Origin of the sequence: Haloflavibacter putidus (genome assembly GCF_006546625.1) — a bacterium.
In the GTDB taxonomy this organism is placed as follows: Bacteria; Bacteroidota; Bacteroidia; order Flavobacteriales; family Flavobacteriaceae; genus Mesonia; species Mesonia putida.
The window spans coordinates 57672-102272 of record NZ_VIAR01000012.1; the positions used below are offsets into that span (position 1 = coordinate 57672).

The 44601-nt window shown below is 35.7% G+C and carries 48 protein-coding genes (1 of these 48 cut by a window edge); 15 read left to right on the plus strand and 33 right to left on the minus strand.

Annotation, left to right across the window (positions count from 1 at the left end; all coding sequences use genetic code 11):
- From FKR84_RS11150 to FKR84_RS11180, 7 genes are all read right to left on the minus strand, one after another.
- A protein-coding gene (locus FKR84_RS11150; protein ID WP_141422393.1) for an endonuclease/exonuclease/phosphatase family protein crosses the window boundary here: on the minus strand, position 1 shows a 1-nt sliver of it. The gene continues 1040 nt to the left of window position 1, outside the view; a 1-nt sliver of its 1041-nt coding sequence is all that appears in the window; its start codon straddles the left edge of the window (only 1 of its three bases is visible, at position 1); its stop codon lies beyond the left edge, outside the window.
- A 5-nt stretch (positions 2 to 6) separates the two neighbouring features.
- On the minus strand, positions 7 to 915 hold the full coding sequence (locus FKR84_RS11155; RefSeq protein ID WP_141422394.1) for a rhomboid family intramembrane serine protease: 909 nt from the start codon (positions 913 to 915) through the stop codon (positions 7 to 9).
- The gene (locus tag FKR84_RS11160; RefSeq protein ID WP_141422395.1) at positions 915 to 1667 is read right to left on the minus strand and encodes a rhomboid family intramembrane serine protease; all 753 of its coding nucleotides are present in this window, start codon (positions 1665 to 1667) and stop codon (positions 915 to 917) included. Before FKR84_RS11160 ends, FKR84_RS11155 begins: the two co-directional genes overlap by 1 nt.
- Positions 1668 to 3521 carry a DNA mismatch repair endonuclease MutL gene (mutL, locus tag FKR84_RS11165; RefSeq protein ID WP_141422396.1) on the minus strand — a complete coding sequence of 618 codons (1854 nt, stop codon included), beginning with the start codon at positions 3519 to 3521 and terminating at the stop codon, positions 1668 to 1670. It lies immediately after the preceding gene.
- On the minus strand, positions 3521 to 3808 hold the full coding sequence (locus FKR84_RS11170) for a riboflavin synthase subunit beta (RefSeq protein WP_141422397.1): 288 nt from the start codon (positions 3806 to 3808) through the stop codon (positions 3521 to 3523). The genes mutL and FKR84_RS11170 overlap by 1 nt, the downstream gene beginning before the upstream one ends.
- Before the next feature lie 193 nt (positions 3809 to 4001).
- A complete protein-coding gene (gene ribH, locus FKR84_RS11175; RefSeq protein ID WP_141422398.1) occupies positions 4002 to 4505 on the minus strand; it encodes a 6,7-dimethyl-8-ribityllumazine synthase in 504 nt (167 codons plus the stop codon).
- Positions 4506 to 4511: 6 nt separating this feature from the next.
- On the minus strand, positions 4512 to 5279 hold the full coding sequence (locus FKR84_RS11180; RefSeq protein ID WP_141422399.1) for a tetratricopeptide repeat protein: 768 nt from the start codon (positions 5277 to 5279) through the stop codon (positions 4512 to 4514).
- Positions 5280 to 5428: 149 nt separating this feature from the next.
- Between FKR84_RS11180 and recF the strand changes: the two genes are divergently transcribed.
- From recF to FKR84_RS11195, 3 genes are read left to right on the plus strand one after another with little or no spacing between them, the layout of a single operon-like run.
- Entirely contained in the window at positions 5429 to 6508 is a 1080-nt protein-coding gene (recF, locus tag FKR84_RS11185) for a DNA replication/repair protein RecF (RefSeq protein WP_141422400.1), read from the plus strand.
- 53 nt (positions 6509 to 6561) lie between these two features.
- Complete coding sequence (locus tag FKR84_RS11190; protein ID WP_141422401.1) at positions 6562 to 6996, plus strand: hypothetical protein; 435 nt, start codon at positions 6562 to 6564, stop codon at positions 6994 to 6996.
- Positions 6983 to 7276 (plus strand): DUF721 domain-containing protein, encoded by a 294-nt coding sequence (locus tag FKR84_RS11195; protein ID WP_141422402.1) that lies wholly within the window; start codon positions 6983 to 6985, stop codon positions 7274 to 7276. Before FKR84_RS11190 ends, FKR84_RS11195 begins: the two co-directional genes overlap by 14 nt.
- A 106-nt stretch (positions 7277 to 7382) precedes the next feature.
- Here the strand turns inward: FKR84_RS11195 and FKR84_RS11200 are convergent, their stop codons facing one another.
- Positions 7383 to 7802 (minus strand): nucleoside-diphosphate kinase, encoded by a 420-nt coding sequence (locus FKR84_RS11200; RefSeq protein ID WP_141422403.1) that lies wholly within the window; start codon positions 7800 to 7802, stop codon positions 7383 to 7385.
- Positions 7803 to 8051: 249 nt separating this feature from the next.
- On the opposite strand from FKR84_RS11200, the gene FKR84_RS11205 reads away from it, so the two are divergent.
- From FKR84_RS11205 to FKR84_RS11215, 3 genes are read left to right on the plus strand one after another with little or no spacing between them, the layout of a single operon-like run.
- Complete coding sequence (locus FKR84_RS11205; protein ID WP_141422404.1) at positions 8052 to 9062, plus strand: DHH family phosphoesterase; 1011 nt, start codon at positions 8052 to 8054, stop codon at positions 9060 to 9062.
- A complete protein-coding gene (gene gldI, locus FKR84_RS11210) occupies positions 9059 to 9610 on the plus strand; it encodes a gliding motility-associated peptidyl-prolyl isomerase GldI (RefSeq protein ID WP_141422405.1) in 552 nt (183 codons plus the stop codon). Before FKR84_RS11205 ends, gldI begins: the two co-directional genes overlap by 4 nt.
- Positions 9611 to 9618: 8 nt before the next feature.
- Entirely contained in the window at positions 9619 to 10668 is a 1050-nt protein-coding gene (locus FKR84_RS11215; RefSeq protein WP_141422406.1) for a peptidylprolyl isomerase, read from the plus strand.
- Positions 10669 to 10724: 56 nt separating this feature from the next.
- On the opposite strand, the gene FKR84_RS11220 is transcribed toward FKR84_RS11215, so the two are convergent.
- The gene (locus FKR84_RS11220; RefSeq protein ID WP_141422407.1) at positions 10725 to 10910 is read right to left on the minus strand and encodes a CsbD family protein; all 186 of its coding nucleotides are present in this window, start codon (positions 10908 to 10910) and stop codon (positions 10725 to 10727) included.
- Between the two features lie 88 nt (positions 10911 to 10998).
- Here FKR84_RS11220 and FKR84_RS11225 point away from each other — a divergent pair, with 88 nt between their 5' ends.
- A complete protein-coding gene (locus FKR84_RS11225; protein ID WP_141422408.1) occupies positions 10999 to 12117 on the plus strand; it encodes an esterase-like activity of phytase family protein in 1119 nt (372 codons plus the stop codon).
- A gap of 4 nt (positions 12118 to 12121) precedes the next feature.
- Entirely contained in the window at positions 12122 to 12649 is a 528-nt protein-coding gene (locus FKR84_RS11230; protein ID WP_141422409.1) for a SixA phosphatase family protein, read from the plus strand.
- Here FKR84_RS11230 and FKR84_RS11235 read toward each other — a convergent pair.
- From FKR84_RS11235 to FKR84_RS11245, 3 genes are all read right to left on the minus strand, one after another.
- Complete coding sequence (locus FKR84_RS11235) at positions 12646 to 13443, minus strand: DUF6503 family protein (protein ID WP_141422410.1); 798 nt, start codon at positions 13441 to 13443, stop codon at positions 12646 to 12648. The two genes, FKR84_RS11230 and FKR84_RS11235, sit on opposite strands and share 4 nt — an antisense overlap.
- A gap of 118 nt (positions 13444 to 13561) precedes the next feature.
- Positions 13562 to 14758 (minus strand): ADP-forming succinate--CoA ligase subunit beta, encoded by a 1197-nt coding sequence (gene sucC, locus FKR84_RS11240; RefSeq protein ID WP_141422411.1) that lies wholly within the window; start codon positions 14756 to 14758, stop codon positions 13562 to 13564.
- Between the two features lie 151 nt (positions 14759 to 14909).
- Positions 14910 to 15443, minus strand: coding sequence for a DUF937 domain-containing protein (locus tag FKR84_RS11245; protein WP_141422412.1), 534 nt, complete (start codon positions 15441 to 15443; stop codon positions 14910 to 14912).
- A gap of 113 nt (positions 15444 to 15556) precedes the next feature.
- Here FKR84_RS11245 and FKR84_RS11250 point away from each other — a divergent pair, with 113 nt between their 5' ends.
- The 3 genes from FKR84_RS11250 (at position 15557) to yidC (ending at position 19563) form a co-directional block, all read left to right on the plus strand.
- Positions 15557 to 15778 (plus strand): DUF3820 family protein, encoded by a 222-nt coding sequence (locus FKR84_RS11250; RefSeq protein WP_141422413.1) that lies wholly within the window; start codon positions 15557 to 15559, stop codon positions 15776 to 15778.
- 139 nt (positions 15779 to 15917) lie between these two features.
- The gene (locus FKR84_RS11255; protein ID WP_141422414.1) at positions 15918 to 17531 is read left to right on the plus strand and encodes a CTP synthase; all 1614 of its coding nucleotides are present in this window, start codon (positions 15918 to 15920) and stop codon (positions 17529 to 17531) included.
- Positions 17532 to 17685: 154 nt separating this feature from the next.
- Positions 17686 to 19563, plus strand: a complete 1878-nt coding sequence (gene yidC / locus FKR84_RS11260) for a membrane protein insertase YidC (RefSeq protein ID WP_141422415.1) — start codon at positions 17686 to 17688, stop codon at positions 19561 to 19563.
- A gap of 576 nt (positions 19564 to 20139) precedes the next feature.
- On the opposite strand, the gene FKR84_RS11265 is transcribed toward yidC, so the two are convergent.
- Positions 20140 to 21549, minus strand: coding sequence for a fasciclin domain-containing protein (locus FKR84_RS11265; RefSeq protein ID WP_141422416.1), 1410 nt, complete (start codon positions 21547 to 21549; stop codon positions 20140 to 20142).
- Between the two features lie 121 nt (positions 21550 to 21670).
- Positions 21671 to 23086 carry a fasciclin domain-containing protein gene (locus tag FKR84_RS11270; protein ID WP_141422417.1) on the minus strand — a complete coding sequence of 472 codons (1416 nt, stop codon included), beginning with the start codon at positions 23084 to 23086 and terminating at the stop codon, positions 21671 to 21673.
- Between the two features lie 54 nt (positions 23087 to 23140).
- Here FKR84_RS11270 and FKR84_RS11275 point away from each other — a divergent pair, with 54 nt between their 5' ends.
- Genes FKR84_RS11275 through FKR84_RS11290 form a run of 4 tightly spaced genes read left to right on the plus strand, consistent with a single transcriptional unit; the run spans position 23141 to position 26182 of the window.
- Entirely contained in the window at positions 23141 to 23815 is a 675-nt protein-coding gene (locus FKR84_RS11275) for a toxin-antitoxin system YwqK family antitoxin (protein WP_141422418.1), read from the plus strand.
- Positions 23816 to 23852: 37 nt separating this feature from the next.
- Entirely contained in the window at positions 23853 to 25046 is a 1194-nt protein-coding gene (gene mnmA, locus FKR84_RS11280) for a tRNA 2-thiouridine(34) synthase MnmA (RefSeq protein WP_141422419.1), read from the plus strand.
- A 34-nt stretch (positions 25047 to 25080) separates the two neighbouring features.
- Complete coding sequence (locus FKR84_RS11285) at positions 25081 to 26025, plus strand: NAD(P)H-dependent flavin oxidoreductase (protein ID WP_141422420.1); 945 nt, start codon at positions 25081 to 25083, stop codon at positions 26023 to 26025.
- Positions 26026 to 26059: 34 nt separating this feature from the next.
- Positions 26060 to 26182: an NUMOD4 domain-containing protein gene (locus FKR84_RS11290; protein ID WP_233357755.1), complete on the plus strand. Its 123-nt coding sequence runs from the start codon at positions 26060 to 26062 to the stop codon at positions 26180 to 26182.
- A gap of 72 nt (positions 26183 to 26254) precedes the next feature.
- Here FKR84_RS11290 and FKR84_RS11295 read toward each other — a convergent pair whose 3' ends face one another.
- The 19 genes from FKR84_RS11295 to FKR84_RS11385 form a co-directional block, all read right to left on the minus strand.
- Complete coding sequence (locus FKR84_RS11295; protein WP_141422441.1) at positions 26255 to 26662, minus strand: OsmC family protein; 408 nt, start codon at positions 26660 to 26662, stop codon at positions 26255 to 26257.
- A 2-nt stretch (positions 26663 to 26664) separates the two neighbouring features.
- Positions 26665 to 28569, minus strand: coding sequence for a LysM peptidoglycan-binding domain-containing protein (locus FKR84_RS11300; protein WP_141422421.1), 1905 nt, complete (start codon positions 28567 to 28569; stop codon positions 26665 to 26667).
- A 10-nt stretch (positions 28570 to 28579) separates the two neighbouring features.
- Complete coding sequence (gene guaA / locus FKR84_RS11305) at positions 28580 to 30109, minus strand: glutamine-hydrolyzing GMP synthase (RefSeq protein WP_141422422.1); 1530 nt, start codon at positions 30107 to 30109, stop codon at positions 28580 to 28582.
- 96 nt (positions 30110 to 30205) lie between these two features.
- Complete coding sequence (locus tag FKR84_RS11310) at positions 30206 to 31594, minus strand: pyridoxal phosphate-dependent decarboxylase family protein (protein ID WP_141422423.1); 1389 nt, start codon at positions 31592 to 31594, stop codon at positions 30206 to 30208.
- A gap of 13 nt (positions 31595 to 31607) precedes the next feature.
- Positions 31608 to 33206 carry a bacillithiol biosynthesis cysteine-adding enzyme BshC gene (bshC, locus tag FKR84_RS11315; RefSeq protein ID WP_141422424.1) on the minus strand — a complete coding sequence of 533 codons (1599 nt, stop codon included), beginning with the start codon at positions 33204 to 33206 and terminating at the stop codon, positions 31608 to 31610.
- Between the two features lie 221 nt (positions 33207 to 33427).
- Positions 33428 to 34732: a 30S ribosomal protein S12 methylthiotransferase RimO gene (rimO, locus tag FKR84_RS11320; RefSeq protein WP_141422425.1), complete on the minus strand. Its 1305-nt coding sequence runs from the start codon at positions 34730 to 34732 to the stop codon at positions 33428 to 33430.
- A 106-nt stretch (positions 34733 to 34838) separates the two neighbouring features.
- Entirely contained in the window at positions 34839 to 35147 is a 309-nt protein-coding gene (locus FKR84_RS11325; protein WP_141422426.1) for a hypothetical protein, read from the minus strand.
- Entirely contained in the window at positions 35147 to 36106 is a 960-nt protein-coding gene (ftsY, locus tag FKR84_RS11330) for a signal recognition particle-docking protein FtsY (RefSeq protein ID WP_141422427.1), read from the minus strand. The genes FKR84_RS11325 and ftsY overlap by 1 nt, the downstream gene beginning before the upstream one ends.
- Before the next feature lie 138 nt (positions 36107 to 36244).
- Entirely contained in the window at positions 36245 to 36397 is a 153-nt protein-coding gene (locus tag FKR84_RS11335) for a DUF4295 domain-containing protein (RefSeq protein WP_141422428.1), read from the minus strand.
- 6 nt (positions 36398 to 36403) lie between these two features.
- Positions 36404 to 36586, minus strand: a complete 183-nt coding sequence (rpmG, locus tag FKR84_RS11340) for a 50S ribosomal protein L33 (RefSeq protein ID WP_141422429.1) — start codon at positions 36584 to 36586, stop codon at positions 36404 to 36406.
- Positions 36587 to 36611: 25 nt separating this feature from the next.
- Positions 36612 to 36851, minus strand: coding sequence for a 50S ribosomal protein L28 (gene rpmB, locus FKR84_RS11345; RefSeq protein ID WP_141422430.1), 240 nt, complete (start codon positions 36849 to 36851; stop codon positions 36612 to 36614).
- An 87-nt stretch (positions 36852 to 36938) separates the two neighbouring features.
- The gene (locus FKR84_RS11350) at positions 36939 to 38183 is read right to left on the minus strand and encodes a competence/damage-inducible protein A (RefSeq protein WP_141422431.1); all 1245 of its coding nucleotides are present in this window, start codon (positions 38181 to 38183) and stop codon (positions 36939 to 36941) included.
- A 3-nt stretch (positions 38184 to 38186) separates the two neighbouring features.
- Positions 38187 to 38525: an Hpt domain-containing protein gene (locus FKR84_RS11355; RefSeq protein WP_141422432.1), complete on the minus strand. Its 339-nt coding sequence runs from the start codon at positions 38523 to 38525 to the stop codon at positions 38187 to 38189.
- Positions 38525 to 39139, minus strand: coding sequence for a fumarylacetoacetate hydrolase family protein (locus tag FKR84_RS11360; protein WP_141422433.1), 615 nt, complete (start codon positions 39137 to 39139; stop codon positions 38525 to 38527). Before FKR84_RS11360 ends, FKR84_RS11355 begins: the two co-directional genes overlap by 1 nt.
- Positions 39140 to 39148: 9 nt before the next feature.
- A complete protein-coding gene (locus FKR84_RS11365; protein WP_141422442.1) occupies positions 39149 to 39925 on the minus strand; it encodes a 3'-5' exonuclease in 777 nt (258 codons plus the stop codon).
- Positions 39926 to 40127: 202 nt separating this feature from the next.
- Positions 40128 to 41432, minus strand: coding sequence for a dihydrolipoamide acetyltransferase family protein (locus FKR84_RS11370; RefSeq protein WP_141422434.1), 1305 nt, complete (start codon positions 41430 to 41432; stop codon positions 40128 to 40130).
- An 84-nt stretch (positions 41433 to 41516) separates the two neighbouring features.
- Positions 41517 to 42629 (minus strand): glycosyltransferase family 2 protein, encoded by a 1113-nt coding sequence (locus FKR84_RS11375; protein WP_141422435.1) that lies wholly within the window; start codon positions 42627 to 42629, stop codon positions 41517 to 41519.
- Positions 42630 to 42631: 2 nt separating this feature from the next.
- On the minus strand, positions 42632 to 43249 hold the full coding sequence (gene recR / locus FKR84_RS11380; RefSeq protein WP_141422436.1) for a recombination mediator RecR: 618 nt from the start codon (positions 43247 to 43249) through the stop codon (positions 42632 to 42634).
- A 141-nt stretch (positions 43250 to 43390) separates the two neighbouring features.
- A partial coding sequence (locus FKR84_RS11385; RefSeq protein WP_141422437.1) for a T9SS type B sorting domain-containing protein occupies positions 43391 to 44601 on the minus strand: 1211 nt, incomplete at its 5' end.

The following is a 44601-nucleotide window of genomic DNA, read 5'->3' on the forward strand; positions in this document are numbered from 1 at the left end:
TTGCAACTATTCTTTCCCGGCATTAAACAGGTATTCTTTTTCTGATTTGCTTAAACTTTCGTAACCGTTTTTGCTTATTTTATCTAAAATAGCATCTATTTTTTGCTGTTTTACATCTTTAGAATCTTTGGTATAAGCAGAAGATTTACTGCTTTTACTACATTGTTTTTTCTCCTTTTTATTTTTATAAACCGTTTTAAGCGGACTTTTTTTACTGGGCGTAAAAAGCCCCACAAACCAGTCCATTATTTTTTCCCACCACTCGCCAATATCGTTTCCTTTTGCCAATTGTTTGGTATATAAATAGCCTAAACCGGCGCCACCCAAATGCGCCAAATGTCCGCCGGGATTTCCCATAGGAATTTGTATAACATCCAAAACCACCAAGAAAGCGGCTATCCACCAGAGTTTTATGTTTCCTATAATTAATAAACGTACTTGCATATTTGGCGCTTGTGTTGCCACCCCTACCAAAATAGCCATTACCGCGGCAGATGCACCAATTAAATACGATCTTCCCAAACCTTGAAAAACCGGAAAGAGATTATAGCTAAGCATATAAATTAAAGCGCCAAAAATGGCTCCTAAAAAGTAATAATTCAGTAAACGCTTACTGGAAAAATACGTTAAAAACAGCCTACCCGAAAAATAAAGGATTATCATATTAGACAAAATATGCCAAATCCCGGCGTGTAAAAATGCGTAGGTAATAATAGTCCAGGGTTTAAAGGCTAACTCGGTTAATTCTTTAGGGAAAACCAACCAGTCTAATAAAAAATTAGCGGGCAGTTTAAACAAGAAGCTTATGGTTTCTAACAAAAATACCAGCACAAAAGCAATTACATTAACTGCAATTAATTTTTCGACCACGCCGGCCATGCTGTATTTGTATTGTAAACGCTGTTTAAAATCCATTAATTCCACCTGTTTTGGTTAAACTGATTTTTCTTCCAATACCACATGGTGATAAAACCAATTATTGCGCCGCCAATATGCGCCCAATAGGCCGTGTTAGAAGGTCCTAAAAGGGTTACTCCGGTTAAAGCCGAATATACATTTATCGCAAAATAACCACCAATTAAATACTTCGCTTTAATAGGAATTGGAATAAACATAATATACAACGGCAAATTAGGATAAATAATGGTAAAAGCCGCCAAAACCCCAAAAATTGCTCCAGATGCGCCAACCATTGGGTCTTTATAAGTACTAATCAACTGCTCCGTGGTTTCTCGCGGAATTACGTTATAAAAATTATATCTCCCATTAGAAGAGAGTTCAGATAACATGTTTTGCATTTCTTGCGGACTAAATCCGGCATCTATATAGGCCTGATAAGCAGATTGGAAGTTTACGTAACTAAACAATACTTGCAATCCGGCGGCCCCCAATCCTGCCGAAAAATAGAGAAACAAAAACCGGTTCTGCCCAATAGATTGCTCTAATAAACTACCAAACATATACAAGGCAAACATATTGAATATAATATGGCCGAAACCACCGTGCATAAACATATGCGTCACCACTTGCCAGATACCAAAATTGTCGTTTTCAGGAAACCAAAGGGCAAGCAATTTATAGGCATAACCTCCTAAAAACAAACTCCCAATAAAGAATAAAATATTAGCAATTAATAATACTTTTACCGTTTCTGTTATTCTTCCCATTTACATAAATTTTTTCTCCAGGTCTTCTGCCGTTTGCGTTATAAAAACGCGTTTGTTAGTAGGCGTAACATCTGGTTCTTTACAAGCAAAAAGTCCGTTTACTATTGCCATTTGTTCTATTGTATCTAAAAGTGTACCTGCTTTTATTGCCATACTTTTTGCCAAAGATTTTGCCAAAATGTCTGTTTGTTTAAAGCCGCTGTCGGGTACTTCGTTTTCAAAATCTGCCAACAACTGTTCCAATAAAATAGAAACCTCGCTCTCTGCAATTAAAGTTGGTATGCCGCTTATTTCTATTTCTTCTTCTTCTATGGCAGAAAACACAAACCCGGTTTGCTCTAAAGAGGCCTGTAACTCTTTTAGCATTTTTATTTCCTGTTTGTTTAAAGATATCCTTAACGGAAAAAGTAATTGCTGACTAATAGCTGCTTCTACAGTAATATTTTTCAGTAAATCTTCATATAAAATGCGGGTATGCGCACGATGTTGATCTATAACAACCATCCCGTTTTTTAACGCACTGATTATGTATTTTTTTTGTAACTGAAAAGTGCGGCCCGAGCTCGATTGCTTCTCAGAATCAAATAAACTTCCCGTAACCTCTTCACTTTCAAACTCTACTTTAGAAAAATTATCTTCTCCTGTGTTTTTTTCAAAATCTACCGAAGTATACAAAGCTTCCCAACTTTTATTTTCTTTTTTGAAGTTAGGCGAAAAATTGCTTTTAGTTCTCGCAATTTTTTCCGTTTCAAACGGATTAAAACCTCTGTCTACTTCAATTTCGGGCGTGTTTGCAGATTTTCTCTGAAAATCATACGGCGTATCTAAAGTAGCATCCCTGTCAAAATCTAAAACCGGCGCTACATTAAACTGCCCTAAACTATGTTTTATTGCACTTCTTAAAATAGCATAAAGCGCGTGCTCATCGTCAAATTTAATTTCTGTTTTGGTAGGATGTATGTTTATATCTATACTTTTTGGATCTACTTCCAAAAATAAAAAATACGCCGGATAGTTTTTATCTGCCAATAAACCTTCAAAAGCTGCGCTAACCGCGTGGTTAAGGTACGGGCTTTTAATAAAGCGTTTATTTACAAAGAAAAATTGCTCTCCCCTACTGCGTTTGGCAAATTCGGGTTTACCAACAAAACCTTCAATTTTTACCAAATCTGTTTCTTCTTTTACCGGCACCAGTTTTTCGTTGGTTTTACCGCCGAAGATATTTACAATGCGCTGGCGTTTGTTGCTAGACGGTAACTGAAAAAGTTCACTACCGTTATGATGCAGCGAAAATGCAATTTGCGAATGCGCCATTGCCACGCGCTGAAACTCGTCTATAATATGCCTGCTTTCTACCGCATCTGATTTTAAAAAATTTCTACGCGCCGGGATATTATAAAACAAATTCTTTACGTTAATAACCGTGCCTTTTGGGGTAACACAAGCCTCTTGCGATTCTACCTCGCTGCCTTTTACCTTTATTTGTGTACCAATCTCTTCTGTTTCTGGTTTGCTTTTTAAATCTACGTGTGCAATTGCAGCAATAGACGCCAAAGCCTCTCCCCGAAAACCTTTGGTTTGCAAAGCAAAAAGATCTTCGGCTAGTTTTATTTTAGAAGTAGCGTGCCGCTCAAAAGACATGCGAGCATCTGTAAAGCTCATTCCGCAACCGTTATCAGAAACCTGAATCAAAGTTTTTCCGGCATCTTTAATTAATAAATTGATAGTAGTAGCACCGGCATCTACAGCATTCTCGAGCAGCTCTTTAACAACAGAAGCCGGACGTTGTACTACTTCTCCGGCTGCAATTTGATTGGCTACGTGATCTGGTAATAATTGAATGATATCTGACATTATCTGGTTAAGAATATTGACAAATCAAAATCTATAATAAATAAAAATAAAAGCACCAAAACGGCAATTATTATTACCAAGCGTTTGTTGGTGTCTTTGTCTCCGGCATCTTTTAAATCTGCCCAAGCCATTTTTGCTTTATTTACAATGCCTTTGGTATTGCCGGTGGCTTGCCGGTATTTATCGAATTTATTTTCTATAGAATACGGATTTCCCCGCCCTTTATCGTCATAATAACGCGGACTATAGCTAAATTTTTTATTCTTTTTTGATTTTAAAAGTCCCATAATTTTCCCTGATTTCAAATTTACTTAAAATCAATAACAATGCCGAAAGCTAGGTATTAAATTTATAAAAAATAATGGGTGGAAAGTGAGGATTGGAAATTTGAAATTTTAGAAATTGGCGAAGAGAATTCCTAATGTGTAGAGTTTCTTACTAAAAATTCCGCTTTTAGCGTGAAAAGTATGCGCAGCAAATTTATTTATAAAACTTTGCGTCTTTTCGCAATTGTGCCATTTTAATTGCTGCTACTGCGGCTTCGGCACCTTTATTACCGTGCTTTCCGCCGGAACGATCTTTCGATTGTTGTATGGTATCATCGGTAAGTACGCAAAAAATAACGGGGATATCATTTTGAATATTTAAATCTTTAATACCTTGGGTTACACCTTCACAAACAAAATCAAAATGTTTGGTTTCCCCTTGAATTACGTTTCCTACAGCAATAATTGCATCTAGCATTTCAAAACTTTCCTGCATTTTTTTACAGCCGTAAATCAATTCAAAACTTCCTGGAACATTCCAACGTACAATATTTTCTTTTAAAACGCCATTTTCTGTTAGCACATCAAAAGCACCTTGAAAAAGATTTTGGGTAATTGTTTCATTCCATTCAGAAACAACAATCCCAATCCGAAAATTTTTCGCATTGGGAAGTTTTTCTTTATCGTATTCTGATAAGTTTTTTCCTGCAGTTGCCATAGTTATTTACTTTGCTTCTGCGCTACCTATAAAAATTTTAGCTTTTTCTGCTTCCGGGGTATTGGCGTAATCTTCTTCCAATTTACGCAAATGTTCACGTGCGACTTCCGGCTTACCAATTTCTAAGGCTGTAGTTCCTGCTTTTAGCAAAAACTTAGGTGTTATAAACTCGTTATCGCGCATTTTGGCTGCTTGTTCATAATATTCTAAAGCCTCTTCCGGTTGTCCGTTTTGTACAAAAGCATCGCCCATAGCGCCTTTTGCCAAAGGTGCCAACACCTCATCTTCACTGCTAAATTGTTCTAAATGGTTGATGGCTTTTTTGTATTCTCCCATATTTAAATAGGCCATTCCCGCATAATAGTGTGCCAAATTACCAGCATTGGTACCAGAATATTCGTTAGAGATATCTTCAAAGCCAAATTTACCTGCACCACCTGCAACGGCCAAATTGTATAAAGAATCTTGTTGCGCGCCTTCTGCTTGTATTGCACTTTCAAAATAAATTTGTGATTGCGCCATTTCGTTTGCAGCTTCTTCTTCTTGCGGCTGCACCACAAATTTGGTATAACCAATATAGGCCAACACGGCAATTACCACTACAGCAATAATACCAAATATTGGTTTTTGATTGCGCGCTACCCATTCCTCGGTCTTGCCTGCGCCTTCATCTAAATTGTTAAATACTTCTGCTGTTGTAGATTGCTCTTCTGTAGCAGTTTCTTGCTCTTTCTTATTCTTAGGTTTATACCCTCTCTTTTTGTAAGTTGCCATAAATTTGCATAATTGGAAGGGCAAAAATAAAATTTTTATTCATATTTTAAAGCGAAAGTATTTGTTATTTTTTTGATATTTTGCCAACCAAGGTTTTAGAAATATATTTTTTTAAAAAAATCGTCTACAATTTTGAACCTCAAACCTTTATGCATTTAAAAAAAATCTCCCTCTTAAATTATAAAAATTTCGAAAGTGCTTTTTTCGAGTTCGATTCTAAGATTAATTGTCTTGTGGGCAATAATGGAGTCGGGAAAACCAATATTTTAGACAGTATTTACCATTTAGCATTTGGTAAAAGTTATTTTAACCCGGTTACGAGTCAAAATATAAAACACGGAGAAGATTTTTTTGTTATTGATGGCACTTTTGAAAAATTAGAACGCGAAGAAAAAATAGTTGTAAGCGCCAAAAAGGGCCATAAAAAAATTATAAAGCGCAATGCCAAAGCCTACGAAAAATTCAGCGAGCATATAGGGCTTATTCCCGTTGTAATTATTTCTCCGGCAGATCGCGATTTGATTTTAGAAGGCAGCGAGACACGACGTAAGTTTATAGACGGTATTATTTCGCAAAACGATAAAGATTATTTAGACCATTTGTTGCGCTATAACAAAACGCTTTCGCAACGCAATGCCCTTTTAAAATATTTTGCCGCCAACCATACTTTTAATAAAGACAGTCTTAGCATATACGACGAACAAATGAGTGCGTTGAGCAAAGTTATTTTTAAAAAGCGTGCCGAATTTATGGAAGCCTTTATACCTATCTTTAAGGAACGTTATAAAAGCATTAGTAACGCACAAGAAGAGGTGAGTTTAAGCTATAAAAGCAAATTGTTTAAAGATGATTTATTGGTTTTATTAGCCAATAATTTAGCTAAAGACCGTGTAATGACATACACCGGAGTAGGAACGCACAAAGACGATCTTAAATTGGAAATTGGCGGGCATCCGGTAAAAAAATTCGGGTCGCAAGGCCAACAAAAAACTTTTTTAATTGCTTTAAAACTGGCGCAATACGATTTTATAAAACAGCAGTCTAAAGTAAACCCTATTTTATTGTTAGACGATGTTTTTGATAAATTAGATGAAAAACGCGTTGCGCATATTGTACAATTGGTAACCCAAGACGATTTAGGACAATTATTTATTAGCGACACGCACGCAGAACGAACAGAAGCAGTTGTAAAAGCCAGTACACAAGAGTATAAAATTATAGATTTGTAAAAAATTGCTAGTCCTTATTTTTATTAACAGAATACCTTATTATCTTTAGCCTTATGAAAAAAGCAAGCATTTTATTTAGTATCTTTTGTTTTAGTTTTTTAATAGCCTGTAATCCTTCCGTAAAGAAAGAAGAGTTGCAGCAATTAAACGGTTATTGGGAAATTAAAAAAGTGCAAAAAGAAAACGAAAAACCACGGGTTTATAAATTTAACGAAACGGTAGATTTTATTAAGCTGGACAAAAATTTAGAAGGCTTTAGAAAAAAAGTAAACCCAAAATTAGACGGCTCGTTTACCACTACAAAAGATAAAGAAAAGCTGGAAATAAGTATGCAAAACGATAGTGTCTATTTACATTACCATACAGAAATGGACGATTGGAAAGAAGCTTTAATACAATTGGAAGAAGACGAGTTTACCGTAGAAAACCAAAAAGGCATACGCTATACCTATAAACGATTTAAAGGCTATTTGGATGACGAGATATAAAGAACACCAAAATATGAGCGAAGCTTTGCGGGCTTTTGTAGATAAAAACAAATTGCAAAAAGGCTTAGACAAAGTAGATGTAGAAAAAACCTGGGAACAAGAAATGGGACCGGCAATTGCAAAATATACAACCGGTATAAAATTTGAAAAAGAAACTTTATACGTGCGTTTAAGCTCTTCTGTACTGCGGGAAGAATTGAGTTACGGCAAAGAAAAAATTATACGCAATTTAAATGAGGCTTTAGGGAAAGAGTTGATAGAAAAAATTGTTTTGCAGTAATTACAGAAATTTTAACAAGACGTAGAAACGTCTAAAATTTAGTTTAAACCAAAAAAAGCTATCTGTTACAGATAGCTTTTTTTATATAGATTGATTAGGCAAATACTTAAAACATTTCCCTTCCTGCAAAATGAAAAGCGCCCTCTATTTGTGCATTTTCGTCAGAATCACTTCCGTGCACGGCATTCTCGCCAATAGATTTTGCATACTTTTTACGGATGGTTCCGTCTGCAGCTTCTTCCGGATTGGTAGCGCCAATTAAGGTTCTAAAATCTTCTACCGCGTTATCTTTTTCTAAGATTGCTGCCACAATAGGACCGCGGGTCATAAATTCTACCAATTCGCCAAAAAACGGACGTTCTTTATGAATTGCATAAAATTCTTCCGCGTCGTTTTTAGTCATTTGCGTAAGTTTCAAGGCTACAATTCGAAAACCGGAAGCCGTTATTTGTTCTAAAATTGCCCCAATATGACCATTTTCAACAGCATCGGGCTTAATCATTGTAAAAGTCTTGTTTCCTGCCATTATATTTTTTTTAATTTTGCTGCAAAAGTACACATAATCTTTTCAAAACCAATATTTATTTTTACAGAAGTGGGCAATCCGTAAACATTCCGTAAAGCTTTTGCTTATTATGGCTTTTCTATTCTTTTTAAAACGCTGTCATTCTTTTCGAGAAACTTTTCGCTTTTTTCCTTAACGGAAAAAGTGGCGTGTAGATAATTCAAAACAAAAATAAAATAGAAAAAATTTTAAATTGTATCTTCGTGGCTTATGAAAGAAATAGAACGTTTAAAAGAAATATTGGGCAGTACAAAAAAAATTGTAATTGTACCGCATAAAAGTCCGGATGGCGATGCCATTGGTTCGTGTTTAGGCTTGCACTTATATTTAAAACAAAAAGGACACCAAAGCAGCGTAGTTGCGCCAAATGATTATCCTAAATTTTTAAAATGGCTGCCGGAAGAAGATACTATCGTCAATTTTGAAAAAGATCATGAAAAAGCAGAGAACCTGATAGAAGAAGCAGAGCTTGTTTTTACCTTAGATTTTAACCACCTCTCGCGCTCCGGCGGTTTGGAAGAACATTTAAGTAAGAGCGATGCCACTTTTGTTATGATAGACCACCACCAACAACCAGATGATTATGCTACTTTTACCTATAGTGATGCAGCAATGTCTTCTACTTGCGAGATGGTTTTTCATTTTCTAAAAAAACTAGGTGAAGAAGAAACCATTAATAAAGAAATTGCTACTTGCCTGTATGTAGGTATTATGACAGATACCGGCTCGTTTAGGTTTGCCTCTACCACTAGCACCACGCATAGGGTTATTGCCACTTTAATAGATAAAGGTGCAAAAAATGCAAGTATACACCAACAGGTTTTTGACACCAACTCTTACGAAAGAATGCAATTATTGGGCGTTGCGCTTAATAATATGAAGGTTTTGCCAAAATATAAAACCGCTTATATTACCCTATCTCAAAAAGAATTAGATACGCATAAATTTAAAAAAGGCGATACAGAAGGTTTTGTAAATTATAGTCTTGGCGTTGAAGGAATAAAATTTGCTGCCATTTTTATTGAAGATGCAGAACAAGAAATTATAAAAATATCTTTACGCTCTAAAGGTGATTTTGATGTAAATAAGGTAGCCCGAGAACATTTTGATGGCGGCGGACATATAAACGCTGCCGGCGGAAAAAGCGAAAAAGACCTAAAAGAAACCGCCATTTATTTTGAATCTATACTAGAAGCATATAAAAACGAATTACAACAATGAGAGTATTTATCTTATTAAGTTTATTTGGTTTGCTGTTGGCTTGTAAAACGCCAGAAGCCCGTAAACCGGTATCTAACAAATCTGGTTCTTTTATAAAAGAATCTGTGCAACGCAATAAAAAGTTAGTAAAAATAGAAGAAAAAAGAATCTTAGATCTTATCCATAAAGACTCTGTTAACAACTACATTTCTTCTTCTGAAGGTTTTTGGTATTATTACAACACAAAAAAATCTGAAGACAGTTTACAACAACCGGAGTTTGGCGACTTGGTAAAGTTTGAATATGATATTGCCACCTTAGAAGGCAAACCAATTTATACAAGGAAAGAATTGGGCGAACGCGAGTTTAAAATGGATCAAGAAGATGTGTTTACCGGTTTGCGCCAAGGTATAAAATTAATGAAGGTAGGAGAAACCGTTACCTTTTTATTTCCTTCGCATACGGCATTTGGTTATTATGGCGATAGTGAAAAAATAGGCAACAACGTTCCCATAAAGTCTACCATCACTTTAAAATCAGTAGAAAAAGAAAATAACAATCAGCAATAATTAAAATTATGAAAAAACACCATTTACTTTTATTATTTATGACGGCCATTACCGCTTTTGCGTGTAACGACGGCAAAAAAAGCAATTTACCAGATGGTTTGTACGCAGAGTTTAAAACCAATAAAGGTAATTTTACAGCAGAATTATTTTACAAAGCTACACCGCTTACTGTAGCTAGCTTTGTATCTTTAGCAGAAGGCAAAAATCCTAACGTAGACGAAAAATACGAGGGTAAAAAGTTTTACAACGGATTGACTTTTCATAGAATAATTGACGGTTTTATGATACAAGGTGGCGATCCTGAAGGCACTGGCGCCGGAGCACCCGGATACGCTTTTCCAGACGAGTTTGTAGATAGTTTAAAACATGACAGCAAAGGCGTTTTATCTATGGCCAACGCAGGCCCGGGCACCAATGGCAGTCAATTTTTTATAACCCTTGCCCCTACTCCAAATTTAGATAAGAGACATAGCATTTTTGGCCAAATTGTAGAAGGACAAGCAGTTGTAGATTCTATTGGCAAAGTAGAAACAGGACAGCGCGATAAGCCCGTGGAAGATGTAATTATGCAAGAAGTTACTATTGTTCGTGTTGGCGAAGATGCCAAAAACTTTAATGCCCCTAAAGTTTTTAAAGACGAAATGACTGCTACAGAAGAAAAAGTTCAAAAGAAAAAAGAAGCTATAGAAAAAGAAATAGAAAACATTTCTGATGGCTATAAAAAAACCGATAGCGGTTTGCGCTACAAAATAACCGAAACCAATCCTGACGGGACTTCTCCCGCCCGCGGACAAATGGTTAAAGTACATTATACCGGCACTTTAACAGACGGTACTAAATTCGATTCTTCTTATGACAGAGATAAACCAATTAGCTTTCCTTTAGGCACCGGGCGCGTAATTCCGGGATGGGATGAAGGAATTCAATTACTAAAAACCGGAGAAAAAGCCCGTTTTATCATTCCACCTCATTTAGGTTACGGAAAAAATGGCACCGGACCAATACCGCCAAATTCAATTTTAATTTTTGATGTAGAATTGGTAGAAGTTGGCCAATAAAAAAATAACCCCTCGCTAAGCACGAGGGGTTTCTTTTTCATAGCAATTTTTAAAGACTATAATTTATCTATTTCATCTTTTAATTGCTCTTTAGACTTTCCTGTTTTTTCTTGCAGGCGACCTAGCATTTCGTCAAATTTACCTTCAGAATAAGTGGTATCCTCATCGGTTACATTACCATACTTTTGTTTAAATTTGCCTTTTACTTGGTTCCATTTTCCTTCTAATTCTTGATCATTCATAACAATTGATTTTTAAAGTTAATATTATAAAATTACATCATAATTGGCTATTGAACTGCCAACATAATCCTATATTTATCTTAAGGTAATGTTATATTCTTCTTTTAAATTTTATACACTCGCAATCCTGCTACTTTTGGTTAGCAGCTGCAAAACTGCAAAAGTTGGTAAGCAACCTGCTTTAGAAATTGCTTATGTAGACAATTATGCAATTCCCGCCGGTATGATGCTACAAGATACAGAAGTTGGCGGTTTATCCGGAATTACGTATGATGGCTCCAATTTTTTCGCGGTAAGCGATCAAGCTTCTAATCCGCGCTTTTACAAACTCGATATACAATTAAGTGCCAATAAAATAGATACTGTTTTAGTTAATGATCTAATGAGGATAAAAGATACCGCTGCTTTTTTTAAAACTACACGTTTAGATTTAGAAGATATAGCTTACGATTCTACCAATGATGCTTTTATTTTCTCTACGGAAGGAAGTATAAAGGCTAAAAAAGATCCGGCTATTTTTAATACCAATAGAAAGGGAAACTATTTAAACCATTACCAAATACCGGTTTATTTCAAAGCCGAAAGTGAGCAAAAACCAAGACATAACGGACTTTTTGAAGGTTTGAGTTTAAGCAGTGACAAAAAAGGAATTTGGGTTGCCAACGAACTGCCTTTAGAAGCAGATGGCCCGGAGCCCAAACTTTACCGCACCAAATCGCCGGTACGTTTTACTTATTTTGATTCTGCTTCTAAAAAACCACAAAAACAATTTTCTTATCGCTTAGAACCTATAGACAGAATACCGCTTATGCCTTTTTCGGTAAACGGATTGTCGGGTATCTTAAATTACAAACCCGATAAATTTTTGGTTTTAGAACGTTCTTTTTCCGCCGGAAGGGGCAAAAAAGCTAATACTATTTTATTATTTCACGTAAATGCCAAAAATGCTTCGCCAACCCTGCAAATACCTGCTTTGGAAGGAAAAATTGAGAAAGAGGTAAAATCGGCTGAAAAAGAATTGGTTTTCAATTTTAAAAAAATTCGTAAATTACTGCAAGGCAATACGGTAGATAATATAGAAGGTATTTGCTTTGGTCCCATATTGGCCAATGGCAACCAAAGTTTATTGGTTATTGCAGACAATAATTTTAATAGTTTTAGTGAGCAACTTAACCAAATCATTTTATTGGAAATAAAAAATTTGTAAATCCATGCATAATTTAATATTTATACTCTGTTTGGTATTGAGCTTTTCGTCCTTTACGGAAGAAAATAATGCCAGCAACAAACCAAAAAAACAAGATTTGGAAACTACTTACTATCTTATTAGGCACGCAGAAAAAGACCGGAGCGCCGGTACAAATCCAGATTTATTACCAAAAGGAAAGAAACGCGCCAACTATTGGGCAAAAGTCTTAAAAGATAAAAATATAGACTTGGTTTACAGCACCAATTACAATCGCACTATACAGACAGCAACGCCACTGGCAGACGAAATTGGCACTTCCGTAAAGGTTTATGATAAAAACAATATGTATTCTGAGCAGTTTCAAAAAGAAACGCAGGGAAAAACCGTCCTAATTGTTGGTCACCAAGACACAACGCCAAAATTTGCCAATTTAATTCTGGGCAAGAAAAAGTTTAGGTACATCCCAGCCAATAATAACAGCAATTTATACACTATTATAAAAAATGGTGAAAACGTAACTGGCAAAGTTGAGCGTTTTGATGTAGATTAACCACAATCTGTTGGTGCCAAACTTACTTCTATATTTTTATTTTCTATAGCAGAAAACAGTTTTAATTTATCGTTTTGGTAGAGTTGCTCCAAATTTTCTAAGTTGGCTTCTTCAGCTTCTTTTGGCGCGTAATTTTTATAATCTACAAACCGAAGTCCTTTTATTACTCTCGGATTATAAGCTTTTCTAAACCGCATACCGCCGCCATTAACTTCGTAAGAATAAGCAAAATAATCTATGTAGTAATTATTTTTATTTACCCAGTAAATATATTCGTCTTCGTGGTCTTCTCCCCCGCCTTCGGCATCAAACCAAACTTTAATTTCGTAATAGGGCTTGTTTTCTATTGTAGTTTCTCCTAATAATTCTTTATTTACTGCAGTATCGTTTAGGCCAAAAGGCAATTGCATAAAATAATGTACAGAGTTAACCGAGTTAGAATAAGATGTAGCCAAACTATCTGGTAAATTTTGTTTTTCTTGATTTACATAACGCGTAAAACCTTCGTTAGATAAAACATCTTTTATTTGTTTTCCGGTTGAGTCTTTAAAAGTTCTGGTAAATGAAAATTGCCCACAACGGCGTTTACTTTGATAATGTTTATCTCTAAAATCGAAATCTATGCTTGCGGTTTCGTAGGTTTCTCCGCCGGCTTTTTTAATTACGCTATCTATTATTTTTTCCGCCTGCGAGCGTTCTTGATTGGTAGAATTCTTAGCACTAACATTTTTAGTTTCGTTTTTACAAGCAAAAAACAAAACCACACTACATAAAAAGAGTATTATTTTTCTCATACTAATAGTTGTTTATTGCTAAGTTAAAGAACTTTTGGCAGAATGGCCTTTTTAAGATAAAAAAGCTGTCTTAGAAGTTATATCTAAGACAGCTTTTAAACTGTTATTTTATATTAATTTAGGAAAGTACTTTATGTACTTTATCTGCAGCTTCTTTAAATTGTACAGCACTTTCTACATTTAAACCGCTGGCACCATCTATAAGCTCTTTTGCTTTGTCTGCGTTGGTACCTTGTAAACGTACAATAATTGGTACGTTAATCTCGTCTCCCATATTTTTATAGGCATCTACAATACCTTGCGCAACACGGTCACAACGCACAATACCACCAAAAATATTTACTAAAATAGCTTCTACCTTTTCGTCTTTTAAAATTAATCTAAAGGCTTCTTCTACACGTTTGGCATCTGCGGTACCACCAACATCTAAAAAGTTTGCAGGTTCTCCACCGGCTTGTTTAATCAAATCCATCGTTGCCATTGCAAGTCCGGCGCCGTTTACCATACAACCAACATTACCATCTAAAGCTACATAGTTTAAACCGGCTTTTCTGGCTTCTACCTCAACTGGGTTTTCTTCGCGTTCGTCGCGCATTTCTGCGTAATCTTTATGACGGAACAAAGCGCTATCGTCTAAAGAAACTTTAGCGTCTACTGCCATAATTTTATCGTCGCTGGTTTTTAAAACCGGATTGATCTCAAATAAAGAAGAATCAGATTTGTCAAAAGCTTTATATAAAGATTGTACAAATTTTGTCATGTCTTTAAAAGCCGCTCCAGAAAGTCCTAAATTAAAAGCAATTTTTCTTGCTTGAAAAGGCATAAGGCCAACAGCTGGATCTATTTCTTCGGTAAAGATAAGATCAGGAGTTTCGTCTGCTACGGTTTCTATATCCATTCCACCTTCGGTAGAATACATAATCATATTTTTACCGGTTGAACGGTTTAATAAAACAGACATATAATATTCTTCAGGCTCGTTATCGCCGGGATAGTAAACATCTTCTGTTACCAAAACCTGATTTACTTTTTTTCCTTCTTTAGAAGTTTGCGGGGTAACTAGGTTCATTCCTATAATTTGGTTGGCAATATCTTCTACTTCTTGTAGGTTTTTGGCCAACTTAACCCCACCACCTTTACCGCGGCCGCCGGCGTGTACTTGCGCCTTGATAACGTGCCAACCGGTACCGGTTTCTTCGGTTAGTTTTTTTGCAGCTTCAACAGCTTCTTCTCCTGTTGTGGCAACTATTCCTCGCTGAATTCGTACGCCAAAGCTATTTAATATTTCCTTTCCTTGATATTCGTGTAAATCCATAATCAGGTTTTTCTTCTAGTTTTCAACAGCAAAAGTAAGAAATGTAATAGTTTGTAGCAATTTTATTTTTTTAGTATTTTGTTAATCTGTCAAAAAGATTTTAAACAGCTTTTAATTACCAAAAAAAACCGCCTGACTTTTATTTGTATATTTATTTACCTCCAAAAAATTTGCCGGCAATATCCCCGAGCATATTATCGTCTTGGTTTGTTCCCATAGCAGATTTTAGTAAACTCGAAACTCCACCTCCGTTCGCTTCTTTTTTCTGTTTTCCTAAGAATCCCATAACAACCGGTAAAGCCATTTTTATTATTTTTCCTATAGAAGAAGCGTCTACTCCAGTTGTGGTACTTATATTATTTTTTAGGCTGGCTTCTTCTTCGCCGCCCATAACGTGTTTTAAAATACCTGCACCTTTGCTCAATAAATCACTTTTATCTCCTTGTAAAAATCCGCCAAGGTTATTTAAAATAGAACCGTCATGCTCGTCAGATTCTAAAGCTTGGTTTAACTTTTTTTCTCCTTCGTCAGACTTTGCACTGTTTTTCAATGCCCCCAGAATTGCCGGTAATGCCATAGAAAGAACAGAGCCTGCTTTTTCTTTTGAAATTCCGGTTTCTTTGCTAGCGCCATTTATAAGTTGTTGTCCGGTTTCCGTTTTTAATAAATCTAAAATAGATGCCATAATTATTTTTTATAGTTTTACATTAAATTATTTGTAGAAAATTAAACTTACCAAAATAATTACAGATAACGCCAATAATTCTAGCCAATAATATCTTAAAACGATAAATTTTTATGAAAATAGAAGCTAAAAAAGAACATTTGATACAATTGGCTTATGCCAAAATGCACTTTGGCAAATATAAAGGCTGGTATCTTAGCGATATTCCTGAAGCTTATTTTGTTTGGTTTAAGCAAAAAGGTTTTCCCAACAAACAAATGGAAGCAGTTTATGAGTTAAAAGTTAACGGTTTGGAAGCTTTGCTAAAAAACATCCGTAAAGTACAGCCAAAATAACTTACTGTAAATACTATGCGCATTTCCTTCTAATTTAAGCAACTGCGTTTTATTTATTAAAAGCGCTTTTAAAAAGCATTCTATTTGTGTAAAATTTGTACTTTTGCATCCCGAATAGACATAAACAAAATTCGCTACAATGGCCAACACAAAGTACATTTTTGTAACTGGTGGTGTTTCTTCGTCTTTAGGGAAAGGAATTATCGCGGCATCGCTTGCCAAATTGCTACAAGCCAGAGGTTATAAGGTAACCATTCAAAAATTAGACCCGTACATTAATATAGATCCCGGAACGCTAAATCCTTACGAGCATGGCGAATGCTATGTAACGGAAGACGGCGCAGAAACAGATTTAGATTTAGGCCATTACGAGCGTTTTTTAAATGTAAACACCTCGCAAGCTAATAATGTTACCACCGGGCGCATTTACCAAAGTGTGATAGAGAAAGAAAGACGTGGCGAGTTTTTAGGAAAAACCGTTCAGGTAATTCCGCATATCACCAACGAAATTAAAGAGCGTATACAGCAATTGGGTAAAACCGGCGAATACGATATAATAATTACTGAAATTGGCGGAACCGTTGGCGATATTGAATCTTTACCTTACATAGAGGCTGTGCGACAACTTAAATGGGAATTGGGCGAGCAAAACTCTTTAGTAATTCATTTAACCCTGGTACCTTATCTTTCTGCCGCCAAAGAATTAAAAACCAAACCAACACAACACAGCGTAAAAACCTTGATGGAAAGCGGTATAAACGCAGATGTTTTGGTTTGCCGAACAGAACACGAGTTGGGAGAAGATTTGCGCGAAAAGTTAGCTTTGTTTACCAACGTAAAAAAAGAAGCGGTAATACAAAGCATAGATGCTTCTACCATTTATGATGTACCCAATTTGATGCTGGAAGAAGGTTTAGATACCATTACCTTAAAAAAATTAAATTTACCAGATGATACGCAGCCGGATTTAACCCAATGGAATCAATTTTTACAACGTCATAAAAATCCAAAAATAGAAGTTACCATAGGTTTAGTTGGTAAGTACATCGAGCTGCAAGACTCTTATAAATCTATTTTAGAAGCTTTTATTCACGCTGGAGCGGAAAATGAAGTAAAAGTAAATATTCAAAATATTCATTCAGAATTTATAGATGTAGATAAAAATTCTCATAACATAAGTAACCTAGACGGTATTTTGGTAGCTCCCGGTTTTGGTGAGCGCGGAATTGAAGGTAAGATTGAAGCGGTTAAATATGCACGCGAAAACAATTTGCCATTTCTGGGAATTTGCTTAGGCATGCAAATGGCAGTTATAGAGTTTGCCCGAAATGTATTAAACCTAAAAGATGCCAACTCTACAGAGATGGATATAAACACGCCATATCCTGTAATAGATATTATGGAAGATCAAAAAAACTTAACGCAAATGGGTGGCACAATGCGTTTAGGGGCTTGGGATTGCCAATTAGAAGAAAACTCTTTGATTTATAAAATATATGGTAAAAGCCAAATTAGCGAGCGTCATAGACATCGTTACGAATACAATAACCATTATAAAAAAGAATTAGAACAAGCCGGTATGGCAAGCACCGGGATAAATCCGCAAACGGGTTTGGTAGAAGTTGTAGAAATAAAAGATCACCCTTGGTTTGTGGGTGTGCAATACCATCCGGAATATAAAAGTACGGTTGCCAGTCCGCACCCTTTATTTATAGATTTTATAAAGGCAGCCAAAAAACACAAGCTAAAATAATATTTGTCTTGTCAATTTGACAGTTTTAGCCTATTTGGAGGTTTATTTGCCAATTAAAAAATATTAACTGCCAGCGCAGAGAATGTGAAAAAATTTTGAGACTTTTGCGCGGAATAAATTAAAAAGGAAAATACTTCCTTTTAGAAATGCTTTTATGGAAAACAAAAAATTTGATTTAAACTCCTTAATAGGTTTTGTATTAATTGGTGGTATTTTAATCTGGATGTTATATTCCAATCAAGATGCAACCCCAGAAACCCAAGACCAGCAAACTACAGAACAAGCAACAGATGCTTCGCAGAAAAATGTATCGAAAGAAGATTTAGAAGCTGCCCCAATTTCTAATCAAAAAAGTCCGGAAAACCTAACCCCAGACGATTCTTTGGCTTTAGAGCGTGCAAAGGCTAATTTGGGTGCATTTGGTTACTCTAGCACTTTAGCTTCCGCAAAGGGAAATGTAAGCGTTTTAGAAAACGACCTTTTAGAACTAAAAGTAAGTAATAAAGGAGGACAAATTGTAGAAGCAAAACTAAAACAACACCAAGATTACCAAGGCGAACCAATATACCTGGTAAAAAACAATAATGCTACTTTTAACCTAAATTTCACGACTGCAGATGGTCGCACGTTAAATACCAAAGACCTTTATTTTGCGCCAAGCTTAAAACAAAACAACGGGGTAAGTACGCTTTCTATGAAACTTAAGGTTTCGGAAAACGAATACTTAGAATACCTCTATGAAATTAAACCGGAAGATTATATGGTAGATTTTACCATACGCTCGCAAGGTTTAAACAAGGTTTTACAAGATGATGTTAAGTTAGATTGGCAATTAAAAGGTTACCGTCACGCCAAAAGTATTTCGTACGAAAATAAATACACCGAAATTAATTGGCAGTACGAAGGCGATAAAGACGATTATACTGGACAAGGTGACCGCGCAGAAGAAGAAGACAAAGATATTTCCTGGGTTGCTTACCGCCAACACTTTTTTACTTCTATTTTGCTAAACGACAGTCCGTTTGAGCGTGGTAAATTTGTTTCTGAAAATTTGGTACAAGATGAAGATGTAGACACTTTATACACTAAGAATTTTGCCAGTACGCTTCCTTTAAAATTAAAAGGGGGTGAACTTAACGAGAATTTAAAATGGTATTACGGTCCAACAGATTATAAAATTTTAAGCAATTATCCGTATAATTTAGACGAAATTGTGCCATTGGGATGGGGAATTTTTGGCTGGATAAACAAATATTTTATCATTCCGTTTTTCAACTTGTTATCTGGTTTCTTGCCAGCAGGAATCGCAATTATTTTCTTAACTATTGCCATAAAGTTGTTACTCTCTCCGGTACAATACAAACAATATGTATCGCAGGCTAAAATGAAAGTTTTACGCCCGGAAATAAACGAGCTTAACGAGAAGTACAAAGACAATGCAATGAAGAAGCAGCAAGAAACGATGAAGCTGTATTCTAAAGCCGGCGCCAGCCCTATGAGCGGTTGTATTCCTGCTTTGTTGCAAATTCCTGTGTTTTATGCTTTGTTCAATTTCTTTCCTAGCGTTTTTGAATTGCGCGGAAAAAGCTTTTTATGGGCAGAAGATTTGTCTAGTTATGATGTAATTGCAGAGTTGCCGTTTACCATACCTTTTTATGGAGACCACGTGAGCCTGTTTCCTATCTTAGCCTCTATTGCCATCTTTATTTATATGATGATGACAACCGGCCAGAGTATGCAGCAAGTGCAACAGCCTGGAATGCCAAATATGAAGTTTATTATGTATCTGTCGCCATTGTTTATGCTTGTTTTCTTTAATAATTTTGCCAGTGGTTTATCTTTATATTATCTTACTTCTAACTTGATTACTATTGGTATTATGTTGGCGATAAAGAATTTTATTATTGATGAAGATAAAATTCACGCAAAAATTCAAGCCAATAAAAAGAAGCCTAAGAAGAAGAAAGGTAAGTTTGCAAGAAAATTCCAGGAAATGATGGAAGAAGCAGAAAAACAACAAAAAAAGAAATAAGTCTTACACCAAGAAGCAAATGTTTAGAAACCTGTCTTTACCGACAGGTTTTTTTATGGTATATTGGAGCTTTCTTTTTTATAGTTACCAAGAGCAAGTCTTTTGCTGCGTTTTAGAGCGAAATTTAAAAGCAGAAAACCAACTAAGTAATGTTTTATGCTAGACTTTATGGAAAGTAAACCTCCTAGTAGAATTGCAATAATTAATTTGACATAGGCCAATGTTTTCTTTAATCTTTAGTAATTTATAAAGATAAAAATGTATTGCAAGTTAAATCGTTTTGTTAATAATGCAACGACCGTCAACTTTTAAATCCGTAAAGGGAAAATTTAAAACAGTTAACTACACTTTGTTTTGTTCTCTTCTAAAGTCGGTTCAGATAAATTCCGTAAAGGAAAAATACTGCTTTTTTTTAACATAGCAATTTCGATCATTCCAGATAAAAATATCCTTCCGAAAAGTTAAAAACGCATTCTTGTTGCAGTTAATTATTATATAAAACAATTTCAAGAACTAAAAACTCCGACCTTATAAGAAGATCGGAGTTGTTAAATCAACTAAAGTATTTTAGTTTACTTATTCCGGTAAAAGAACTTTATCTATGGCGTGTACAACACCGTTTGCAGCCTGTACATCTGTTACGATAATTGTGCTTGTTCTTCCGTTTGCATCTGTAATTGTACCGGCATCTGCATCAATACTAACTGCTCCGCCCAAAGTAGTAAGTGGACCGTTAGAAAGATCTTCTGCAGTGATATTATTTTCTGCCATTACGTGCATGTTTAAAGTAGCTGCTAATGTAGCAGCATCAATGGCGTTTAAATCATTTACTTCTAACTCTGCCAATAAATCTGCAAAAGCATCGTTAGTTGGCGCAAATACTGTAAATGGTGCAGGAGAAGGACCGTTAGGGGTAGATAAGGTTTCTATAAAAGTATAGTCTTCTTCTCTGGTCAACGCAGTTTCTAATACTTCAAAAGTAGGATCTGCCGTAGCAAATGTAGTTACTTTGGGTAAATCTACAACAGCACTTACTTTATGCATCACACCATTAATAGCCATAATATCTGCCAGTTCTACAGTTGCGTTACCGTTAAGCATTACGCCGTTATCTGTATTAAGGTATAAACTTAATTTATTAGATGTATCTGCAAAAGTAGCTTCTGTTTTTACATAACCATTCTCAATATCTGTAGCCATTACAGCAGCATTAAGCAAGAGATGATTTCGTAATAAATTGTCTAAAGCAGCACCACTAACATCTCCTAAACCTATACCAGCTTCCGTTAAAAAGCTTTCAAAAGCGGCATTGGTTGGAGCAAATACAGTTAAATCTGTAGCTGTGTTTGCCGCAACGCCAACAAAGTCTGTAGTATTGTTCTCGTCTGTTAATGCAGTTAATAAAGTAGACAAATTAGAATCGTTTGCAGCAAATGTTGCCAAAGTTGGTAAAGGTATTACTTTATCTACTGCGTGAATTATACCATTATCGGTTTCTATATCTGCTGTGGTTACGGTAGAAAAACCGTTTAGCATAACGCCGTTGTCGGTATCTACTAAAAGGCTCAAATTAGCATCGGTTCCTTCTTTAGTTGCCAATGTACTTACGTAGCCAGAAGTTAAACTGCCAGAGTTTAATTCTGAACCTAAAACGTGGTTTAATAAGTAACGTTTTAGCGTTTCGGTTGGGATAGCATTCAAATTCTCAAAGCCGTTTTCTAACAAAAAGGCCGAAAAAGCATCGTTGTTAGGAGCAAAAACAGTAAAAGTACCGTTTTGATCTAAAGTTTCGTCCAAACCGGTAATTTCTAAAGCTAGGTCTAACGTAGAATAATCTGCGTTATCTTCTACAAAATCTTCAATGGAATTTCCTACCGGAGGTTGTGTTGGTGCAACAGTGTCATCGTCATCACTACAGGCAACTAAAAACCCAGTAGCTAAAAACAACACCGAAATGTTTCGTGTTAGTTTTGAAATAAATCTCATGTTCATCTTGTTTTTGTTTAAGATACAAATATAAAAGATGAACAAAATTTCTAGCTTGAACAAAAGTTAATCTTACTATAATTACTGTGAAATTTTTGCCATATTACAATTTTACAAGTCATTACGGTAGCAAAACCTTCAGCAATTTTTGTAAAACACCATTAGTTGCTTGTACATCTATCGTTTCAATTTCTGCCGTTCTTTCTACCGGATCTACCAAAGTTTCTTGGTTTGCATCTAAAATTACTTGCCCAGATAAACTGCTTAAAGTTTGATCTGTAAAAGTTGAAGACTGTAAATTACTTTCCGGAATTATGTGCAATTTTAAGATATTGGTTAAAGAATCTCCCGGAATATCTTCTATAGTAGCCGTTTGCTCTGGATACAATTCTGCCAACACTTCTTCAAAAGCATTATCTGTAGGTGCAAAAAGTGTAAATGGCGCTTGGCTGGAAGCCAAATTGTTTTGTGCAAGCAAAGCAAAGAAAGCTTCTGGACTCTGGTCGTCTCTGTTTATAGCTTCGGTTAAGGTTTGCAATTGCATATCTGCTTTTAAAAAAGTAGTTAAGCTTGGCAATTTTAAAACAGCATCGGTCACATGCATTACTCCGTTTAAAGCCACAATGTCATTTACAACCACATTGCTTTGGCCATTTATTTTTAAACCTATTTCTGTATTGATATATCGACTAATTGGATAAGAATTTCCCGTAAAATTTTCCGTTACAACGGAAGCAAAATAACCAGTTCTAAAATCTGTAGAGAGTTGAAATTCATCCAATAAATGATAAGCATAAATTGCTTCTAAACTCTCTGAACTAGTAGGTGCATTTTGATTAAAAGCTTCCACAGCAGTGGCATTAGGTACAAAAACTGTTTTTAAACTGGTAGAATCTTGCAAACTATTTAAAAAAGTAGGTTCTATTTCTGAACTGCTTATGTTTTGGTAAAAAGCATTTAAGTTATTATCTACTTCTAAAAAAGTTGCTAAAAAAGCCGGTTTAATAAGTTGGTTTACTTCGTGAAAAATACCATTATCTGTTTCTACATCTGCAAAAATAATTTCACTCGCACCATTAATTCGCAAATTTTCCTGAGTATTTATATAAACATTTAAATTTGAAGTAGTACTATCTGTTACAGCAATACTGGCCATTGTTTTATAATACCCCGTATTAAATGAAGCCGCCGGATTTAGTGTTTCTAAAATGTGATTTTTTACTAATTTTTCTAATTGAGCGTTTGGCAATTGCCCTAAAGAATCTAAATTGACAGTTTGTAAAAAAGCTTCTACGGCTTGATTGTTGGGCGCAAAAAAAGTATAAGTCCCGGAGTTTCCGTCTAAAGTATTGGTAAGTCCTACCTTATCGACCGCTTTTGAAAAACGAGCAAAACGCGGATTTTTATCCATATAATTTACAATAGAATTGGTGCCCTCTATTATATTATCATTATCATCGTCGTTTGCGCAGCCAATAAAGAATAAAACTGGCAAACTAATTGTTAGTATCTTTGCAAATCTTGAAATAAAATTCATTCTTAAAAGTTTTAATGCTAAAGTAAACTATATTTTAAAGATACAAAACAACCTATGTATAATATAAAAACTCTTGCAATATTCTTTGTTGCGATAAGCTTTCCTCTCATTATAAATGCGCAAATTAATGCACACGATGCGCAAAACCGTAGACACGGCAAATGGCAGAAAAATTATGAAAATACCGGTAAGATTAGGTATAAAGGGCAGTTTGAGCACGGTAAAGAAGTTGGCACCTTTAAGTTTTACGATAAAAGCAGCGATAAACATCCGCTGGCAACCAAAACCTATTTACCAAAGTCAGATAGTATTTCCGTAAAGTTTTATACGCCAAAAGGCAAATTGGTAAGTGAGGGCAAAATGATTGGCAGAAAAAAAGAGGGAAAATGGCGCTACTACCATAAGAATAATCAGCAGCTTATGATGCTAGAAAATTATGAAAATGATTTGTTAGCCGGTTGGAAAGAAATTTATTTCCCTAATGGCAAAGTGGCAGAAAAGCAACATTTCTCAAAAGGTAAAGCCGACGGTAAAAATTTTGTTTACGGAAAAAACGGGCAGCTTATTCAGGAGTACACCTATAAAAATGGCAAATTTCACGGACCGGTAAAAATCTACGATGCAAACGGCAATTTAAAAACCGAAGGCAATTATAAAAACGGTTTAAAAACCGGCACCTGGAAATATTATAAAAATGGTAATATAGAAGAGACGGAGCAACATCCGTAAAGCAGATTTTATTGTTTAATTTTGCAAAAAAAACAGCGTGAAGAAAAAAAGAGTAGTAGTTGGTCTAAGTGGTGGCGTAGATTCTAGCGTAACAGCCTATTTGCTAAAAAAACAAGGCTTTGAAGTAATAGGTTTGTTTATGAAAAACTGGCACGACGATAGCGTAACCATTAGCGACGAATGCCCGTGGTTAGACGATAGTAACGACGCTATGTTGGTGGCAGATAAACTGAATATTCCTTTTCAAACGGTAGATTTGAGCGAAGAATATAAAGAACGTATCGTAGATTATATGTTTAACGAATACGAAAAAGGCCGTACCCCAAACCCCGATGTACTTTGCAATCGTGAAATAAAATTTGATGTTTTTATGAAAATCGCCCTTTCGTTAGGAGCAGATTATGTTGCTACCGGGCATTATTGCAGAAAAGCCGAAACAACTATTAATAATAAAACAGTTTACAGGCTTTTGGCCGGAAAAGATAAAAATAAAGATCAGTCTTATTTTCTTTGTCAGCTTTCGCAAGCGCAGTTAGCAAAAACCTTGTTTCCTATAGGAGAATTGCAAAAAAGTGAAGTGCGCGAAATTGCCACCCAACAAAACTTGGTTACGGCAGATAAAAAAGACTCGCAAGGACTTTGCTTTATTGGTAAAGTACGTTTGCCAGATTTTCTACAACAAAAATTAAAACCCAAAACCGGCGATATTATAGAAATTCCGCAAAGTGAAATTTTGATAGATAAAGTTGCGCAAATAAACGGTGATAAGGTTTCGTTTTTAAAAGCAGCCAGTAAAAAACATACCTATTCTCCGCAACTGGGTAAAAAAGTAGGTGAACACCACGGTGCACATTTCTTTACCAAAGGACAACGTAAAGGTCTTGCCGTTGGCGGAACGCCGGAACCGCTTTTTGTTTTGGAAACCGATGTAGATAAAAATATAATTTATGCCGGACAAGGTAAAAACCATCCCGGTTTATTGCGCCAAGGACTCAAAGTAAACAACGACGAAGTACATTGGGTGCGCGAAGACTTGACTTTAGAGCCTGGTCAAGAACTTGCCATACAAGCAAGAATACGTTACCGCCAACCTTTGGAAGATGCAAAACTACACCAAACTGAAAAAGCGCTTTACGTAATTTTTGAAAACAAACAAACCGCCATTACAGAAGGACAATTTGTAGCTTGGTACGATGGCGAAGAATTATTGGGATCGGGAGTAATTTCGTAAATTTGATAAAGTACTTAAATTTTAATTTTTGTTCATGACAAACAACAGAATTACACAGCTATTTAACATAGAATATCCACTTATTCAAGCAGGAATGATTTGGGCCAGCGGATGGAAACTGGCTAGCACCGTTAGTAACGCAGGCGGTTTAGGCATAATTGGTGCCGGCTCTATGTATCCAGATATTTTGCGCGAGCATATACAAAAATGTAAAAAAGCTACCAGCAAACCATTTGGAGTAAACGTGCCAATGCTCTACCCTGACCTAGAAAAAATAATGGAAATTATTATAGAAGAAGGCGTAGAAATTGTTTTCACTTCTGCCGGAAATCCTAAAACCTGGACGCCAATTTTAAAAGAAAACAATATAAAAGTTGTGCACGTAGTAAGCAGTGTAAAATTTGCTTTAAAAGCAGAAGCTGCGGGTGTAGATGCGGTCGTAGCCGAAGGTTTTGAGGCTGGCGGGCATAACGGGAGAGAAGAAACTACCACTTTTACACTTATACCAATGGTAAAAGAACAACTAGAAATTCCGCTTATTGCTGCAGGAGGCGTAGCCACCGGTCGCGGAATGTTGGCTGCAATGGTTTTAGGTGCAGATGCCGTGCAAATTGGCAGTAGGTTTGTTGCGAGTAACGAAGCTTCTTCGCACCAAAACTTTAAAGAAATGGTGGTAGACTCCAAAGAAGGAGACACGCAATTAACCTTAAAAGAATTAGCGCCGGTTCGTATGCTAAAAAATAAATTCTTTCAAGATGTGATGGAGTTGTATACCAAGCAACCAACCAAAGAAGATTTGACCACACTACTAGGTCGCGCCCGAGCCAAAAAAGGAATGTTTGAAGGAGATTTGGAAGAAGGCGAACTAGAAATAGGTCAGATTAGCGGACTTATAAACGAAATTAAACCAGCTGCCGAAATCGTAAAAGAAATTGTGGCAGAATTTGAAGCGGTAAAAAAAGAAGTTTCTACTCTTTAAAAGAGCAGTTGCGTACAATTTTAAAAATAGGAAAATGATACGAAGGTATTATAATGAAGAATGGAAAGAGATTGAATTTGACGACAAGATTTCGGAAAAAGAAAAATTTAAAATATCCAATTTCGGTAGAATAATAAACTGGATAGAGAATTTCTAGTTAAAAAATACTTTACAAACGCTTATCAAATATTACCACTCAAAAAAAATATAATTCTCTCTTTACAGAAAACTATTTAGCGGGATAAATAAATTCAATATCCTTTTGCATATCGGGATGTAAGCTTTGCAGAACCGGACAAGTTTTTGCGGTTTTTTCTAAGATTTGGGTGGTTTTGTCGTCAAAAACTTTCGGGAAATGAATTTTCACTTCTACTTTAGAAATTCTTCTGGGGTTAGAAGCCATGGTTTTAGTTACTTCTGCATAGGTGTTTTTAAGCTCTACCTGTAATTGTTCGGCTTTAATTCCCATAACGGTAAGCATGCAATTTGCTAAAGCCGTTGCAACCGTATCTGTAGGAGAAAAAGCTTCTCCTTTGCCATGATTATCTGTCGGTGCATCTGTAAAATACTTGGTGTTACTCTTAATATGCAAGTTTTCTACACGTAGATTTCCTACGTAAGTTGCTTTTGCTGTAATCATTAATTTAGCACTTTTAATTCTAAATCTTTATCGTATTGCATCAGGTAAACTGCATCGTTATAATAACCGCCAATAATCTTTTTATGGTAGCTAAATTTGTTTTCTACATACTCTGTAATGCCTTTTTTCTCTAAGCTTTTATAAATATCGTCTTCTACTGCCAAACGTAATAAAATATCGTAGGTTATATCAAAACCTCTTACAGCATATTTACTTGGCGAAATTCCGTAATTTTCTACATACCTACTCACAAAACTATCTGCATCTACCACGTTGTATTCTTTAGCAATAGAAGCATAGGTAAACTTTAGGTTGCTTAAATACTCGCTAGAAATCTCGTTTTGATACGGGTCGCTTTTATTAGAAGTAAACAAACGTATATTATAGGTACGTGAAAGCGCATTTAAGTAAGAAGTTGCGTTGCTTATTAAGGCAAAATCGTCTGCTTCTATAATAATCCAATTTTCTGCATCTTCGCTTAATAACTTTGTTAAATCGCCGCGCTGCAAATAATCTTCTTTTGCTTGTTGCACTACTTTGGCTTGCGGAAAAGTATACGATAATTTACTCTTTAAATAGCTATGTTTAGCATCTGTAAGAATAATAATATTTTTTCCTTGTTTTAGGCTATCTATATAAGTTATCAAGGTTTTTTCCATTATAATGGAAGAAGGCCTGGACTGAAATAAGTTTTCTTTTCCGCTTAATTCACCATCGGTAAGCGGCGAAAATACCGGAACTTCCGCTTCAGCTAATTTCTGCGAGACAAACTCTAAATTATTTGAAAGTAAAGGACCTATAACCGCTTGAAATTTACTGAAGTTTTTAGTTTGTAATAAATCTGCAACAGCTTTTTTACTTTGACGGGTATCAAAAACTTCCGCTTTAACGGGAATACCCATACTCTTTACGGAATCTATAGCTGCCAAAACGCCACTATAAAAATCAAGTGAAATTCTTAAAACCTTGTCATTTTTTAGCTGCTCTTGTTTATTGATAGAGTCTCTTGCAAACTTATCTAAATTAAAAGGCAACATAATTGCAATATTCTTGGTATTGCGATGCGTAATGTACTTTTCTAATTTAATTTTTTCACGTTCATCCGCTGCGCTTAAATCGTTATCATCTGCCTCTGGATTAGGAATTTGTAGTACCATTCCGGCTTCTAAACCTTCTCGTTTTAAGACCGGATTTAGATATTCTAACTCTTCTTTGGTGATATTAAATCTTCTGGTAAGGCTATAAAAAGTTTCTTTAGGTTGTACTTCGTATTCTATAAAATCGTCTTCTTTTTCTTTAGCTTTCTCTGCTTTAGGATTGGTCACATTTAAAATTTGCCCGGGTTGTAAAGTACCAACCATTGGGTTCAATTCTTCTAACTTTTCTACCGTGATACCATATTTTTTACTAATTCTGTATTTGGTTTCTTTGGGTAGAACAATGTGTTTAAGGTTTTTAAACGTAGAATTTTGTACAGAGCTATTATAATCTACTTGATTCCTTTTACTAAAAATCGGGATACGAATTATATCGTTCTCACCCAATTCTTCTTTGTACAAATAAGTATTATATTTTTTTAAATCTTCTACAGAAATATCGTGTTCGCGCGCCAAACTGTATAAGGTTTCTTTCTTTTCTACTTTATATTCTTTAAAGCGTACAAGTCCGGAACTGGCTTCGCCGTCTGGGGTTTCCCCAAATGGAATTACCAATAAAGCAGAACCCAGGTTCGCATTTTTAGCATCGGGATTCATTTTTTTTAAAGCTTGTAGCGATACATCGTAATCATTTGCTATGCTTTGTAAAGTTTCTCCCTCTTGAGCACGATGTATTTTATAGTTTTGTGCTGCCATAAGATTAGACATAAAGCAACTAACAAAAACTACTAAAAGTATCTTTTTCATAATAATAAGTTTATTCCCACTCTATGGTAGCAGGCGGTTTTGAACTAATATCGTACACTACTCTATTAACGCCTTTTACCCTATTTATTATAGTATTAGAAGTTTTCTGTAAAAAATCATACGGCAAATCTACCCAATCTGCTGTCATCCCATCTGTAGATTCTACTGCCCGTAAGGCTACAACTTTTTCGTAAGTACGTTCGTCTCCCATTACGCCAACAGAGCTAACAGGCAGTAAAATAGCGCCGGCCTGCCAAACCTTGTCATACAACATCCAATCTTTTAAACCTTGTATAAATATGTGATCTACTTCTTGTAAAACCTTCACTTTTTCCGCAGTAATTTCTCCTAAAATCCTAATGGCCAAACCAGGTCCCGGAAATGGATGTCTACCTAAAAGTTCAGGATCTATACCCATTTCTTTTCCTACTCTTCTTACCTCGTCTTTAAACAACATCCGTAAAGGTTCTACCACTTTTAATTTCATAAAATCTGGTAAACCGCCTACATTATGATGTGATTTTATGGTAGCTGAAGGTCCGGCTACCGAAATAGATTCTATCACGTCTGGATAAATTGTTCCTTGTGCCAAGAATTTTACGTCTGTGAGTGCATGGGCTTCATCGTCAAAAACTTCAATAAAAACTTTGCCTATGGCTTTTCGTTTCTCTTCGGGATCGCTAACGCCGGCCAATTCTTTTAAAAATCTTTCAGACGCACCTACGCCTTTTACGTTGAGCCCCATATCTTTATATTGGTCTAAAACGCTATCAAATTCATTTTTGCGCAGTAAACCGTTGTTTACAAAAATGCAATATAAGTTTTTCCCTATTGCTTTATGTAGTAAAACTGCTGCTACGGTAGAGTCTACGCCGCCGCTAAGTCCTAAAACAACTTTTTCATCGCCAATTTGCTTTTTTAAATCGGCTACTGTCATATCTACAAAAGCTTCCGGTGTCCAATTTTGCTTAACCTGGCAAATTTTCACCAAAAAGTTTTCTAATAATTGTTTACCATCTGTAGAATGATATACCTCTGGATGAAATTGAAGCGCGTAGGTATCTTCGTTTTCAAAACGGTAAGCGGCATTCAAAACATCTTGGGTGCTTGCTAAACGTACACTGTTGTGCGGCAATTGTTTTATGGTATCGCTATGCGACATCCAGACTTGCGAATTTTCTGTAATTTCCTCAAATAAAACTTCCTGATCTTTAATTACCGAAAGATTGGCTCGACCAAATTCTCTTATTTTAGAAGCTTCAATTTTTCCGCCGTTATGATGCGCCAAATATTGCGCGCCGTAACAAACTGCCAAAATAGGCACTTTGCCCCTAAGCTTGGATAAGTCTGGATTTGGTGCGTTTTCTGCCCTTACGGAAAAAGGACTTCCCGATAATATTATAGCTTTAAAATTTTCCGGTTTTTCTGGAATTTTATTAAAGGGATGAATTTCGCAATAAATGTTGAGCTCTCTCACTCTACGCGCAATAAGCTGCGTATATTGTGAACCAAAATCTAATATGAGTACGTTATTTTGCATAGACAAAAGTAATAATTTGCATCAAGATTGCAGGTTTTGAAAAGATAATTTTTTACCGAAACCTCAATTCATAATCGGTTTAAAATAGACTGTTTTTTATTGCATAGTGACCAAAATCTCTTCAATATCTTTTTCGTTAGTATCGGGGTTAATAAAGCAAAAACGCGCAGCGGTTTCCGAATGACCATTTTTTGTCCATTTTGTTGGGGTAACCAAAGCAAAACCGGCTTGGTGATTGGTATATGTCCAATCTATATAATCATCTGGTTGCCAGCCTTTTCTTTTAAACAAAACGCAAGATAAACCTGGATCGCGTATTAATTCTAAGTAATCGCGGGTTTTTATTTTTTCGGCGGCAATTTGTGCCAATTCCAATCCGCGTTCTATGGCTTGTGCATATTTTTCTGTTCCGTGCATAGCTAAAGAAAACCAAAGTGGTAATCCGCGTAAGCGTCTTGTTAATTGTATTTGATAATCTGCCGGATTAAAACCTTGCGCTCCTTCGTCTTTGAAAATGTCTAAATAAGCTCCTTTTTGTGAGTGCGCATTTTTTGCCAATTCTATATTTTTATAAATAATTGCGCCGCAATCGTACGGAGAAAACAGCCATTTATGCGGATCTATGGTAATGCTATCTGCGCGTTCTATGCCGTTAAACAAATGTCTAACCGATGGTGCTGCCAGTGCGCCACCACCATAAGCTGCGTCTACGTGAAACCACAATTTTTCTTTTTCGCAAACATCTGCTACGCTTTCTAAATCGTCTATAATTCCCGCATTGGTTGTACCACCGGTGGCAACCACGGCAAACAGACGTTTTCTATCTGTAAAACTTAATTGATTAATTTTCTTTTGCAGCCATTCTCCGGTTAATCTGTCTTCGTCATCGTCGTCTACCAAAATAAGGTCTGCATCTATTACATTTGCCATAGATTTTATGGAAGAATGCGCTCCGCTAGAAGTAATAATAAGGCCTTTATAAGCTTTATTTTCATCGTTTAGTTCACGCCAATATTCTCTTGCTGTAATCATTGCCGAAAGGTTTGCCGCCGTGCCGCCACTGGTAAAAACGCCAAAAGCTTTTTCGGGCAAACCGGTAAGCGAGACCAACCATTTCATAGCTTGATTTTCACAAAAAATCCCGCCAGCACCGGTCATCCAATAGGCGCCGTGCACACTTGCAGCAGACGTTACCAAATCAAAAAGTATTGCCGCTCTGGTTGGGGCGGCCGGCACAAAGGCTAAGTGCCTCGGATGATCTACTGGAACAGTTGCTTTTGCCAATACATCTCTAAAAAGTTCAAAAGCTTTTTCGCCACCAATACCTTCTTTTGTAATGGTTTCTCCAACCATTTTCATTAGGTCTGTTTCTTTTTTAGGATGGCCAAGCTCTGGCTCTGTATTGGAAATTCTGTTAATAGCGTATTTCATTATATCGAAAGTCATTTCTACGGTTTCGATATCTAAGGCGTGCATACTTTTCATAAAAAACTAATTTTTAATAAGCCAAATTAAGAATACAAAATTTTTGCTCTAAGGGCTGTAATTCTCGAAATAATTGTGTGAGTAGAACGTCGCCGCTTTTTTCGTAAAACTGGGTAAAATTAAGTTCGCGCTCTTGTAGGTTTTGATTTGGAAATAATTGTTCTTGTAATTTGGTAACTCGCGCCAATTCTTGCTTTAATCTGCGTTTCTGCGCTTTTAGCAAACGTTTCTCTAGGTGCGCCAGGCCATTTATCTGCTTTTGTTCTTGTGCAGCAACCGCGCCGTAAAAAGATTTGTCGGTTTTTTCTGCTAGTTTGTATAAATTTTCAAACTGTTTTTTTAGATGTTCTTTTTGCGTAGAAAAATCTATATTTACTGAAGATACCTCTTTGGTTTTTTGTTCTAAGAGTTTTTCTTGCGACTGGAATAAATCAAATGCGTTTAGCGAAAGCTTTTCCAGTTTTTTTACTTGCTTTTCGGAAATTAATAAAGCCGAATTGCGCAAAAGTAAAGTAGGAAAAACAACATTGCTATTTTCAAAATAGCTTTTTAATTGTAACCAATACGCCAACTCGCCGCCCCCCCCAATATAACATAGGTTTGGCAAAATGAATTCTTGGTATAACGGACGCATTACGGCATTTGGCGAAAAACGATCGGGGTGTTGCTCGAGTTCTTCCTGCATTTCTTCTTCCGTAAAGGAAAGCTCTGTATTTTTTACAAAATATTTATCTTCTCTTTTTACTATGCGCTCGCGCAAAGCTTCTTCTACATAAAACAGATTAATCTCACGCGGATTTACCTGTTTATGGTATCCTTTTTCTTCTAAAGCTCTAGAAGTTTTATTTATTTGCTGAAAAGCATTTTGTTGCTCCAATTCCATTTTTAAATGGGGCGCAAACTCTTTTTTAAGAGCTTTATCGTCTCCGTCTATAATTATCAAACCTTGCTTGCCAAATAAAGAATTGGCTATAAACCGGGTGGCTTGAGCTAAATTATCGTGATTTAAATAAGCTTCTTTAAATAAAGTTTTTAATTTTTCGGCATTTTTGGAAGCATCTAAATTTTTCGAAAAGTTTTTAAAAACCTTATCTAAACCTTTGGTAGTAAACCTGCCAACAGCCCCTTTTTGATTGGTTTGCCACTGAATTTTATCTTCTTTAAAATTAAAAAAATTAATCTCCTCAAAATCGTGGTCTTCGCTAGCCATCCAGAAAACGGGTACAAAATTATAGTCGGGATAATTTTTTGCTAATTCTTTGGTCAGATTTATGGTAGAAACAATTTTATATAAAAAATATAACGGACCGGTAAACAAATTTAATTGGTGTCCGGTTGTAATAGTAAACGTGTTTTCTTGCTCTAAAAATTTTAGATTTTCGGCAGTTTTTAGGGAGATATTGGTATTGGCATATTGCGCTGTTAAACTATCTACTAAAACTTTTCTTGTTTGGGTAGTATAATTTTCTTTTTTGGCGGCGAGTTGTTTTTTAAAATTTTCTAGCTTGGGGTAGTTGGCATAAAAACCTTGTAACTCATGTTTTTCTTCTAAATAATCCAGAATAAGTTTCGAAAAATAATTCGTGTCTTTGTAAGAAATACAGTCGGCCATAAAATTGAAAATCTTAGATTAACAAAGATACGTTTGTCTTAGGTTTTTTCTACTAATTTTTAGTTAAAGACTTTTGACTTTACGGAAGAAAATCTGGCAAATGAATTTCGGTAAAACTGATTTAGCTTAGCCTTAAGACATTAATTTCGGCTACGACCGTAATATCAAAAATTTTTATAAAATATATTAGAGCAGAAATTCAATTTAATTCTATGAAAAAATTATGCAACCGGCTCACCATATAAATCAAAATCTGCAGCTTCGGTGATTCTAATTTGCGTAAAATCTCCTGTTTTTAAGTAGTGTTTTGTAGCGTCTATCAAGACTTCGTTATCTACATCGGGGGAGTCAAACTCGGTTCTTCCCACAAAATAGTTTCCTTCTTTTCTATCGATAACACATTTAAACGTTTTGCCTATTTTTTGCTGGTTTAATTCCCACGAAATCTGCGATTGAATTTCCATAATCTCATTGGCACGTTCTTGTTTTACGTCTTCCGGCACATCGTCCTCCAGATTATAGGCGTGCGTGTTTTCTTCGTGCGAGTAGGTAAAGCACCCCAAACGCTCAAAACGCATTTCTTTTACCCAAGCCTTTAATTCTTCAAAATGTTCTTGGGTTTCGCCGGGATAACCAACAATTAAGGTGGTGCGAATGGCCATTTCTGGCACGATTTCTCGGAATTTATAAATAAGATCTGTGGTTTTTTTATGGGTAGTACCGCGACGCATAGATTTTAACAAATCGTCTGAAATATGTTGCAACGGGATGTCGATATAATTACAAACCTTTGGTTCTTGTTTAATCACATCTAACACATCTACCGGAAATCCGGTTGGGAAAGCATAATGTAACCTTATCCACTCTATGCCTTCTACTTTTACCAGCTCTTTTAGTAAATCTGCCAAAGCACGTTTTTTGTAAATATCTAAGCCGTAATAAGTTAAATCTTGGGCAATTAAAATTAATTCTTTAACGCCTTCTTTTGCCAAACCTTTTGCTTCTTTTACTAACTGCTCAATTGGCGTAGATTTATGCCCGCCACGCATAAGTGGAATAGCGCAAAAGGAACAAGGTCTATCGCAACCTTCGGCTATTTTTAAAAAGGCATAATTTTTTGGCGTGGTGGTAATTCTTTCACCTAAAAGCTCGTGTTTATAGTCGGCACCCAAAGCTTTTAAAAGCGCAGGCAATTCTGTAGTACCAAAATATTGATCTACATTAGGAATTTCTTCCACCAAATCTGGTTTATATCTTTCAGAAAGACAACCGGTTACAAAAACTTTATCTACTATGCCTTCTTCCTTCTTTTGTACAAAATCTAAAATAGTATTTACAGATTGTTCTTTGGCATTATCTATAAAACCGCAGGTGTTTATAACTACAACGTTACCTTCCTGCTCGTGCACTACTTCTTTCTTGTTGGCTTTTAATTGCCCCATCAAGACTTCGGAATCGTATAAATTTTTACTGCAACCTAAGGTTACAACATTTATTTTATTTTTCTTTAAAGATTTTGTACGCATAAGTTTTTGAAAATGTGTGCAAAGATACTAAGGTTTTGTCGGAAAATAGGAAATTGCCGCTATTTTATCCGTAAAGGACAAAAAGAAGCTTAAGACAATAGAATATTTAAGCGAATTCTTCTTGCAGGTATTGCATTAAATCTATTTCGTAATAACGAACAAAAGAGATTACTAAAGCACCGGCAATAACGTAAAGCCAAGAATAATTTTTAGATTTTGTCATTTTAAAACCCAAGCCTGCAAACACCAAAAAAGGTATGCACAAGATTAGGTTTGGCACTAACCAAGAGCCTTTAAAAATGGCAATGATTTTCATGATTACATAGAAAACGCTATAAAAAAAGATGATTTTACAAATTACAGATTTTGTATTTTCTGCTGAAAAAGGCTTGGCGTGTGGTTGAGAATCTTGCATTAAGAAGTTTGTTTAAAGAAAGAATCTACAAATTCTATTTTATTGAACACCTGTAAATCTTCTATACCTTCGCCAACGCCTATATATTTTACGGGAATTTGAAACTGATCGCTAATACCAATTACAACGCCGCCCTTTGCTGTACCGTCTAATTTGGTTACCGCCAAAGAAGTAACCTCTGTAGCAGCAGTAAATTGTTTGGCTTGCTCAAAAGCATTTTGACCGGTAGAACCATCTAAAACCAATAAAACTTCGTCCGGCACATCGGGAACTACTTTTTGCATTACCCGTTTTATTTTGCTCAGCTCGTTCATTAAATTCACTTTGTTGTGCAATCTACCTGCGGTATCTATAATCACGACATCTGCATCCTGTTTTATGGCGCTTTGCACGGTATCATAAGCTACCGAAGCAGGATCGCTACCCATTTTTTGTTTTACCATTGGTACGTCTACCCGATCTGCCCAAATCTGAATTTGGTCTATAGCAGCCGCTCTAAAAGTATCTGCAGCGCCAAGAACAACTTTTTTACCTTGTTTTTTAAATTGGTAAGCTAACTTACCAATAGTGGTGGTTTTGCCAACCCCATTAACACCCACAACCATTATTACATATGGTTTTTTATCCGGTAAATTAAACTGTGCGGCTTCACCACTTCCAGTTTCGCTGAGTAAACCTGCAATTTCTTCTTTTAGAATTTTATCGAGTTCTCCGGTACCTAAGTATTTATCTTTTGCTACACGTTCTTCTATACGGTTTATAATTTTAATGGTGGTTGTAACACCTACATCGCTGCTTACCAGAACTTCTTCTAAATCGTCTAAGACTTCATCGTCTACTTTAGATTTTCCGGCAACGGCTTTACTTAATTTACCAAAAAAATTAGATTTAGATTTTTCTAAACCTTTATCTAATGTTTCTTTCTTTTCTTTTGAAAAAATTTTTTTAAATAAACTCATATTTTAGACGTAGTTAGTGGTGGCTAGCATTTATAGTTTAGAATTTTACAATTCCTTAAAATCAGCTACAAATATACATAAAAACAAAAAGCCGTCCCGAAAAAAATTCGAGACGGCTTTTATATAGATTTTACGTAATTATTTCTCGTTAAGAAAGTCGTTTACTTGTTCTGGTGCCATAATTTGCTCTACAAAAGTATATGCACCTGTTTTTTCAGACTTTACCATTTTTATGGCTTTTGTAAGTCTTTTAGATCCTGTTTGTAAGGTTGCTACCGATTTCTTTGCCATAACTTATTACTTTATTTCTTTATGAACCGTCATTTTATTAAGAATAGGGTTAAATTTTTTCAACTCCATTCTATCCGGTGTGTTTTTTTTGTTTTTGGTGGTAATATATCTAGAAGTACCCGGTTTGCCGGTAGCTTTGTGCTCTGTACACTCTAGTATTACTTGTACTCTATTTCCTTTCTTTGCCATTTCTTATAGGTATTTCAGGGTTTGATTACTTTTTTAAGAAACCATTCTCTCTAGCCTCCTTAATCACGGCAGAGATTCCTTTTTTATTAATATTTTTTAAAGCAGAAGTAGAGACTTTTAAAGTAATCCACTTATCTTCTTCTGGAAGGTAAAAGCGCTTTTTCACTAAATTAGCTTTAAATTTACGCTTTGTTTTATTCATGGCGTGAGAAACATTATTTCCTACCATTGCTTTTTTTCCCGTAAGTTCACAAACTCTTGACATTTTTTCTAATCTTTTCTCGTTATTTCAAAACAGGCTGCAAATTAACGATTTTTTTATTATGAAAACAAATTTTATAAACAGTTTATTTTATTTAATTAAAATATCATAAAGCAGCTCTAAACTTTTATTCACGGCTTTTTGCGTTACTTTTTCTCTGGGCTGCCCAAAATTAAAAGCATATTCTTTTGTCTCTAAAGGAGTTGCAATTGCAATATACACTGTCCCGATTTCGGCATCGCTATCTCCTTTTGTTGGTCCCGCATTACCGGTGGTGGCTATAGCAAAATCTGTATTTAAAATTGTTTTTGCACGTTCTGCCATTTTTTTGGTAATTGCAGCACTTACAACCGAGTGTTTTTTTATAAATTCTGGTGAGATGCCTAAAATCTGTGTTTTAGATTGCGTAGCATAAGTTACAAAACCACCACGAAAATAATTAGAAGAACCCGGAATGGCCGAAAATTTAGCAGCCAACCTCCCACCTGTACAACTTTCTGCCGTTGCGATACTCTGTTGTAAAGTGGTTAGCTTATTACCTATTTGCTCTTCTATACTGGCTTCTTCTTCATAACCTTTAATAATATCACCAATATAAGTATGTAAATCTTTTATTTGCTTCTCTAATTCTTGCTGTAATACTTCTTCTTCTGGGCCTCTGGCACTTAAGCGCAATCTTACCTTACCTACATTTGGCAAATAAGCAAGTTTTATAAAAGAAGGTAAATTTTTCTCCCAACTTTCTATTTTTTGGGCAATAGCGCTTTCTCCTAAACCATAGGTTAACACTGTTTTATGTAAAATAAATGGGCGGTTAAATCTATCTGTAATTTTTGGCAGCACTTCTTTTTGCAACAAAGCTTTCATCTCGTAAGGCACGCCGGGTAAGGATATAAAAACAGTATTATTTTCTTCTATCCACATTCCCGGGGCAGTACCATAAGCATTGTGTAATGCAATTGCCTTGCTTGGCAATAAAGCTTGTTGTCGGTTTAGATTGGAAATTGGGGTTTGTATGTGTTTTTCAAAAAGCTCTTCTATATGCCTTTCTATTTTAGGATGTTTTATTAACTCATCTTTAAAATAAGCAGTTAGTGTATGTTTGGTAATATCATCGTTAGTTGGTCCTAAGCCGCCAGTAATAATAACAATTTCTGATCTTTTTCGTGCTTCTTCTAAGCTACTTATAATCTGCTCGGCTTGATCGCTTATAGAAGTTATTTGTTGTACTTCTACACCTATTTTATTTAATTCTGTAGCGATAAAAGCGGAATTGGTATCTACAATCTGACCAATGAGAATCTCATCGCCGATAGTGATAATTTCTGCTTGCATACTTTATATATTGTAGTCTTCTTTGATTTCTTGGCAAACGTGCAAAACGGTGTCGGAAATTTTCTTTGCCTCCGGTAAGATTTCTTCTTTAGTACTTTTGTCTTTAGACCAATGCTCTAGTTTTTTAACTTCTTCTGAAAGATCTAGCCCAAACATTTGCAAATTGGGCTTCATCTTATGTGCGATTTGAAAAGTAAGTTGCGGATTATGATTTTCTACCGCCTGGTTCATAGCCTGAACATCTTCTGGAAGTTCTTGCACAAAAGTCCTCAACATTTCGATAAAAAATTCTTCATCGCCACTTGCCATTTGACGAAGGTTGGTCAAATCGTACTTTTTCATTACTTGATATTAATGTTAAAAATCTCTTGTTTACCTATAAACCCTTTTAGATTATCTTCCGGGGCTAGTTTTCCAACGCCGTTTGGGGTTCCGGTAAAGATAATATCTCCTATTTTTAGAGTAAAATACGTTGAAATATACGCAATTAAAGCGTCTATTTTCCATAACATATAGGAACTATTCGATGATTGTACAATTTTATCGTTTTTCTGTAAGGAAAAGCCAATATTATCAACCGTTTTGAAGTCATTTTTGTCTATCCACTTCCTACCAATTAATGCAGAACCGTCAAAGGATTTTGCTTTTTCCCAAGGTAATCCTTTCTCTTTAAGTTCCTGCTGTAAATCGCGCGCAGTAAAATCTACTCCCAAACCTATCTCGTCATAATATTTTGACGCAAATTTTTCTTGAATATGCTTCCCTACTTTTTTAATTTTTACCAAAATTTCTACTTCATAATGAACATTATTAGAAAAATCTGGAACAAAAAAGGGTTGGTTTTTGAGAATTATGGCAGTATCTGGTTTGCAAAACAAAACCGGATGCTCCGGTTTTTCATTTTTTAATTCAGTAATATGTTCTGTATAATTTCTTCCTACACAAATTATTTTCATAGAGAAGGCTTAATTTAATTTCTCTGTAAGTTTTCTAAGTTTTATGGCCGTAAGTACTTTTTTGGTATATAAAGGAAAATCTGCATTTTGTATCCAACCATAATAACCAGGCTCGGCCTCTAGCACTTTTTCTACAAGCTTACCACGATGTTTTCCAAAAGAAAAAACTTCTTGTCCCGCTTTATTATATGCGATTAAGCCTGCAAAATCTGCAAATTTCTTATGTGCGCTAAATTCTGCCAGCCATTTTGTATCGTTTTTTAAATCTGGATAACGGTCTAACTGCGACTTTAATACTTCGTAGGTTGCGTTGGTATCTGCCTCTGCGCTGTGGGCATCTAACAGATCTTTATCACAATAAAATTTATAGGCAGCCTCTAAGGTGCGTTTTTCTTTTTTATGAAAAATAGTTTGCACATCTATAGCAACGGCATTCTTTATATCAAAATCTATGTCTGCGCGCAAAAATTCTTCCGCTAAAAGCGGAATATCAAATCGGTTAGAATTATACCCGGCCAAATCGCAACCTTTAATCATTTGATAGATTTTAGGTGCTAATTCTTTAAAAGAAGGTTCCTTGGCAACATCTTCATTAGAAATACCGTGAATTTTGATTACTTCTTCAGGAATTTTCATTTCGGGATTTACACGCCAGGTAAAACTTTCTTTATTGGAATTTGGATAAACTTTTAAAATCGCAATTTCAACAATACGATCTTTAGCAATATTGGTACCCGTGGTTTCCAAATCAAAAAAACAGATAGGTTTACTAAGCTCTAATTTCATCATAATAGAATTTGCTGCAAAGGTAGCGTAACTAATTTTTTATTGAAAAGTTTATGCTATTTAAATTTTTTTTATAATTTTAAGCCTTTATTAACAGCCATTTACTTAAGTATATTTTTGGAAATGGGCTAAAGCTTAAATAACCAACCAAAAAAACGCCCGCAAAAGCGGGCGTTTTTTATTTCTTTATTTCTGCTAGTTTTTAAATGGAACGATTTTCGTCAAAAGCTTCTAAATATTGCGCAACTCGTTGTACAAATTGCCCGCCAAGCGCTCCATTTACCACACGATGGTCATAACTGTGCGACAAGAACATTTTTTGTCTTATACCAATAAAATCGCCTTCTGGAGTTTCTACCACCGCAGGAACTTTTCTAATAGCTCCTAAGGCCAAAATACCTACTTGCGGCTGATTGATAATTGGTGTACCCAAAACACTGCCAAAAGTACCAACATTAGTCACGGTATAAGTCCCACCTTGTGTGTCATCTGGTTTTAGTTTACCACCTCTGGCACGTTGTGCCAAATCGTTAACTTTTTTAGACAAACCTACCAAATTAAGTTGATCTGCATTTTTAATAACAGGAACAATTAAATTTCCGTCAGGTAAGGCAGCTGCCATTCCTAAATTAATATTTTTTCTCTTTATAATTTTATCGCCGTCTACAGAAATATTAATCATAGGAAAATCTTTAATAGCCTTTGCCACTGCTTCCATAAAGATAGGGGTAAAGGTTATTTTTTCACCTTCTCTTTCTTGGTAAGATTTTTTAACTTTATTACGCCAATTCCAGATTTTTGTTACGTCTACTTCAATAAACGACTGTACGTGAGCAGCAGTTTGAACGCTATTAACCATATGATGCGAAATCATTTTACCCATACGAGACATTTCTAACACTTCATCTTCTGCATTTACATTTACCGGCGTAGAAGGTTGTTTTGGCGCAGCAGCAGGTTTCGCTGAAGTTGCGGAAGCAGTTTTTTGTGGCTCTTTTTGCTCACTAGATCTGTTTTCCACATAAGCCAAAATATCGTTTTTGGTTACACGGCCATCTTTACCGCTACCTTCAATACTTTCTAACTCTGCTAACTCAATATTTTCTTCTTTTGCAATGTTTTTTACTAAAGGCGAATAAAATCTATTGGAGTCTGCGAAATCTATATTTTTATTGGCAGTTTCTTTGGCTTGTGTAACGCTATCTTCTACAGCGGCAACATTTGCAGATTCTTGTGCAGGAGCTTCGTTTTCTTGACTTACTTCTGCTTCGGTTTCTATAATTGCAATGGTTTGGCCTACTTGTACTACATCATCTACATCAAAAAGTTTTTCTTTTAAAACACCTTCAACCTCGCTTGGCACCTCACTATCTACTTTGTCTGTAGCTATTTCTAATACCGCTTCATCTTCTTCTATGGTGTCTCCAACCTCTTTTAGCCAGTTGGTAATGGTTGCTTCTGCAACACTTTCTCCCATTTGGGGTAATTTTAGTTCAAATTTTGCCATATCGTTAACCTAAGGGTTATATTTTAATTTTCGCTTGCGAATTTAATCAAAAAACACGTCTTTTGATAGTTATTTTTCAAAATTTTATAATTTAAAAACTTCTCCTTTTGCTGTATTGGAGTCGCTACCAATTATAAAATTAAATTTCCCGGGTTTAATTCGGAAAAAATTATTTTTGTTTTTCTGCACTCCCATAATATAAAAAATTTCTTTATAAGAAACATTTTCGGAGATAAAAATAAACAAACTGTTAGAAAATTTCTTTTTTGTAACCAGTTTTTTATTTATTAAATGTATTGGTTCTTTATATTTTTTGGAAAGCTGGTTAAGCAAATCAAAGTTGCCTCCTACTAATAACACTTGCTTGAAAGTAGTCTTGTTTTTCTTTTTTTCCGTAAGGAAATAAAAATTCTTTGCCAATGCTAATCCGGCTTTTACCATAGCTTTACGGAAAGAATGTTGCGCAAAGTGCTTTTGATAAAAAATTTGCATCGCATCGAAAAAACGCTTCTTGTAGACCGTATTTTTTGCAGTGCTTTCTCCTTTAAAATGCAAAACAATCTCAGAGCCCACATAATAATTTTGATAACCGGCTTTAATGAATTTATAACTAAGATCTATGTCTTCGCCATACATAAAATAATCTTCGTCTAAACCGTTTACCTCCCAGTATCTATCTTTACGCATCAACATAAAGGCTCCTACCAAAATAGGTACTGTACCATTTTTAGCGAAATGCATTGGGGCGTAATAATTTTTACCAACCCCTATTAATTTTTGAAAAGCAATAGAAGGTGTAGGGATAGATCTTTTGCTTTCTGGTAAAAAATTCCCCGTACCATCTATAAGTCTCGGACCAATTGCTCCAAAATCATTTTTTTTATCAGCAAAGCTTAAAAGATTAGAAAAGGTATTTTTAGAAACTATCGTATCTGGGTTTAACAAACATATAAATTTACCACGTGCTTCTTTTATACCAATATTATTACCTCTTGCAAAGCCAAGATTTTCTTTATTTTGGAGTACCTTAACGTGCGGAAAATTATCTTTTATTAGCTGACAACTTTCATCTTCAGAATTATTATCCACAACAATTATTTCGCTGGCAATAGATGTAAGCGCTTTAGTTACGCTATCTACGCATTGAAGCAAATAGTAAGGTACTTTGTAATTTAATATGATTACCGAAAGCTCCACTCTTAACTCTTTAAGGAATTTTCAAAAGGAATTCTGTTTAAAATACTTCTTCCTAAAGTGATTTCATCGGCATACTCGAGCTCGTCCCCTACTCCAATTCCGCGCGCAATAGTAGACATGGTAAGCGAGTGGTTTTTTAATTGTTTGAAAATATAAAAATTGGTAGTATCACCTTCCATTGTGCTGCTAAGCGCAAAAATAATTTCGTTTATTTTACCTTCTTTTACTTTAGCAACCAGACTTTCTATATTTAGATCGTCCGGGCCAATGCCGTCCATCGGACTTATTTTACCGTTAAGAACGTGATAATGTCCTTTGTATTGACTAGTATTTTCTATAGCCATTACATCCCGAATATCTTCTACTACACAAACCAAACTTTGTTCTCTGTTTGGGTTTGAACATATTTGACAAAGGTCTTGATCACTAATATTATGACAGTTTTTACAGAATTTAATTTCGGTTCTTAAATCTACCAAAGCTTTCGCTAGATTGGTAGTTTGGCTCTGCGGCCGATTTAATATATGTAGTACTAACCGCAGTGCGGTGCGTTTTCCTATTCCCGGTAACTGCGCCATTTCTTGCACTGCATTTTCTAATAACTTTGAAGAAAATTCCATGTTGCAAAATTACAAATTTTATCCGTCAATTTTAGAGTAAACCTCGATTTGTCTTTTGCCTATTTTCTTTCGCTATAAAAAAAGCAAACCGGTTTTGCATCTAACAAAACCGGTTTGCTTTTCGAGTATTATAAACTTCGGTTATCGTTTTAAGGTAAAGTTACCTTTAAACTCCCTTGGCACTACGCTGCCATCGTTTAAGGTTTCTACATATTCTATCCTAAACCAATAATCGGTAGAGGGCAACGGGTTGCCGTTGTAAGTGCCATCCCATCCTGGTCCTTGCGGACTGATTTGCTTAAGCAATTTACCGTAACGGTCAAAGATAAATATCTTCGCGCCTTGGTTTAATGGGCCTAAGCCAATTATGTTCCAGGTATCGTTATAACCGTCTTCGTTAGGGGTAAAGAAATCCGGGTAATCGATAAATAAAATGGTTTGTGCCCTAACGCCACAACCGCCGGTATCCCTTCCGTAAACGGTATGCTCTCCGGGATCTACATCTTCAAAAAGCAATTCCCCGGCTTCGTTATCGTAAGTTATCCAAGGACCGTTATCCAACCTAAATTCATAACTGCCACTACCTTCTACATTGTACACCCGGATGGCGTGTTCTTCATCAAAACCTAAATTCAGGCGTTCTAACGAGAAAGTTGGGGCACTACTGCCACTCAAGGTAGCACTACTGCTATTGCTACAGCCACTTGCTGCATTGGTTACCGTTACCGTATAGGTGCCGGGACCATAATTACCGGGTGCTGCCGGGTCTATCGTTATACTGCTGTCAGTTTCTCCCGCTAGCGTGCTGCCATTTAAACTCCAACTAAAGTTATATATAGCCGGGTCTAAGCCTGTGGCTATTGTTATTGGACTGTAATCTGCTCCGGTAACATCGGGATCGCCTACGCAAATTATTCCATCTTGGTCGCTTATATCTACTACCGGTTGTTCGTTTATTTCAAAGTTAATCTCTGCCGGTTGAGCAGATTCACAAAGTGTGGCTTGATCTATTACTGCGGCATATACTGTCTGCCCATTGGTTGCCGTATAATTGGCCGGGTCTTCTATCTCCCCACCAAATTGGTAATCTTCTTGAGTGGCATAGTAATATACCGTATAGTCTGCCGGATCTAAATCACCCAAAATAGCATCTGTATATACATTTAAATCGTATACCGCTGTATCGCCCCCGGGCTCATCGGAGCACAAGGTTTCTGCAAATTGCGTTTGTGCTATCTCCGGTCTTGGTTTTACCGTGATACGTACTTGACCAATATTGCCCATATTGTAACAGTTGGTCTCGTTATACACCACCCGGATATATAAAATATCATCGGTAGTGGCGGTAAAGC

Bases quoted from the DNA above. Each gene is read 5' to 3' on its own strand.
- FKR84_RS11270 (WP_141422417.1), bottom strand. From the start codon at position 23,086: ATGAATTTTATTTCAAGATTTGCAAAGATACTAACAATTAGTTTGCCA.
- rpmB (WP_141422430.1), bottom strand. From the start codon at position 36,851: ATGTCAAGAGTTTGTGAACTTACGGGAAAAAAAGCAATGGTAGGAAAT.
- rpmG (WP_141422429.1), bottom strand. From the start codon at position 36,586: ATGGCAAAGAAAGGAAATAGAGTACAAGTAATACTAGAGTGTACAGAG.
- FKR84_RS11285 (WP_141422420.1), top strand. From the start codon at position 25,081: ATGACAAACAACAGAATTACACAGCTATTTAACATAGAATATCCACTT.
- FKR84_RS11300 (WP_141422421.1), bottom strand. From the start codon at position 28,569: ATGAAAAAGATACTTTTAGTAGTTTTTGTTAGTTGCTTTATGTCTAAT.
- rimO (WP_141422425.1), bottom strand. From the start codon at position 34,732: ATGCGTACAAAATCTTTAAAGAAAAATAAAATAAATGTTGTAACCTTA.
- yidC (WP_141422415.1), top strand. From the start codon at position 17,686: ATGGAAAACAAAAAATTTGATTTAAACTCCTTAATAGGTTTTGTATTA.
- FKR84_RS11195 (WP_141422402.1), top strand. From the start codon at position 6,983: ATGACGAGATATAAAGAACACCAAAATATGAGCGAAGCTTTGCGGGCT.
- FKR84_RS11215 (WP_141422406.1), top strand. From the start codon at position 9,619: ATGAAAAAACACCATTTACTTTTATTATTTATGACGGCCATTACCGCT.
- FKR84_RS11370 (WP_141422434.1), bottom strand. From the start codon at position 41,432: ATGGCAAAATTTGAACTAAAATTACCCCAAATGGGAGAAAGTGTTGCA.
- recR (WP_141422436.1), bottom strand. From the start codon at position 43,249: ATGGAATTTTCTTCAAAGTTATTAGAAAATGCAGTGCAAGAAATGGCG.
- FKR84_RS11310 (WP_141422423.1), bottom strand. From the start codon at position 31,594: ATGAAAAGTATGCACGCCTTAGATATCGAAACCGTAGAAATGACTTTC.
- ribH (WP_141422398.1), bottom strand. From the start codon at position 4,505: ATGGCAACTGCAGGAAAAAACTTATCAGAATACGATAAAGAAAAACTT.
- FKR84_RS11155 (WP_141422394.1), bottom strand. From the start codon at position 915: ATGGATTTTAAACAGCGTTTACAATACAAATACAGCATGGCCGGCGTG.
- FKR84_RS11350 (WP_141422431.1), bottom strand. From the start codon at position 38,183: ATGCAAGCAGAAATTATCACTATCGGCGATGAGATTCTCATTGGTCAG.
- sucC (WP_141422411.1), bottom strand. From the start codon at position 14,758: ATGGATTTACACGAATATCAAGGAAAGGAAATATTAAATAGCTTTGGC.
- FKR84_RS11190 (WP_141422401.1), top strand. From the start codon at position 6,562: ATGAAAAAAGCAAGCATTTTATTTAGTATCTTTTGTTTTAGTTTTTTA.
- FKR84_RS11325 (WP_141422426.1), bottom strand. From the start codon at position 35,147: ATGCAAGATTCTCAACCACACGCCAAGCCTTTTTCAGCAGAAAATACA.
- FKR84_RS11245 (WP_141422412.1), bottom strand. From the start codon at position 15,443: ATGGCATCTATTTTAGATTTATTAAAAACGGAAACCGGACAACAACTT.
- FKR84_RS11205 (WP_141422404.1), top strand. From the start codon at position 8,052: ATGAAAGAAATAGAACGTTTAAAAGAAATATTGGGCAGTACAAAAAAA.
- recF (WP_141422400.1), top strand. From the start codon at position 5,429: ATGCATTTAAAAAAAATCTCCCTCTTAAATTATAAAAATTTCGAAAGT.
- FKR84_RS11335 (WP_141422428.1), bottom strand. From the start codon at position 36,397: ATGGCAAAGAAATCGGTAGCAACCTTACAAACAGGATCTAAAAGACTT.
- FKR84_RS11180 (WP_141422399.1), bottom strand. From the start codon at position 5,279: ATGGCAACTTACAAAAAGAGAGGGTATAAACCTAAGAATAAGAAAGAG.
- FKR84_RS11200 (WP_141422403.1), bottom strand. From the start codon at position 7,802: ATGGCAGGAAACAAGACTTTTACAATGATTAAGCCCGATGCTGTTGAA.
- guaA (WP_141422422.1), bottom strand. From the start codon at position 30,109: ATGCAAAATAACGTACTCATATTAGATTTTGGTTCACAATATACGCAG.
- FKR84_RS11160 (WP_141422395.1), bottom strand. From the start codon at position 1,667: ATGGGAAGAATAACAGAAACGGTAAAAGTATTATTAATTGCTAATATT.
- FKR84_RS11265 (WP_141422416.1), bottom strand. From the start codon at position 21,549: ATGAGATTTATTTCAAAACTAACACGAAACATTTCGGTGTTGTTTTTA.
- gldI (WP_141422405.1), top strand. From the start codon at position 9,059: ATGAGAGTATTTATCTTATTAAGTTTATTTGGTTTGCTGTTGGCTTGT.
- FKR84_RS11355 (WP_141422432.1), bottom strand. From the start codon at position 38,525: ATGAAAAAGTACGATTTGACCAACCTTCGTCAAATGGCAAGTGGCGAT.
- FKR84_RS11275 (WP_141422418.1), top strand. From the start codon at position 23,141: ATGTATAATATAAAAACTCTTGCAATATTCTTTGTTGCGATAAGCTTT.
- FKR84_RS11290 (WP_233357755.1), top strand. From the start codon at position 26,060: ATGATACGAAGGTATTATAATGAAGAATGGAAAGAGATTGAATTTGAC.
- ftsY (WP_141422427.1), bottom strand. From the start codon at position 36,106: ATGAGTTTATTTAAAAAAATTTTTTCAAAAGAAAAGAAAGAAACATTA.
- FKR84_RS11170 (WP_141422397.1), bottom strand. From the start codon at position 3,808: ATGGGACTTTTAAAATCAAAAAAGAATAAAAAATTTAGCTATAGTCCG.
- FKR84_RS11225 (WP_141422408.1), top strand. From the start codon at position 10,999: ATGTTATATTCTTCTTTTAAATTTTATACACTCGCAATCCTGCTACTT.
- FKR84_RS11360 (WP_141422433.1), bottom strand. From the start codon at position 39,139: ATGAAAATAATTTGTGTAGGAAGAAATTATACAGAACATATTACTGAA.
- FKR84_RS11220 (WP_141422407.1), bottom strand. From the start codon at position 10,910: ATGAATGATCAAGAATTAGAAGGAAAATGGAACCAAGTAAAAGGCAAA.
- FKR84_RS11250 (WP_141422413.1), top strand. From the start codon at position 15,557: ATGAAAATAGAAGCTAAAAAAGAACATTTGATACAATTGGCTTATGCC.
- FKR84_RS11365 (WP_141422442.1), bottom strand. From the start codon at position 39,925: ATGAAATTAGAGCTTAGTAAACCTATCTGTTTTTTTGATTTGGAAACC.
- mutL (WP_141422396.1), bottom strand. From the start codon at position 3,521: ATGTCAGATATCATTCAATTATTACCAGATCACGTAGCCAATCAAATT.
- FKR84_RS11230 (WP_141422409.1), top strand. From the start codon at position 12,122: ATGCATAATTTAATATTTATACTCTGTTTGGTATTGAGCTTTTCGTCC.
- FKR84_RS11255 (WP_141422414.1), top strand. From the start codon at position 15,918: ATGGCCAACACAAAGTACATTTTTGTAACTGGTGGTGTTTCTTCGTCT.
- bshC (WP_141422424.1), bottom strand. From the start codon at position 33,206: ATGGCCGACTGTATTTCTTACAAAGACACGAATTATTTTTCGAAACTT.
- FKR84_RS11235 (WP_141422410.1), bottom strand. From the start codon at position 13,443: ATGAGAAAAATAATACTCTTTTTATGTAGTGTGGTTTTGTTTTTTGCT.